43 protein-coding genes, 3 tRNA genes, 2 rRNA genes, 5 pseudogenes and 1 riboswitch (1 of these 54 only partly in view) are annotated in these 45,000 nt (G+C 45.9%); of the genes and pseudogenes, 25 read left to right on the top strand and 28 right to left on the bottom strand.

The genetic code is table 11. The features are described from left to right. The first annotated feature begins 779 nt into the window (after positions 1-779). The gene (locus ACGCCZ_RS01730; RefSeq protein ID WP_082402240.1) at positions 780-1,727 is read left to right on the top strand and encodes a GNAT family N-acetyltransferase; all 948 of its coding nucleotides are present in this window, start codon (positions 780-782) and stop codon (positions 1,725-1,727) included. A 204-nt stretch (positions 1,728-1,931) separates the two neighbouring features. Next, a complete protein-coding gene (gene rlmD / locus ACGCCZ_RS01735) occupies positions 1,932-3,155 on the top strand; it encodes a 23S rRNA (uracil(1939)-C(5))-methyltransferase RlmD (RefSeq protein WP_411655146.1) in 1,224 nt (407 codons plus the stop codon). Between the two features lie 303 nt (positions 3,156-3,458). Here rlmD and ACGCCZ_RS01740 read toward each other — a convergent pair whose 3' ends face one another. Beyond that, complete coding sequence (locus ACGCCZ_RS01740) at positions 3,459-4,352, bottom strand: LysR family transcriptional regulator (protein ID WP_411655147.1); 894 nt, start codon at positions 4,350-4,352, stop codon at positions 3,459-3,461. 500 nt (positions 4,353-4,852) lie between these two features. On the opposite strand from ACGCCZ_RS01740, the pseudogene ACGCCZ_RS01745 reads away from it, so the two are divergent. From ACGCCZ_RS01745 to ACGCCZ_RS01780, 8 genes and pseudogenes are all read left to right on the top strand, one after another. Then, positions 4,853-5,083: pseudogene (locus tag ACGCCZ_RS01745) on the top strand (cyclophilin-like fold protein); the annotation flags it as partial. A gap of 145 nt (positions 5,084-5,228) precedes the next feature. Then, the gene (locus ACGCCZ_RS01750; protein ID WP_411655251.1) at positions 5,229-5,351 is read left to right on the top strand and encodes an aldo/keto reductase; all 123 of its coding nucleotides are present in this window, start codon (positions 5,229-5,231) and stop codon (positions 5,349-5,351) included. A gap of 43 nt (positions 5,352-5,394) precedes the next feature. Then, positions 5,395-5,964: an aldo/keto reductase gene (locus ACGCCZ_RS01755; RefSeq protein ID WP_411655148.1), complete on the top strand. Its 570-nt coding sequence runs from the start codon at positions 5,395-5,397 to the stop codon at positions 5,962-5,964. Positions 5,965-6,151: 187 nt separating this feature from the next. After that, positions 6,152-7,012, top strand: a complete 861-nt coding sequence (locus ACGCCZ_RS01760) for a DUF3737 family protein (protein WP_411655149.1) — start codon at positions 6,152-6,154, stop codon at positions 7,010-7,012. A 23-nt stretch (positions 7,013-7,035) separates the two neighbouring features. Continuing rightward, positions 7,036-7,998, top strand: coding sequence for an alpha/beta hydrolase (locus tag ACGCCZ_RS01765; RefSeq protein ID WP_411655150.1), 963 nt, complete (start codon positions 7,036-7,038; stop codon positions 7,996-7,998). Next, the gene (locus tag ACGCCZ_RS01770) at positions 7,991-8,530 is read left to right on the top strand and encodes a flavodoxin family protein (protein WP_085533754.1); all 540 of its coding nucleotides are present in this window, start codon (positions 7,991-7,993) and stop codon (positions 8,528-8,530) included. Before ACGCCZ_RS01765 ends, ACGCCZ_RS01770 begins: the two co-directional genes overlap by 8 nt. A 19-nt stretch (positions 8,531-8,549) precedes the next feature. Then, positions 8,550-8,777, top strand: coding sequence for a hypothetical protein (locus tag ACGCCZ_RS01775; RefSeq protein WP_411655151.1), 228 nt, complete (start codon positions 8,550-8,552; stop codon positions 8,775-8,777). Between the two features lie 6 nt (positions 8,778-8,783). Further along, positions 8,784-9,467 carry a flavodoxin gene (locus ACGCCZ_RS01780; RefSeq protein ID WP_242967307.1) on the top strand — a complete coding sequence of 228 codons (684 nt, stop codon included), beginning with the start codon at positions 8,784-8,786 and terminating at the stop codon, positions 9,465-9,467. On the opposite strand, the gene ACGCCZ_RS01785 is transcribed toward ACGCCZ_RS01780, so the two are convergent. The 3 genes from ACGCCZ_RS01785 to ACGCCZ_RS01795 are packed head-to-tail and all read right to left on the bottom strand — an operon-like array spanning position 9,423 to position 10,211. Then, positions 9,423-9,767, bottom strand: coding sequence for an MGH1-like glycoside hydrolase domain-containing protein (locus ACGCCZ_RS01785; protein WP_411655252.1), 345 nt, complete (start codon positions 9,765-9,767; stop codon positions 9,423-9,425). The genes ACGCCZ_RS01780 and ACGCCZ_RS01785 overlap by 45 nt on opposite strands. Then, positions 9,664-10,014, bottom strand: a complete 351-nt coding sequence (locus ACGCCZ_RS01790; protein WP_411655152.1) for a discoidin domain-containing protein — start codon at positions 10,012-10,014, stop codon at positions 9,664-9,666. The genes ACGCCZ_RS01785 and ACGCCZ_RS01790 overlap by 104 nt, the downstream gene beginning before the upstream one ends. Then, entirely contained in the window at positions 9,990-10,211 is a 222-nt protein-coding gene (locus ACGCCZ_RS01795; RefSeq protein WP_411655153.1) for a hypothetical protein, read from the bottom strand. Before ACGCCZ_RS01795 ends, ACGCCZ_RS01790 begins: the two co-directional genes overlap by 25 nt. Before the next feature lie 531 nt (positions 10,212-10,742). Here ACGCCZ_RS01795 and ACGCCZ_RS01800 point away from each other — a divergent pair. The 10 genes and pseudogenes from ACGCCZ_RS01800 to ACGCCZ_RS01845 all read left to right on the top strand — a co-directional run bounded on the left by ACGCCZ_RS01800 (position 10,743) and on the right by ACGCCZ_RS01845 (position 19,811). Further along, positions 10,743-11,243 carry a pyridoxamine 5'-phosphate oxidase family protein gene (locus ACGCCZ_RS01800; RefSeq protein WP_085533760.1) on the top strand — a complete coding sequence of 167 codons (501 nt, stop codon included), beginning with the start codon at positions 10,743-10,745 and terminating at the stop codon, positions 11,241-11,243. A 101-nt stretch (positions 11,244-11,344) separates the two neighbouring features. Continuing rightward, entirely contained in the window at positions 11,345-12,295 is a 951-nt protein-coding gene (locus ACGCCZ_RS01805; RefSeq protein ID WP_054324438.1) for a DUF1848 domain-containing protein, read from the top strand. A gap of 367 nt (positions 12,296-12,662) precedes the next feature. Further along, positions 12,663-13,750 (top strand): annotated as a pseudogene (gene fucO / locus ACGCCZ_RS01810) (lactaldehyde reductase). A gap of 177 nt (positions 13,751-13,927) precedes the next feature. Next, positions 13,928-14,031, top strand: a riboswitch (TPP riboswitch). Positions 14,032-14,224: 193 nt separating this feature from the next. Then, positions 14,225-14,422 carry a sulfur carrier protein ThiS gene (thiS, locus tag ACGCCZ_RS01815; RefSeq protein ID WP_085534633.1) on the top strand — a complete coding sequence of 66 codons (198 nt, stop codon included), beginning with the start codon at positions 14,225-14,227 and terminating at the stop codon, positions 14,420-14,422. A 102-nt stretch (positions 14,423-14,524) separates the two neighbouring features. Beyond that, positions 14,525-15,073, top strand: coding sequence for a sulfur carrier protein ThiS adenylyltransferase ThiF (thiF, locus tag ACGCCZ_RS01820; protein ID WP_411655253.1), 549 nt, complete (start codon positions 14,525-14,527; stop codon positions 15,071-15,073). Between the two features lie 11 nt (positions 15,074-15,084). After that, entirely contained in the window at positions 15,085-15,855 is a 771-nt protein-coding gene (locus tag ACGCCZ_RS01825; RefSeq protein ID WP_411655254.1) for a thiazole synthase, read from the top strand. Positions 15,856-15,951: 96 nt separating this feature from the next. Continuing rightward, on the top strand, positions 15,952-17,088 hold the full coding sequence (gene thiH / locus ACGCCZ_RS01830) for a 2-iminoacetate synthase ThiH (protein WP_411655255.1): 1,137 nt from the start codon (positions 15,952-15,954) through the stop codon (positions 17,086-17,088). Continuing rightward, positions 17,081-17,670, top strand: a pseudogene (locus tag ACGCCZ_RS01835) (thiamine phosphate synthase). Before thiH ends, ACGCCZ_RS01835 begins: the two are co-directional and overlap by 8 nt. 300 nt (positions 17,671-17,970) lie before the next feature. Further along, positions 17,971-19,143 (top strand): NAD(P)-dependent malic enzyme, encoded by a 1,173-nt coding sequence (locus ACGCCZ_RS01840; protein ID WP_054324443.1) that lies wholly within the window; start codon positions 17,971-17,973, stop codon positions 19,141-19,143. Beyond that, the gene (locus ACGCCZ_RS01845; RefSeq protein ID WP_054324444.1) at positions 19,143-19,811 is read left to right on the top strand and encodes an HAD family hydrolase; all 669 of its coding nucleotides are present in this window, start codon (positions 19,143-19,145) and stop codon (positions 19,809-19,811) included. Before ACGCCZ_RS01840 ends, ACGCCZ_RS01845 begins: the two co-directional genes overlap by 1 nt. A gap of 143 nt (positions 19,812-19,954) precedes the next feature. On the opposite strand, the gene ACGCCZ_RS01850 is transcribed toward ACGCCZ_RS01845, so the two are convergent. The 10 genes and pseudogenes from ACGCCZ_RS01850 to ACGCCZ_RS01895 all read right to left on the bottom strand — a co-directional run bounded on the left by ACGCCZ_RS01850 (position 19,955) and on the right by ACGCCZ_RS01895 (position 28,927). After that, positions 19,955-20,659, bottom strand: a complete 705-nt coding sequence (locus ACGCCZ_RS01850; RefSeq protein WP_054324445.1) for a hypothetical protein — start codon at positions 20,657-20,659, stop codon at positions 19,955-19,957. A gap of 948 nt (positions 20,660-21,607) precedes the next feature. Further along, positions 21,608-22,372: an amino acid ABC transporter ATP-binding protein gene (locus ACGCCZ_RS01855; RefSeq protein WP_054324446.1), complete on the bottom strand. Its 765-nt coding sequence runs from the start codon at positions 22,370-22,372 to the stop codon at positions 21,608-21,610. 12 nt (positions 22,373-22,384) lie between these two features. Beyond that, the gene (locus ACGCCZ_RS01860) at positions 22,385-23,026 is read right to left on the bottom strand and encodes an amino acid ABC transporter permease (protein WP_054324447.1); all 642 of its coding nucleotides are present in this window, start codon (positions 23,024-23,026) and stop codon (positions 22,385-22,387) included. A 40-nt stretch (positions 23,027-23,066) separates the two neighbouring features. After that, positions 23,067-23,975, bottom strand: coding sequence for an amino acid ABC transporter substrate-binding protein (locus ACGCCZ_RS01865; protein WP_054324448.1), 909 nt, complete (start codon positions 23,973-23,975; stop codon positions 23,067-23,069). Between the two features lie 172 nt (positions 23,976-24,147). Next, on the bottom strand, positions 24,148-24,885 hold the full coding sequence (locus ACGCCZ_RS01870; protein ID WP_054324449.1) for an ABC transporter ATP-binding protein: 738 nt from the start codon (positions 24,883-24,885) through the stop codon (positions 24,148-24,150). 12 nt (positions 24,886-24,897) lie between these two features. Then, complete coding sequence (locus ACGCCZ_RS01875; RefSeq protein WP_411655154.1) at positions 24,898-25,182, bottom strand: hypothetical protein; 285 nt, start codon at positions 25,180-25,182, stop codon at positions 24,898-24,900. Further along, positions 25,172-25,666 (bottom strand): ABC transporter permease, encoded by a 495-nt coding sequence (locus ACGCCZ_RS01880; protein ID WP_411655155.1) that lies wholly within the window; start codon positions 25,664-25,666, stop codon positions 25,172-25,174. Before ACGCCZ_RS01880 ends, ACGCCZ_RS01875 begins: the two co-directional genes overlap by 11 nt. An 18-nt stretch (positions 25,667-25,684) precedes the next feature. Continuing rightward, positions 25,685-26,845 carry a glycosyltransferase family 8 protein gene (locus tag ACGCCZ_RS01885; protein WP_411655256.1) on the bottom strand — a complete coding sequence of 387 codons (1,161 nt, stop codon included), beginning with the start codon at positions 26,843-26,845 and terminating at the stop codon, positions 25,685-25,687. A 27-nt stretch (positions 26,846-26,872) separates the two neighbouring features. Further along, positions 26,873-27,643: pseudogene (locus ACGCCZ_RS01890) on the bottom strand (glycosyltransferase family 8 protein); the annotation flags it as partial. 21 nt (positions 27,644-27,664) lie between these two features. Then, the gene (locus ACGCCZ_RS01895; protein WP_411655156.1) at positions 27,665-28,927 is read right to left on the bottom strand and encodes a glycosyltransferase; all 1,263 of its coding nucleotides are present in this window, start codon (positions 28,925-28,927) and stop codon (positions 27,665-27,667) included. Between the two features lie 381 nt (positions 28,928-29,308). On the opposite strand from ACGCCZ_RS01895, the gene spoIIID reads away from it, so the two are divergent. Then, on the top strand, positions 29,309-29,587 hold the full coding sequence (gene spoIIID / locus ACGCCZ_RS01900; protein WP_085533790.1) for a sporulation transcriptional regulator SpoIIID: 279 nt from the start codon (positions 29,309-29,311) through the stop codon (positions 29,585-29,587). A 142-nt stretch (positions 29,588-29,729) separates the two neighbouring features. Beyond that, positions 29,730-30,527, top strand: coding sequence for a ZIP family metal transporter (locus ACGCCZ_RS01905; protein ID WP_085533791.1), 798 nt, complete (start codon positions 29,730-29,732; stop codon positions 30,525-30,527). A gap of 52 nt (positions 30,528-30,579) precedes the next feature. On the opposite strand, the gene ACGCCZ_RS01910 is transcribed toward ACGCCZ_RS01905, so the two are convergent. From ACGCCZ_RS01910 to ACGCCZ_RS01935, 6 genes are all read right to left on the bottom strand, one after another. After that, positions 30,580-31,785 (bottom strand): EpsG family protein, encoded by a 1,206-nt coding sequence (locus ACGCCZ_RS01910; protein ID WP_411655157.1) that lies wholly within the window; start codon positions 31,783-31,785, stop codon positions 30,580-30,582. A gap of 62 nt (positions 31,786-31,847) precedes the next feature. Continuing rightward, a complete protein-coding gene (locus ACGCCZ_RS01915) occupies positions 31,848-33,026 on the bottom strand; it encodes an EpsG family protein (protein ID WP_411655158.1) in 1,179 nt (392 codons plus the stop codon). A gap of 128 nt (positions 33,027-33,154) precedes the next feature. Then, complete coding sequence (locus ACGCCZ_RS01920; protein WP_411655159.1) at positions 33,155-33,619, bottom strand: sugar transferase; 465 nt, start codon at positions 33,617-33,619, stop codon at positions 33,155-33,157. Then, positions 33,616-34,548 carry a hypothetical protein gene (locus ACGCCZ_RS01925; protein ID WP_411655160.1) on the bottom strand — a complete coding sequence of 311 codons (933 nt, stop codon included), beginning with the start codon at positions 34,546-34,548 and terminating at the stop codon, positions 33,616-33,618. The genes ACGCCZ_RS01920 and ACGCCZ_RS01925 overlap by 4 nt, the downstream gene beginning before the upstream one ends. Positions 34,549-34,730: 182 nt before the next feature. After that, positions 34,731-35,168, bottom strand: a complete 438-nt coding sequence (locus ACGCCZ_RS01930; RefSeq protein ID WP_054324458.1) for a hypothetical protein — start codon at positions 35,166-35,168, stop codon at positions 34,731-34,733. 403 nt (positions 35,169-35,571) lie between these two features. Continuing rightward, positions 35,572-36,309, bottom strand: a complete 738-nt coding sequence (locus ACGCCZ_RS01935) for a peptidoglycan DD-metalloendopeptidase family protein (protein WP_054324459.1) — start codon at positions 36,307-36,309, stop codon at positions 35,572-35,574. Between the two features lie 532 nt (positions 36,310-36,841). Here ACGCCZ_RS01935 and lexA point away from each other — a divergent pair. Continuing rightward, a complete protein-coding gene (gene lexA / locus ACGCCZ_RS01940; protein WP_411655161.1) occupies positions 36,842-37,468 on the top strand; it encodes a transcriptional repressor LexA in 627 nt (208 codons plus the stop codon). Between the two features lie 87 nt (positions 37,469-37,555). Here the strand turns inward: lexA and ACGCCZ_RS01945 are convergent, their stop codons facing one another. After that, positions 37,556-38,140, bottom strand: a complete 585-nt coding sequence (locus tag ACGCCZ_RS01945; RefSeq protein WP_054324460.1) for a cyclase family protein — start codon at positions 38,138-38,140, stop codon at positions 37,556-37,558. Positions 38,141-38,241: 101 nt separating this feature from the next. After that, on the bottom strand, positions 38,242-38,946 hold the full coding sequence (locus ACGCCZ_RS01950) for a 5'-methylthioadenosine/adenosylhomocysteine nucleosidase (protein ID WP_054324461.1): 705 nt from the start codon (positions 38,944-38,946) through the stop codon (positions 38,242-38,244). A 237-nt stretch (positions 38,947-39,183) separates the two neighbouring features. Between ACGCCZ_RS01950 and ACGCCZ_RS01955 the strand changes: the two genes are divergently transcribed. After that, the gene (locus tag ACGCCZ_RS01955; protein WP_054324462.1) at positions 39,184-40,230 is read left to right on the top strand and encodes an N-acetylmuramoyl-L-alanine amidase; all 1,047 of its coding nucleotides are present in this window, start codon (positions 39,184-39,186) and stop codon (positions 40,228-40,230) included. 486 nt (positions 40,231-40,716) lie between these two features. On the opposite strand, the pseudogene ACGCCZ_RS01960 reads toward ACGCCZ_RS01955, so the two are convergent. Beyond that, positions 40,717-40,952: pseudogene (locus ACGCCZ_RS01960) on the bottom strand (helix-turn-helix domain-containing protein). A 309-nt stretch (positions 40,953-41,261) separates the two neighbouring features. On the opposite strand from ACGCCZ_RS01960, the gene ACGCCZ_RS01965 reads away from it, so the two are divergent. Then, positions 41,262-41,477, top strand: coding sequence for a hypothetical protein (locus ACGCCZ_RS01965; RefSeq protein ID WP_411655162.1), 216 nt, complete (start codon positions 41,262-41,264; stop codon positions 41,475-41,477). 371 nt (positions 41,478-41,848) lie between these two features. Here the strand turns inward: ACGCCZ_RS01965 and ACGCCZ_RS01970 are convergent. The 5 genes from ACGCCZ_RS01970 to ACGCCZ_RS01990 form a co-directional block, all read right to left on the bottom strand. Next, positions 41,849-41,923, bottom strand: a tRNA-Asn gene (locus ACGCCZ_RS01970). Positions 41,924-41,930: 7 nt separating this feature from the next. Continuing rightward, a 5S ribosomal RNA gene (gene rrf / locus ACGCCZ_RS01975) occupies positions 41,931-42,047 on the bottom strand. Positions 42,048-42,105: 58 nt separating this feature from the next. After that, positions 42,106-42,180 (bottom strand) — tRNA-Glu (locus tag ACGCCZ_RS01980). Between the two features lie 63 nt (positions 42,181-42,243). After that, a tRNA-Lys gene (locus tag ACGCCZ_RS01985) sits at positions 42,244-42,319 on the bottom strand. A gap of 122 nt (positions 42,320-42,441) precedes the next feature. After that, positions 42,442-45,000: ribosomal RNA gene (locus ACGCCZ_RS01990) — 23S ribosomal RNA — on the bottom strand (it continues 273 nt past the right edge of the window).

Below are 45,000 nucleotides of genomic sequence, written 5' to 3' on the forward strand. Positions count from 1 at the left end.
ATGTTTTGTAGCCTACTGGTTGGTTGTAGCCATGCCGCCGATATTAACGAAACGACTTCCATACTCGTGTGAGTTTTCGCATTTATCGTGAAACGCTTTCGCGTTTTTCGTGCGCCGCTTCAACGAATGTGTTGAAATGCTATGAGAAAAATGTTACAGAAATTGTCAGGGATTTCGCCCCCAAAGGATTTTTGAAAGAACCACTGAAAAACGTTATAAGAGTTTTATTTGCCAACGGCTCGTCCTACCTTTGTTTTCAGATAAGGTGGAGAATCCGATACAGGAGAATGAGATGGAGTTCGTACACATGAAAAAAATCCAAAAAGATGGAGTTTCACTCAGCAGGAGATACATAACCTGGGTAGGAACAGATTGTAGAGATGGATATAGCCCCCTTGTGTGAACGCTCTCAAAACGGAAACGTTGTTATAACATACCGGCCGGTTCTCGTCCGAGACTTGCCTGTAGGTGGAAAGAGCTACCCGCACATTTTAAATTGAGAATCATATAGCGTGATATGGATGAGTAATAGCCGCCCAGCCTTTTCTGTTGCAGTTTTGAGATGCTCATAAGGGATCGCTGCGAATATTTGAATAAATATTTTTAATAGGGACAGCCTCCGCAAAAAGCAGGATACCCCTATCGCTATTAAACGAACGGATATTGTGAGTAGGGAAACGGCGATAAAACGGCAGCCGCAAAATGACGGGCTATCTCTATCGCTAATCTAGAACAGGAAATTGTATAGCAAATTGAGAATCAGGAAGAAGGAATACAGTATGATTTTTGAGACGGAACGGCTCTACCTGCGCAGATTGACACAGGATGATTTTGGCAACCTGTGTACAATTTTACAGGATGAAATTGCAATGTATGCTTATGAGCATGCATTTAGCGACACAGAAGTACAGGAATGGTTGGATAGACAGATTGTACGTTATCAGATGGACGGTTTTGGACTTTGGGCAGTGTTATTAAAAGGAACAAACACCTTTGTAGGACAAGCAGGGCTTACAATGCAGGAAATTGGAGATGGCCGGCGCGTTGTGGAGATCGGTTATCTGTTTCGGCAGGATTATTGGCATAATGGATATGCAACAGAGGCTGCACAGGGTTGTAAACAATATGCCTTTGAAATACTCGGTATTCCAGAGGTGTATTCGATCATCCGCGACAATAATTTTGCATCCCAACGTGTGGCAAAGCGCAATGGCATGCAGGCAGTGGGTATGATGGTCAAGCACTACCAGGGAATCGACATGCCACATATCCTTTTCTGTGTCAAAAAAGACCGCATAGAACGGATGAAGCCATGTCAATTGGACACCTGTATGGCGCTTTGGCAGCATGGAAATCAGCAGGCGCACGCATTTATCTCAGAGGCGTATTGGAAAGAAGCCGCTGCTTCTGTTCGAGAACAGCTCCTAGAATCAGAGATTTGGGTCGCTTTGGAAGGAGAAACCGTCCGCGGCTTTGTGGGTTTACAGAGGGACTACATCGCTGGGATTTTTGTAGATTCATCGCATCAGGGCAAAGGCGTTGGAAGCAGACTTCTTACATTTTGTCAGAACCATCATCATACCCTATCGCTTGAAGTCTATGAAAAGAACGAGCGCGCAATTCGGTTTTATCGAAGGCATGGCTTCCAAATCGCTGAACGGCATATAGATGATGCAACAGGCCAACCTGCCTATCGCATGACTTGGGCAGAAAATATGCAGGCATAAGCAGGAATGTCCGCCTTATTGAAAGCTTGCTGTATGGTGAACAGCGAGGCCGGTCTAGTTATGTACATCGAGTGCAGGCAGCGCCATGTGCTATAGAAAAACAGGAAAGATTTTGAATGAAAAATTGCTATTGGATTAGACCGGACCTTCGGCTGATGAGAGAACGGCAAAGAGTTCATACATTATGGATTGGAGAGAAACGTAATGGAAGAGTTAGAAAAGAGAAAACGGCAGCCCTTAGAACGAAATCCAAATCCTTGCCCTCTGTATCGGAAATGTGGAGGGTGTCAGCTGCAAAATATGTCCTATCCGCGCCAGTTGCATTGGAAACAGGAATTGGTGGAGCGGTTACTGGGCCGCTTCCACAAGGTGAATCCCATCGTAGGTATGAAATATCCTTACCACTATCGCAATAAGGTGCAAGCTGCATTTGCTCTCAATAAAAAGAAGCAGATTATCTCTGGCGTATATCAGGCGAGCACCCATCGCGTTGTCCCAGTGGAAAGTTGTATGATTGAAGATGAAACAGCGGACCAAATTGTAGGGACGATTCGAAAGCTCATGAAAGATTTTCGGATGGAGCCCTATAATGAAGACACTGGCCGGGGGCTTGTCCGGCATGTGTTAGTAAAGCGTGGCTTTGTCAGTGGACAAGTCATGGTTGTCATGGTAACCTCTTCTCCAATTCTTCCATCAAAGAACAATTTTGTAAAGGCGCTGCGAAAGGCGCATCCAGAAATTACGACGATTCTCCAAAATGTCAACAACCGTCCAACCAGTATGGTGTTGGGGGACTTTGAGAAGGTTCTCTATGGTCCAGGTTATATTGAGGAAGCCTTATGTGGTTGTGTGTTTCGCATTTCTGCCAAATCCTTTTATCAGATCAACCCCGTACAAACGGAAGTGTTGTATGATAAAGCGATCGCGCTTGCTGGGCTTACTGGAAAGGAAACGGTTTTGGACGCCTATTGCGGCACAGGAACCATCGGGTTGATTGCAGCAAAACGTGGCGCGGGCCATGTAATCGGCGTGGAATTAAACCGAGATGCAGTCCGCGATGCGATTTCCAATGCAAAGCGTAATGGAATTAAAAATGTCTACTTTTACAATGCAGATGCAGGAGATTTCCTTTCCGCGATGGCAGATGAAGGGGAATCGGTCAATGTGGTATTGATGGACCCACCGCGTGCGGGCAGTGATGAACGTTTTCTCACTTCCCTTGTTGCTTTATCGCCAAACAAAATTGTATATATCTCTTGTAACCCGGAGACGCTTCAACGTGACCTGCATTTTTTGGTACGAGCAGGTTACAAAGTGAAGGAAATCCAGCCGGTGGATATGTTTCCCCATACAAATCATGTGGAGACGGTATGTTTATTATCCAAGCGGAGCACAGATGAACCTATCGGTAATTTCCCGTTTCATTGACCGATGGCTCTTTCTATCTCAGAACAGATGAGTTTTTGTATAAATGATTCTGTTCACCAGCATCCTTGAAAATACCATTCCAACGAACTTAAGTATTCCAATATTTCTTACGTAATAGAAAAGGTCTTTTTCTTTTTAATTGACACGATCTTTGCCGGCAAGTCCTTTAAAAGCGATTGTTGGCTTTTGCCAATAAGAAAACCATTCATGATCACATATAGAATCCTTCGAATACACCGGAAAATAAACAACATTTTTATGAGACAAAAACACCGCACCAGGAAAATCTCTGGTGCGGTGTTTTCAATTTTGTCGGTCCGTTGTACGTATCGTTTGTTGTAAACTATCTAGAAACAACTCTGCTGCTTTAGTAAATACTTGATATTTTTTCCAAACCACACACAACCCTGCCTGAAGAGTTGGCGCTAGAGGCCTAAAACAAAGATTGCTTCCATTGGTATTGATAATTCGATCCAGAGTAATGGCATAACCGATTCCCTCATCTACCAAAATGGAGCCATTATATAGCAAACTATATGTTGCTACGATATGAAGATCTGCTTCACTGCGATTCAGCCACATAAGCAAAGCACTCCCTTCACGATGCTGGCGAGATAGAATCAAGGGTTTATCCCATAAGTCCTCCGGACGGATACATGCTTTCTGTGCCAAAGCGGCATCTCGTCGCATCAATACACCCCAAGTATCCTTTTCTGGGATCTTTAAATAATTATATTTTGATAAATCCTGAGGGTCAAACAGAATGCCAAAATCAATTAACCCTTTATCCAACTTTTCAACTACATCCGCAGCATCGCCGCTGGCAATATGAAGGCGAACTTCAGGATATTTTCTTTGGAGTTGTTGAGCTGCTTTTGCGATCACCCGAATGGCATCGGTTTCACCAGCACCAATATAAATGTCCCCTGCCACGGTATCATCGCTTAAAGCGATCTCCTGCTCAGTTTTTTTGACCAATTCCAGGATTTCCCCTGCTCTCTTCCGTAACAGGACCCCCTCCTCAGTCAATGTGATTTTTCGGTTACCACGGATAAAAAGCTGTTTTCCCAGTTCTTCCTCCAAGTCTTTCAACTGACGGGACAGGGTTGGCTGTGAAAGATGTAAGAATTCCGCCGCCCCAGAGATACTCTGTTCTCTTGCTACGGCTAGAAAGTATTGTAATACACGTAATTCCATAGAACCGCCTCCACAAAGTAATATATCACACTTATCTATAGTTGCAAAGCATAGTTGCGTATTTGATATAAGTATTTGCTATCATTCATTTTGAATCGTATACTAAAATCACAAAGGTACATTCCACGAGATGAATGAAATGGAAAAATATTTGTCTTTTTATGGATAATCCTTGAGGTGGCTTGGCTCTCTGGATGCAACAGGACTCATCGGACAGTGCCACCTGAAATCTCCTCCGGAATAAATCGAGAAGACCTTGCTGATAGGCAAGAAGAAATGGAAAAATCAAATGAATCTTCCTGCGTGACAACTACACAGAACGATTTAACCTCGTCAACCCCAGCTATGTTCTCAGAGAGCGAAACCAATTCAAAGGAGGTATCACAGATGAGAATTCAAGTGCAGAATAGTGAGACGATCCTTGTATACGAATTAAATGACAGTGTTGCTGCAAAGGAACTGTACGAACACCCCCATTAACATGAGAAGTCAGCGACTTTAATACCAATGAAAAAGTCTTCTGCCCTCCAGAGGCGCTGGATGTCTGCGATGCGCCCTTAGCAAATGCGGATACTGGTAGTTTGTACTATTACGCGCCTTGGAAGGACGTTGTCATGTTTTATGATTATTTTGGTGAGGGCAACCAATTGTACGAACTGGGCCAAGCAATTCCTGGAAAAGACAGCATCGAAAAATTAGCGGGAGTCATTACAGTCACCGCAGCAGAATGATCGAATAGGAGGTCCTTATGAAACAGCAGAAACGGAATAATGGTGTAAGAATATGCCCATAGAGGGCTTCGGCGTCTTTCAGATAACGGATTTCAACGTATGTGAAAAAGCAGTATTGGCCGCAATTTAAGCTGGTCATCGCCTTATCGATACGGCAAGCTCCTATCAAAACGAAGAAGCAGTCGGCAGAGCTATCCAAAAATCCGGAGTTCCCCGTGAAGAACTGTTTGTCACGACAAAGGCTTATATCCACCAGATAGGGGGATGAAAAAACGAAAGTTGCCTTTGACGAATCTTTAAGCCGTCTAGGTTTGGACTATCTGGATTTGTACCTGATTCATATGCCCTTTGGTGATTACTATGGAAGTTGGAGAGCTATGGAGGGACTCTATAAAGAGGGCCGTATTCGTGCCATTGGCGTGAGCAACTTCGGTTCTGACCGCATCATCGATTTCTGTAATAATGCCGATGTGATTCCTGCAGTCAACCAAATGGAACTCCACCCCTTCTATCAAAGGGATGACGAACTTCTTAAAGAATATGGGATTGCTCCCCAAGCTTGGGCAACGTTTGCAGAGGGATTGAACGGCATGTTTTCCAACCCCATATTGCGTGAAATTGCAAAAGCTCACAACCGAACCATCGCTCAGGTCATTCTCCGCTGGAATATGCAGCGTGGTGTCTCGATCGTCCCTAAATCTGTCCACAAAGACCGTATGAAAGAAAACTTTACCATTTGGGTCTTTACATTGACTACACAAGAAATGCAACAGATCGCTACCCTCGACTTAGGCCGTCCACAGATGCTGGACCCTCTCAAACCAAGTGAGGTCCGACGTGTCTATAATTATCTTAAGAATCCAGTACGAACGAGCCTATAAGATGAGAGGTTATAGAGAAAGGTTTTTATAGAGATCAAAAATCTACACCAAAACGCCCTTCAACACAGACAACCTCAGTCTTTTCTTCTGCTGTCCATGAAGAATTCACGGCGGAAATGAAGCATTAATAAAAATGTCCGTGATGCATGTAGATTCAAACAACTACAAATGAGCTTGGAGGCCCTATATGAGACTCATTGAACACCACACCTTCGATATGGAACGTGCGCTCTATGGCGAAGAACAACTCTATCTGAAAAACTGTACATTCGATGGACCTATGGATGGAGAAAGTGCGCTAAAGGAATGCCATGATGTTAAAATTCAAAGTTGCTTTTTCAACCTTCGATATCCATTTTGGCATAATCATAACCTTAAAATCCGAGATACCGAGTTGACCTCCTTCTGTCGGGCTGCCCTTTGGTATTCTGACCACATGGAGATTGTAGGATGCAAGTTGCACGGAATCAAGGCTCTGCGGGAATGCCACGATGTTGTTCTGGCTAACTGCGATATCCTCTCTGCCGAATTTGGATGGTCCGTACAAAATCTTGAAATGCACCATTGTACCGTTGCAAGCGAATATTTTATGTTGCGGGCGGAGTCATTGCACTTTTCCGAGGTACAGCTGAAAGGAAAATATGCCTTTCAATACACGCAAAATGTAATCATCGAAAACAGTATATTGGACACCAAAGACGCCTTCTGGCACTCACAAAATGTAACGATAAAGAACAGCGTGTTAAAAGGTGAATATCTGGCATGGTATTCCGAAGGTCTTACACTCATCAACTGTAAGATAATAGGTACCCAGCCTTTCTGCTATTGTAAAAAACTGACTCTGGATCATTGTGAGATGTACCATACCGATCTATGTTTTGAAAAATCCGAAGTAAATGCGACTATTATAACACCAGTTGTCAGCATAAAAAATCCATTATCCGGTACAATTTATGTCCCATCTATCGGCGAGGTAATCCTAAACGACACATATGCAAAGGGAAATATCGTAGTTTCCTGCGGACAAAACGCCGAAATAAGCGCTTGAAAAAATAGAAAAGGAGCATCCGTATGAGCGATTACATCTGTGCACTAAATGAAACGATTAAAAGGGTACATGTCCGTTACCCCAACCGTTATGGATTGATGATTGCGGGTGATTTATATTCAGCAAAGTCTCTCGACCAGTCTCACGTGCACCCTGCAGTCATTGTGGGCGCCCCCTATGGCGGTGTGAAGGAACAGGGACCCTGTGTCTACGCCAATGAGCTTGCACAACGCGGATACATAGTCCTGACCTTTGATCCCTGCTATATGGGAGAAAGTGAAGGGGAACCACGTCATATTTCCTCACCAGAACTGTTTACAGAGAATTTTAGCGCCGGTGTGGACTATCTTGGATTGCAACCGTTTGTCGACCGGAAACGCATCGCCGTCCTCGGAATCTGTGGTAGCGGCGGTTTCGCGTTATCCGCCGCGCAAGTGGATACGCGTATCAAGGCGGTTATCACCGCAAGTCTGTATGATATGAGTGCTGTAGCCAGACTGGGACAATCACCTGAACAAATATTAGAGATCAAAAACACACTTGCTGCACAACGGTGGAAGGATGCTGAGAATGGATATACGCCCGAGTATATTCCTACATTCCCGGAAAGGCCGCTTGACACCGTTCCCGCCGATTTGGATGTGCAAAACGCCGAGTGGTTCCGTTTTTATGCGGTGAAGCGTGGGCATCACGAGCGAGCAAGAGGCGGTTTCACCACAACCAGCAACATTCCCTTCCTGAATTATAACTTGCTTTCCCATCTTGACGAGATTTCCCCCCGTCCCATACTCTTCCTCGTCGGAGATCGAGCTCATTCCAAATCATTCAGCGAAACGGTCTATGCCCAGGCGAAAGATCCAAAAGAATTATATGTCGTGAGGGACGCCGAACATATCGATCTATACGACCGTATGGATCGCATCCCTTTTGATAAAATTGATACATTTTTGAAAATGGCCTATCAAAAGGAGGGGCTTTATGAATAAAAACGTGTTAGTAGTGTCGTCGAGTCTTCGAAGCCATAGCAATTCCGAGCGCTTAGCGGACGAATTCGTCCGTGGTGTACAGGAAAGTGGAAACTATGCTGAACACATTTCTCTCCGTGATAAAACCATTCATTTTTGTAAAGGATGTCTCACCTGCCAGGAATCGCAAAGATGTGTTATCCATGATGATGCAGATATGATTGTGCAAAAAATGCGTACCGCTGATGTTATTGTGTTTGCTACCCCTATCTATTACTACGAAATGTCTGGTCAGATGAAAACCCTATTGGACCGCGCCAATCCCCTCTTTTTCTCCAACTACTCCTTCCGGGATATTTACTTGCTGGCCGCTGCAGCGGAGGAAGACATACATGCTATAGATGGCGCTATTGCTGGGTTACGCGGTTGGATCTCCTGCTTTCCCAAAGCACATTTGGCTGGAACTATTTTGGGCAATGGAGTCGATGCAGCAGGGACTATTGAAGGTCACTCCGCTCTACAAAAGGCTTATGAAATGGGGAAAGCGATATAATTGGGGCAGGAGGCAATATATGGCAGAAGCATCCGATACATGGGGAATTTTCTACCAAAATTTAATAGACGCTGGGTGCGATCAAGAGATGGTCAGGCAGTGCGTAATTTTGGCAAAGGCAGCAGAAAAAACCGATCTTCTCCGGCTCCTCTCCAAACATCGCTCTATTCTATTACGGGCTGTACACGAAAACCAAAAGCGGATCGACCACCTGGACTTTTTAATTTATCAAATGAGCAAGAGGTGAATTCTATTGAGATCTATCAAATTTGTCTTCAGTATTGTCTGTAGTCTAGGTCTGATTTTCATATGTACTGCTTGTGGAATTCATTTAAAGAGCCAAGAACAGGGTGTTGTCACAGGGGTATCCCAAGGAACCTCATCCCATTCACTTTCAGAAAAAGGACCGGACTCTCCACGAACAGAAACAGATCATGCCATTCCCTCTGATAGAAAAAACAAAGCTCTGGTTGCTTATTTCTCCTGTACAGGCCATACCGAGATTTTTGCGAAATATATAGCAGAACTCTTCCCTGCAGATCTATATGAGATTGTTCCCGCAACTCCCTATACAGAGATTGATCTAGATTATAGTAATCAAGATAGCCGCACCAGTATAGAGCAAAATGACCCTGCCTCTCGTCCTGAAATTGCAGGAACTGTAGACCAAATGGGTGAATATGACATCATTTTTCTTGGTTATCCCATCTGGTGGGGGCAAGCCCCTAAAATTATCTATACCTTTTTGGAGAGTTATTCTTTTTCTGGAAAGACCATTGTACCATTTTGTACCTCTGGAAGCAGCGAAATTGGCTCTAGCGTTGAAAATCTTCACGATCTGGTCTCAGAAGATGTTACATGGTTCTCCGGAACAAGGTTAGACAGCACGATGTCAAAAGAAGCATTGGCCGAGTGGGTGGACACCCTCGACTGGTGAAGAAAAAAAGCATTGGCAATCCCTCTTATAAAATGCAGCCGACGACCATCCAAAATTCGTGGCGTTGAGCCGGTCTCCCGTTTTCGGATTGTAGTTTTCGTTAATCGGCTCACCTCCCAGCAGCCCTTTTGCATGGTCAAACAGACGGTAAGCGGATGCAACCGCTTCTTCATCTCTGCCGTAATTGTGCATTGCTTCAACGGCAAACATCGCCTGATCCATCCAGACCGGACTTCTCCAATAACTGGCTGGGCTGTACTTTGGATGATCCCTGTCCGCACACCTGGAAGGACTCCGGATCTCTTACGCCGTTCTCTGGAATGGGGTCATACCGCCCATTGTTGTTGCGGCATATCGTTTTAAAATGCTCATTATCATCCGATACCTGAATTTCGTATTTTTTAGCCCAAGCGCCCGTACGGCTGAATTCCGATTGTCCTTCCCACAAGATCTTAATTTTGCTCAAGTCATACACTGCCCCCAGGTCAACGGTCAGCCATGCGTGGTTCATCTGCTCAGAAGTCATTCCTCGCCATTCGTTGCCCACCTGGTCTCTTCATCCCCGTCGATTGCATAGGTAGCAACACGATGAACTCCATTATCATCCTGTTCACTACTTGCAAAGGCGTTGATTGATTGGATTTGTTTTGGTTCGTTATCTGCGACACCGTATGCCTGAATGGATGGAACATACGATGCCATCATTGCAATTGCGGGTAATGTAGATACTTCTTTCCCTTTCATCTTGAACAACCTCCTCCACTTTCTCAAAAATTTATTTGCGACCTTTAATAAAACCTCCTCCCTCTTGCGTTGAATTTTCGTTGGTTACCGCAGAACAAGCATATTACATAATTTTTATCATCATTAAATTAATATATGGATTCGCTTTATATCACCATTGCAAAATAGTGATATTTCCTATGAATCATGTCGACGTTATTCTATATTAAGCCAAAGAAAAGTCCATCGAAGAATAACCAAATAAGACATGCAAAATTTCTGGGTGGGTGATACAAATCATTGTGTCTGTCCCGCCTCCATCGTGCTCTAGATTGTGTGATCTCTTCTCAAAGCAAAAACGGAACTTGATGATTGCCACCATTGGATGTATGATAAAAAGGCAAAAGGGCGTCTTGTCTGGAACGTAGCCAACGTTATCAGGCTCGTCTATTTCTGAAAAGGCGCTGGAATAGCGTGAAGAAAATATCAATAGAAATATTCTGGTGGGCGGGAATATCTGCCCCTTTCATTTTAGAAAAGAGGGATTTCACGATGAATTACAAAGAAGCCGCCACTTATTGGGAACAAAAGGATGCACAGGCCATCCAGATGGAACGGTCATCCCTTCTGAAAAAGATGGAGGCTTTTATTTTAGCACATAATACCTGTGCTTTGGCCTGTGGGAACGGCGATTTTGTCCGCTGTACGCCAATTGAGTATACCTATAAAGATCATACATTTTGGATGCTCTCTGAAGGCGGCTTAAAATTTCAGGCTTTAGAGGGCAATTCCAATGTTTGTCTTGCGATCTATGACGCCTATGAAGGCTTTGGAAAGCTTGGTGGTATGCAGGTCACGGGGAAAGCAGAACTTATTGAACCGTGGTCGGCTGAATACCTAGAGTTGCTTGCATTCAAAAAAATCAAAGCAGAAAACTTGAAAAAAATGCCCCATGTCCTGTACCTCATCAAAATCATTCCTTCCCGCATCGATTTTTTGTGGTCAGGGTTTAAAAAAGAGGGATACGACTCCAGACAACACCTCATCTTTTAACAGATAACCACAGCTTTAACAATCGTTATATGTTGCCCATCATCTCTATTTAATTTGATAAAGTTGTCGTTTTGCCATCCCATGGAAAGAAGGTCCCAAACATGATCCTCAGTGCCAGCCGTCGAACCGATCTTCCAAACTACTATGTAAATTGGTTGATTCACCGGCTCCAAGAGGGCTTTGTCCTCGTTCGAAACCCGATGAATCCCCACCAAATCAGCCGGATTCCTCTATCCCCATCGGTGGTGGATTGCATTGTGTTTTGGACCAAAAATCCGGAAAATATGTTGTCCCGTCTGGGAGATCTTTCTGCATACCCCTACTATTTCCAGTTTACACTGACCAGCTATGGCCGGGATATCGAACCATACCTACCCAACAAAAAAGATTGTTTGATTCCTGTCTTTCAATCGCTCGCTGCTCGCATTGGGAAGGACCGAATGGTTTGGCGGTACGATCCCATTCTTTTAAATATGCGGTATACAGTCTCTTATCACCTGGACGCTTTTGCACAGATTGCAGAGCGTCTGCGCGGATGTACCGAAAAAGTTGTTATCAGCTTTGTTGACTTGTATAGCAAAACACAACGCAATACAAGAGGGCTCTCTATAACGCCTCCACAGGGGAAAGTCCTACTCAACATGGTTCAGCATCTGGTACGAATTGCAGCAAACAACGGTATGGTTGTGGAAACCTGTTCAGAAACAATCGACCTCCAAGATTTGGGCGTACAACATGGACACTGCATTGATGCGCGGCAAATCGAACGCATCATTGGAGTTCCTCTCCGTGGAAAAAAGGACCGAAACCAACGCGTCACTTGCGGTTGTATGGAAAGCATCGATATTGGCGCATATCACACCTGTGGGAATGGCTGTAAATACTGCTATGCCAATTTCAGCCCACAGAAAGTGGCGGAAACAGTCCGCTTGTATAAAGAAACCTCCCCTCTGCTTTGTGGACAGATCGGCCCAAAGGACCACATTATTGAGCGGAATGTCCAATCGTTCCGTGAAGAACAGTTGCGGTTTGACAGAGAGATGGATGGGTAAAAGGTTTTTCTATTCAACAGATGTATAGGAAAAAACATTTTTCTTTATTTTTCTACTTCTTAGGGCTTTTGCCCGATTTTGATAGGAAATTTTTTACAGGCCCTCTTTCCACTTTGTGAGATTTATAACTTTACATTTCAAAAAGCACCCGATCCAATAAGATCAAATAAAAATTTACTCCCATGCTTTTAGAAGGCTTTGATGTTTCGAACACATCTCATAGAGCGTATTTGAGCTAAGAAAGCCATCACGCACATGTTCTGAAAAATCTCGCTGCAAAGCGGGGATAAAGAAAAGGAGAAACGATATGGCAAACCGTATTATGTTGAATCAAACCTCTTACCATGGAGCGGGGGCCATCCAGTAGATCATCAACGAAGCCAAGGCCCATGGCTTTCAGAAGGCATTTGTCTACACCGATCCAGACCTGCTTCAGTTTCAAGTCACTACCAAAGTGACCAGCCTTTTGGACGAAGCCGACCTATCCTATGAGATTTATGCAGACATCAAGGCAAATCCGGCTAGTAAAAATGTTCAACACGGCGTGGAGGCCTTTAAAAAAGCCGGGGCAGACTACATCGACCGCAATTGGTGGCGGCTCCTCCATGGGATACATCGAAGGCCGTTGGCATCATTATCGCCAATCCTGAATGCGAAGACGTCCGCAGCTTGGAGGGAACCGCATCTACCAAAAAGCCCTGTGTTCCGATTGTTGCGGTTCCCACCACTGCTGGTACTGCCGCAGAAGTTACAATCAACTATGTTATCACGGACGTCGAACGTAAGCGCAGGTTTGTCTGTGTAGATCCACACGATATACCGGTCATCGCAGTGGTCGATCCGGAGATGATAACCAGCATGCCCAAGGGACTGACTGCTTCCACAGGTATGGACGCCCACACACACGTCATCGAAGGCTACACCACCAAAGCTGCTTGGGAAATGACAGATATGTTCCACCTTGAAGCGATTGAGATCATCTCCCGTTCGCTGTGTGGCGTGGTGGAGAATACGAAAGAAGGACGCAAAGGTATGGCGTTGGGACAGTATATCGCAGGCATGGGTTTCTCGAATGTTGGGCTAGGGATTGCCCCTTCCATGGCGCATACTTTGGGCGCAGTCTACGATACCCCGCACGGTGTCGCCTGCGCTATGATGCTTCCGATTGTAATGGAGTATAACGCTGCATGTACGGGTGAAAAATATCGTGAGATCGCCCGGGCGATGGGAGTTGCCAATGTGGATGCCATAAGCCAGGAGGAATACCGCCAGGCTGCTGTGGAGGCGGTCCGAAAGCTCTCAGCGGATGTGGGAATTCCGTCCAAGCCTCCTGTACTGAAGGAAGAGGATCTTCCGTTTCTGGCTGAATCGGCCTATGCAGATGCTTGCCGGCCAGGACATCCAAAGGACACCAATGTGGAAGAACTGAAAGGCTTATTCCGTAAGTTGATGTAAAATACCTTGCAGGTTGCATGTGCTTTGTTTCTTCCCTGCTATCGCGAGGATTTTATCTTTCCAACATTTTATATTTTCTAAAAAAGAGAGCCATGCACAGACGTGGTTCTCTTTTTGTAAACAAGCCATGCGCGTAGAACTTGACAAATTTCGTCTGGGCGTGTTATAGTAAATGAGTAAATGAATAGGGGAGCTTATGAATAGGCTGAGAGGAAGTTTTTAACTTCGACCCATAACCTGATTTGGATAATGCCAACGTAGGGATATATCAGAATCCTACGGGGAATGCGATGGCATTTCCCGTTTTTCTGTGCATTCCAATCACGTGTGATTTACAAGCCCTCAGTGGCGAACAAATGAATCGAAACAGTTGAGAGTGAACGAGAGTTCATGAAGGGGTACACCACCGCGGGTGTATTTTTTCGTGAACTCTTTTTTTATTGTTCACAGCTGGTTTTCAGAAAGGAGTTATGTATGATTCGAATCAACGGAACGCCGGTGGAGCTTACAGAAGGAATGACGCTCCAAACTTATCTGGACCAAAACCAATACCAGTCGTCCCGTGTAGCCGTCGAACGAAATGGGACCATTGTCCCCCGGGCACAATACGGGTCGATTCAGCTACAAGAGGATGATGAATTGGAAATTGTCCATTTTGTGGGAGGTGGCTGAGGTGAAACCAAAAGCCGTGATACAACAAGCACAAATCGATGCTGCCCTGCGTGAACGGCATTCCCCGGCAGTCCAAAAAAGCTGGATACCGCCCGGGTAGCTATTGCGGGGCTTGGCGGGCTTGGTTCCCATGTTGCCTTCGCTTTAGCACGCATTGGCGTCGGGCATTTGCATCTCATTGATTTTGACCGCGTAGACATCGCCAATTTGAACCGGCAGCAGTACCTTTTGCATCATGTGGGGATGTTTAAAACCGACGCATTAAAAGAAGAGTTGCTGGACATTAATCCATACCTGGACATTCATACCGACTGTATCCGTGTGACGGAAGAAAACCTTCTGGAACTCTTTGCGCAGGAGGACATCGTCTGCGAGGCCTTTGATACCCCAGAGGCCAAGGCCATGCTAGCGAATGGAATTCTGGAATCTTTTCCGAATACTTTTCTGGTGGCAGCTTCCGGTATGGCTGGATATGGAGACAGCAACCGTATCCAGACGCGCAGAATTACCGACCACTTTTATCTCTGCGGAGACGGGAGCGCGGAACCAGGACCGGGATACGGCTTGATGGCTCCCCGCGTGATGCTCTGCGCAGCACACCAAGCCAATCTCATTGTGCAATATATCTGTAAAGCCCAAAAAGGAGAATGATGATGAACATGCTGCAAGACGATCGTTTGACCATCGGAGGACATTCCTTTACCTCCCGTTTTATTCTGGGGTCCGGCAAATATTCGCTGGAGCTCATCCAGGCTGCCATCGAGAAGGCTGGGGCACAAATGGTAACCCTGGCGCTCCGCCGTGCAAATGAGGGTGGACTCGCCAATATCCTGGATTATATCCCCAAGTCCGTCACGTTGCTTCCCAATACCTCCGGCGCACGCAATGCAGACGAAGCCATTCGAATTGCCCGGCTGGCCCGCGAGCTGGGTTGCGGGGATTTTATCAAGATCGAGGTCATTCATGACTCAAAATACCTTTTGCCGGACAACTACGAAACCATCAAGGCAACCGAGGTGCTGGCAAAAGAGGGATTTGTAGTCATGCCGTATATGTACCCCGATCTGAATGCTGCTAGGGATTTCGTCCAAGCAGGGGCGGCCTGTATCATGCCGCTCGGCGCGCCGATCGGTACCAACAAAGGACTTTGTACCAAGGATTTTATCCAAATTCTAATCGATGAAATCGATCTACCAATCATTGTGGATGCAGGGATCGGGCGCCCCTCCCAGGCATGCGAAGCCATGGAAATGGGCGCCGCCGCAGTAATGGCCAACACGGCAATCGCCACCGCCGGGGATATTCCCACTATGGCGGCGGCCTTCCGTCAAGCGATCGAGGCGGGACGCAAGGCGTATCTTTCTGGGCTTGGGCGCACGTTGGAGAAGGGTGCAAGCGCTTCTTCTCCCTTGACCGGCTTTCTAAGAGAATGAGGGAGGAATACAGCCATGCAACAGAATGAACCGATCAATGAGAGTATTTTAAGCGATGCTGTAAGACAGGATCTGAAAAAGGAGCGCATCGATCACATGACCTACCTGCCGGGGATGGAAGTCTTAGATTCGGACATCGGCCAGCAAGTGCTCACGCGCACCAGCTCCTACAACTACCATTGTTATACAGAAGCGGATGTACGCCGCGCCTTGTCCCATGAAAATCGCACATTGGACGATTTTGGCGCGCTGCTCTCCCCCGCTGCTCTTCCGCTTTTGGAGGAAATTGCACAGGCGGCTCAGCGGGAAACTCGAAAGCACTTTGGTAACTCGGTCTGTATGTTTACCCCCTTGTACATTGCCAATTACTGTGAAAACTATTGCATTTACTGTGGATTCAATTGTCACAACAAGATTCATCGCGCACAACTCAACGCCGAACAGATTGAGAAAGAAATGGAGGCGATTGCCTCCACAGGTTTACAGGAAATTCTGATTCTGACCGGTGAAAGCCGCTCCAAATCCACCGTCGCATACATCGGAGAGGCTTGTAAAATTGCCCGCAAATATTTCAAAGTGATTGGCTTGGAAGTCTATCCGATGAATTCCAATGAGTATGCCTATCTTCATGAATGCGGCGCAGACTATGTGACCGTTTTCCAGGAAACCTATAACAGCCACAAATATGAGACACTCCATCTTCAAGGGCATAAGCGCATTTTTCCCTATCGCTTGAATGCACAGGAACGTGCACTCAAAGGAGGTATGCGCGGGGTGGGATTTGGCGCATTACTGGGGTTGGACGACTTCCGGAAGGATGCCTTTGCCACAGGCTGCCATGCCTGGCTGCTACAACGTAAATATCCGCATGCAGAGATCGCTTTCTCCTGTCCGAGACTCCGCCCCATTATCAACAACGACAAGATCAACCCCATGGATGTGCATGAGCCGCAACTTTTACAAGTCGTCATGGCCTATCGTCTGTTGATGCCATTCGCCAGTATCACGGTTTCCACACGGGAGTGCGCCCGGGTCCGGGATAATCTTGTCTCCATCGCTGCGACAAAAATATCTGCAGGGGTCAGCACGGGCATCGGCGGTCATTCCGATGAGATTTCCGAAAAAGGCGACGATCAGTTTGAGATTTCCGATGAACGCAGCGTCGGGCAGGTCTTTCATGACCTACAGGCGCATGGACTCCAGCCGGTGATGAATGATTATGTGTATGTGTGACCCTTCTATTCATCGTTCCATCGTGGCGGTAACCAATCGAAGGCTTTGCGCGCGGCCTTTTCTGGAACAGGTGGAACGGATCTGCATATTTCGTCCCGCCTCGCTGGTTTTGCGTGAAAAAGATCTGGATGAAAACGCCTATGCGTCACTTGCAGCCGAAGTCCTGGCTATCTGTAACTCTTATCAAATACCGTGTATCCTACACAGCTTTCCGGATGTTGCAAAGGCGCTGGGGGTGAAACAGATTCATCTCCCTTTATGGAGATTAGAAGATATGGCGGCAAGCCGTCCTCAGTCATTGGCATTCTTTTCTGCCATCGGCGCGTCGGTCCATTCCGTCGATGAAGCGCAGCGGGCACAGGCGCTTCGGGCTACTTACCTCACCGCAGGACATATCTTTACGACCGATTGTAAAAAAGGTCTCCTCCAAGGGGGTTGCAGTTTCTTCAAGAGGTATGCCAATCCGTATCCATTCCGGTCTATGCGATTGGCGGGATCACACTTGATCCACAGAAGATCGAAACCGTCCTTTCCTGTGGTGCAAGCCGGGTTTGTATTATGTCTGGAATGATGCAGTTGTAATACAAACAAAAGGACCTTGTTCCAAGTATTGTATCAAAGGCACAGGCCACTGTCCCATTCCAGCAGCCATCGATTCACACACATTTTTGCCGGTTATAACGGCTGCCTCAAACAGAAGCCTGCCCCCGACTTTCGAACAGGGGGCTCTGACAAAACCGGTCTTTTCTAATAGCTGTTCTCCCATACAGAGATTGTACGTTCCAGATTGGTTGCGGATTTCTGCCCGGGTTGGTATAATAAAAAAGGAATAACGCCGCCCGTCCGGCGCGGATGAAAAACAATAAAGGAGTTTTCAAGCATATGGATTACGCACAGGAAGCCTTAAAACGCCATCTGGAATGGCATGGAAAAATGGAAGTGGTCCCCACCTGCCCTCTGGAAAACAAGGACGATCTCTCTACCGCCTATACCCCCGGCGTTGCAGAACCTTGTAAAGAGATCCACCAGGATGTTTCAAAAGTCTACGATTATTGCCGCAAGGGAAACTTGGTCGCTGTTGTGACCGATGGCACCGCTGTTCTGGGATTGGGAGACATCGGCCCAGAGGCGGGGATGCCTGTCATGGAAGGGAAAGCCGTTTTGTTCAAGGCGTTTGGCAATGTCGATGCCTTCCCCATCTGTTTGGCCTCTAAGGATGTGGAGGAAATTGTGCAAGCAGTCAAGATGATTGCCCCCGGATTTGGAGGCATCAATCTGGAGGACATCTCTGCACCGCGTTGCTTTGCGATTGAGAAGCGTCTGAAAGAAGAGTTGGACATTCCAGTCTTTCACGATGACCAGCACGGCACAGCAGTGGTTACCATGGCGGCGATGCTGAACGCCCTAAAACTGGTTGGCAAGGAGCTTTCCCAGATCTCTGTGGTGGTCAATGGCGCAGGTGCTGCCGGTATCGCCTGCACCAAACTTTTGATGTCGATGGGGCTGAAAGACGTTGTCCTTTGCGACCGGCAAGGCGCCATCTATCAGGGCCGCGAAGGATTGAATTCCGTCAAAGCCGAGATGGCAGCCATCACCAATCCCTCCTGTAAAAAAGGCAGCTTGGCGGATATGATGAAAGGAGCGGACGTTTTCATGGGGGTCTCCGCCCCAAATGTGGTCACCAAAGAGATGGTCCGCAGTATGAACCGCGATGCGATTGTCTTTGCCATGGCCAACCCCACTCCGGAAATCTTCCCACAAGATGCACTGGAAGCAGGCGCAAAGGTGGTTGGAACGGGGCGTTCGGATTTCCCGAATCAAATCAACAACGTCTTGGCATTCCCGGGAATCTTCCGCGGTGCGCTTGACGCGCGTGCGAGTGAAATCAACGACGAAATGAAAATCGCGGCTGCTCAAGCGATTGCCAGCCTTATCAAACCGGAGGAGCTTTCACCCGAATTTATCATCCCTAATCCATTCAATAAAGAGGTCGCTCCCGCTGTTGCGAAAGCGGTTATGGAGGCCGCGCACCGCACCGGTGTCGCGCGGGTGTGATGATGGAGCGTATTACAGCAGTCATCTTCGACATGGATGGCCTGATGTTCGACACGGAACAGCTCTATGAACGCACATGGGGACAAGCGGTCGCTGAACAGGGAAAGGTCTTTACCCGTGAGATTCACAGCCAGATTATGGGACGCAGTAAGGCCGATTCTGCCCAAGTGCTCTTGAAGGTCTACGGACCGGATTTTCCGATCCAAAAGGTGATTGACCGCCAGACGCCGCTCTTTTTTGAAGCGCTCGAAACGGAAACCATTCCTGCGAAAAAGGGGTTATTTTCCTTGTTGGATGCGCTGGAGTTACGTGGTCTCAAAAAGGCGGTTGCCTCCTCGTCTCAGCCCAAAAAGATTGATTTCCTGTTAAAACAACACGGATTGGAACATCGGTTTGACTGTGTGGTGAGTGGACACCAGGTACATGCTAGCAAACCAAATCCGGAAATTTTTTTGCTTGCCGCAAGCCAGCTCGGAGAATCGCCTAAGAATATTCTGGTATTGGAGGATTCCAACGCTGGAATCCGTGCAGCGCACAATGGCGGATTCCGGTCCATCCTGATTCCCGATCTCTGCACATTGGAACCAGATGTTTTGCAGCTCTGCCTGCGCAAGGTGGACAGCTTGGACGATGTCATTTCGATCATTGATGCGATCAACGACCATTGATGAACAGAGCGCTCTATAGAAGCGGAAAGCCGTGGCGTCTAAAGCGATAAAACGCTTTAGACGCCACGGCTTTTGTGTTTGATGTCCGCAGTATCCAGTGAAAAATTGTCAGAAGGATCATAAAAACATTGCCGGGCAAACGATCAAGTCATAGCCGGTTCCGATGCGGTGCCCACCTGTATCCAATTCGGAAGGTATTGTTCAAACGCATCATAGACTTCGAATGTCCATTGGTAATCGTAGTCTCCTGGATTTTCCTGCCCCCATTTCTCCATCGAAGCTGGAAACCCTTCCGGCAGTACATAGCTGGTCAGGTCACACACCACCCATTCCTCGATTTCGCAGACCTCTTTTTCGCGAAGTTTCTCCATGGGAACCTGCTTTCCCTGAATCTTTATGGCGCTTCCGGCCGTCAAGTCTTCACGGCGGTAGCATTGTAACAGGAACATCACATGGGAGGTATAATCGATTCCGCTTTCTGTAGTTTCAACCGTTACAAAGGTGAGATTTCCTCCATAATCCGCGCGTTTCACAGAAAACCATTCCTGTGTTGCGTCCTCCATGTGCCATGCGTCCCATATGATGCGCTTTTGATCCGTATTGGGGTCGGAAAAAGTTTGATCCGCTGCGATGGTCAACCCGGCGTCTTCCAGGGAGTACCCTTGGATTTCCTGAATCACATCCTCTTCTGCCGGCGTTGAGATTTCCTCAGGGGTTTCCGATGGTCCCACAGAAGAAAGAAGATTTCCCTTATCCGGACGATCGTCCGAGGGGTCTGGCGTCGCAGTACAAGCAAGCAACGCAAAGCATAAGAGAACCGCCGCTCCAAAGAATAAAATCCGCTTCATAGCAAGCTCCTTTTTACACGATTAATAGCTATATTTTAAAATTCGATTCACCCAATATCCATTATTCGTATAGTTCTGTAAAATCGCCTTATGATCAGATGCTGGATCTTTCATATAAACCAACTCGCCGCTATACGCATATGCAACTACAAAGTGCGTTATATCGCTGTTTTTCATCCCAATCATCACCGGTAAGCCTTGACGGATTCGATCCGCGACATAAGCCGCTGTATCGGCTACAGATACGTTTTTAAATTCATACCCATTTACTGATAAGCTGTAACACTGACCTGCGACGACAGATGGAAAAGGGCAAGCAGCCGTTGTAATAATCTGATTGACCCGTCCAGGATCATAATCTAAATTTTTCAGATAATTGCAGCCATTGTAAAACTTGTCAACATACCACCATATGTTCCTATATCAACATTTTGTTCCTGCATTAAGGCATTGCTGTAAGATTGTCCTCTTTGCTGCCAACGTTTTATGGATATTTCCCCTCTGCCCTTTGAGCGAAGCAACATCTTCCCCTTTGCAAGTGGTGCGGCATTCGCATCAGCATATTCCCTTAGACGGATTCCCTGAAACGACTCTATAGAGAATTTTCCAATAAAAAGTTATGAAATTGCAAATACCGTCTGCGTATTGATTACAAAATAAAACTGTAAAACGATCGTTAATAAAACAATTATACTCTTTTGCATATATTGCCCTTGTATTGTTTACGCATAATTTATAGACCCATTTTTCTCATTGGAATTACCCTTTGTGATATAATTTTACTATATTTTTTATTATTAGTAAATATTTATTAAAAATATTTACCAATAATAAAAACACCAAAAAAATGGCATCTAAAGAAGCCATCGCTTCCTTAGATGCCATATCTGTATACGCGAAAAATAACCCTCTACAATCGCTATTCTACCGATTAGAATATTTGTACTTTTATATATCGTGATACCGCGCCAAAAACGCGCGGGTACGTTCATTGGTCGTGCTGTCAAAGAGCTGTTCCGGTTTTCCCTGTTCGACAATTGCACCGTCGTCCATAAACACAACATAATCCGCCACATCATGAGCAAACTTCATCTCATGGGTGACGACTACCATCGTCATATGTTCTGCCGCAAGCTCTCGGATGACCTTGAGAATTTCTCCGGTCAGTTCCGGGTCCAATGCCGAAGTCGGCTCGTCAAAGAAGAGAATCTCTGGCTCCATCGCCAAGGCACGGGCAATGGAAACACGCTGCTGCTGTCCTCCGGACAACTGATAGGGATAAGCATCCGCCTTGTCCGCCAGGTTCATCTTTTTTAAAAGCTTCCGAGCGGTTGCCTCCGCTTCTTCACGCTTTTTTCCAAGCACGCGCACAGGCGCCTCTGTGATATTGCGCATCACAGAAAAATGGGGAAAAAGATTAAAATTCTGGAACACAAGTCCGATGCGCAGTCCTATACGGCTACACGTCGTTTTATCTGCATAAACAGCTTTTCCACCCGGTCCATTCTTCACCAATGTATCACCGCATAGCAAGATCGTCCCAGAATCCACGGTTTCCAACTGGGTGACACAACGCAAAAAGGTACTCTTTCCCGAACCAGAAGGTCCGATAATTGCCAGAACCTCGCCTTCGTTGACCGAAATCGAAATTCCCTTTAAAACTTCGTTCCCATCGAAGCTCTTTCGAATCTGCTCTGCCTTCAAGATCTCCACGGCGTTTCCCTCCTAACGATAATAGCTGAGACGCTTTTCTGCTACAGTGAAGCAACGCGTCACAATGCCGTTCATCACCAGATAGAAAATACCTGCGATCAAGAACGGGGTCATGTCGACCGCCGAAGATACCCATTTGGAAGTAATATGCAACAATTCGACCACACCAATCACTTGGGCCAAGGATGTGTCCTTAACCAATGTGATAAATTCATTCCCCATAGGCGGTATGATTCGTTTGACCACCTGAGGCAAAACGATACGGAAGAATGTCTGTCGCTTTGTGAATCCAAGGACCTTAGCCGCCTCATGCTGCCCCTGTGGGATTCCCTCGATTCCTCCGCGAAAGATCTCTGCAAAATAGGCCGCATAGTTTAGCGCAAAAGCCACCTGAGCCGAGATCACACGGTCAAGCTGGATGCCGAAAATCGGCTTCATTCCATAGAAAATAAACAACAATTGCAACATTAACGGCGTGCCGCGCATAATCAGTATGTAAAAACGCACCGGTAGGTTGATGATCGGATTTTTGGACATCCTTCCGACCGCCACCAAAAGCCCCAATGGCAATGAAAAAAGCAGCGTGGAAAAAAAGATGCGCAGCGACATCAATGTCCCTTCCAACATTTGGGACAACAACACCTGGTAATTCACGCTGCAACCACCTCCTTTTCAGCCCTTTTCTGGATACTTATTATTCTGCTGGAATGGTCGTGACATCTTCTCCGAACCATTTTTCCGAAATTTCTGTCATCGTTCCATCTGCGGACATTTCCTTCATTGCATCCTCAACTTTTTCTTTCAATGCATCGTCGCCCTTGCGGAATCCAATGACATAATCTTCCTGCGCTAAAGAAGCGTCCTCCCCATTTTCATCCTGAAGAATGGTATATGCCCCTGGGTTGTTCTGCAAATAGTAGCGCGCAACCACTTCATCGATGGCAATTGCATCAATGGTCCCGTTCTGAATTTCCAAAACAGCCTTGGAATAGTCATCAATCTGAATTACTTCCTTCAGCGTATCTTTGAAGTCCGGATTCTCATTTAAGGCAACTTCTGCCGAAGAATCTGCCTGTACGCCGACAATTTTTCCAGCCAAATCATTCAAGCCCTTATAGGTTGAATCGGATTTTACCAAGATAATTTGGTCGTTCTTCATGTAGGGAATGCTCAAATTAAACTCAGCGGCGCGCTCCGGCGTCTCGCTAAAGCCGTTCCAGAGGCAATCCACATTTCCGTTGCTCAGCTCTGCGGACTTGTTGTCCCAATCGATCGGCTGTGTGATGAGCTCAATTCCCAAACGGCTGCACACTTCGCTAGCCACATCGATATCAAATCCAGTCAATTCTCCTGTCTGTGTATCAACAAACCCCATCGGAGGAAACGCATCATCCAAACCGAGTACCAGTTTGCCGGCGCTCTCTACTTTTGCCCAAGACTCATCCGTTGTCTGCCCCTCTCCCATCTCCGCGGCGGATGCAGTCGATGTTCCATCGTCCGTGCCCGTCAATCCAGCAGCGTCGTCGCCTCCACCGTTATTCCCACATCCAGCACAACCGATCACCATAAGCGCCGCCAACATAATTGCCCATATCTTTTTCATCGTACTCTCTCCTTCTTAAAACACTCAAAAGTCATATAAATCCCCTCCGCTGCCGCGCCGGAAAACACCGGGTGTGTGGAGGGGTGATACAATAATATTATAATACTAGATTAGCGAGATAAAGTAAAGAGGTAAAATCCTCTCTTGCGCCTTCTTTCTCCAAATTTTGTGTTTATCTTTTCTTTTTCAGAAACTCCTCATAACGATCACAGAGTTCCTGCGTCTCGCCAAATGCGATCTGTTTGCCATGGTCAAGCCAAAGAACTTTATTACACATGGAACGCACTTGTTCCAATAGATGAGAAACCAAAATGGTGGTCGCTCCTCCATGGATAATTTCCATCATTTTTTCTTCGCTTTTTTTGCGAAATGCACCGTCGCCCACAGAAAGGACTTCATCCAAAATTAAGATGTCCGGTTTTACAAGACAGGCGATGGAAAAAGCCAAACGGGACTTCATACCGGACGAAAGCTGTTTAAAGGGACGATCCTGGAATTCCTGTAGGCCAGAAAAATCAATAATTTCTTCATACTTTTCATTCATAAATTTGCGAGTATATCCCAACAAGGCTCCTCGTAAATACGTATTCTCACGGACGGTCAAGTCTCCGTCAAAGCCGCTTGCCAACTCCAGCAGCGCGGCAATGGTGCCGTTGACCTTGACCCATCCTTTGGTCGGAACCATAATCCCTGTGACCGCCTTGAGCAAGGTCGATTTTCCCGCTCCATTGCTCCCAATAATCCCCAGCATATCGCCGCGTTCCAAAGAAAATGATACTCCATCCACCGCCCAAAATTCCCGTACCTGATAGTTTCTTTTGATTCGTCGGAGTACATATTCCTTGACCCCAATATCCTTAAAGTCCCCTAAGATGTATCGGATGGAGACATCATGTGCTTCAATTATCATTGCGATGCCACCTCATACATAATACAAAAATTTGTAATTGTATTTTTTATAAATGAATCCGCCGATCAGCAATACTGCTAAGGCATAAAACGCACATAGCAAATGAAAGCTTGGCTCCGGAATGTCGTTATCAATCACAATCTTTCGGAAGTAACGGATGTATACGAAAATAGGATTCAAATAGAATAAATACCGAATGTGTAAAGCAAACGCCTCAATATTATAAAAAATCGCGGAAAAATACATGATGACCTGTGTGACCACCGTATAAAGATATTGAATGTCTTTAAAAATCATAAACAGGGCCGACAAGAATAAGCCCCATTCCGATATTGAACACCACTAGGCAACCGATCGGATAGAGCAACAATAAAAAGGTCCAGCGAAATGGAATCCCATCAATTGCAACAAAGACAAAAAACACCACTAGTGTTAAACAGAAATTAATGAAAGAAGATACATTTTTCGACAACAAAAACATGTACTTTGGAACATTGATTTTTGAAAACACAGCGGAATTATCCATCAATGAGGACATCCCGCTGTTTGTTGCATCGGTAAAATAAGAGAACACCAACTGCCCGCAAAACAGGTAAATCGTATAGTGGGGCGTAGACCGCCCAAAGAACTGTGTAAAAACCAAGCTCATGACTAACAACATCAGCAGCGGGGATAGCACACTCCAAAACATCCCCAATACGGTGCGTTTGTATTTTTTCTTAAAGTCTCTTTTTACCAGCTCCTCAAAGAGAAACTGATATTTCCGCATTTTTTGTAACATGTTCTTTCACCTTATAGATTATGAAATATGCAAATGCTCTTTTAAACGCCGCCAAGTATAACGCATCCCGTGTTCTTTATAGCAGCGAATTCCTCCACGAATTTTTCTGGGAATGAACGTAATAAAACGGCCGATTTTATAAGAAACGGACGCATGAATATTTCGAATTTCTTGATCTGCGCTAGACCTTAAAGTCACCTCCCCTCCTTTCATGAGACTTAGTAATAATTGCTCATAGAATGGAGTATTCCTAGCATATTTCCAAAAATAGTGAGCCATTTCTCTATCTATGTTTTTCCATGGTTTGATACCTGCCGTAAAGTGTATAATATTAGGGCACTCTTTAATTCTATCATATCGCTCTTGAAAATGATCCAGTAGGCCATATCCTTCACCATTCCATTGATGATGCCATTGAAAGTTCCACGCATCGTCAATATAACAAATATTATTTCTGCAAACTATATTGATAATATCTTGGTCAGGACAAATTAATTCGTTTTTCATATCTACAAGTTTAAAGCATTTTTCTTTTATGTTATCTTTTATAAATCGATTTACATTAATTAGTAAGACCCCTGAATTGATATATTGATCTATTGGGACTTTTAAATCTCTTTCCACACGATCTCTAGTGCGAAAATTACTAAAATTATTTATTCCGCCAATTATTTTATTTCCTATATCATATTTATATAGCTCAGCAATGTCTTTTTGTACAACTAAATCACAATCAAGATAAAGCACTTTATCATACTGAGAAAAAATTTCAGGAATAAGCCATCTGTAGTACATTTCCTCACTATAATGTGCTCTTGAATATAAATCAGATTTTAAAACCATATTACTTACATTCACTAACTCAATATGAATGTTTTTACAAGTCATTGAGCAAAGACGTTCATGAAAATCGCAAGATATATTATCATGAAGTACATAAATAAAATATAAAAAACGATTAGATGCATGTTCCTTAATGGAACTGATTGCTGTAGCTAAATAAGGTGCATAACTTTCATTACAAGCAAAAACTATTGGAATAATATGGCTATCGGTTTCATTCAAAATAATTTTCTTATTAAACCGTTCATCTTTTGATTTGTTCTTGATAGATTCTCTTACAATTTTATTTCTCCCCAAAGGTGACATTTCAAAATACCGGATCCAATAATCCGCCATTGGTATGTCAAAAAACTTCCATGGTTTATCTTCTGAAGAAAAATGAATAATTTGAGCATCTTTTCTTATATCATCTAAACTGGTATAACTTGTATTGAAAGTTTTATTTAAACGTTCTAGAGTGTAATGATTTTGACTTCTAGTTAAATTAATATATAAAACATTGTACTTTAATGGCAATTGTTTAACATGCCCGCGAAATACATCGTTAAATACATTTTGATCCATCAGACTCGTATCTGTAGATTCTCTCTTTGTCTGAATCAATAACTCAGTTATGTTATCCTCGCGTATCTTTGCCAAATTTAATAACATAACTCCAGAATTAAAATAGTCTCTCCCTGATGCCGTTTCTATTAATGGTTTGTCAAAGAGAACCTGTGGGACATCTCGGACAACCCCTGCGTATACTTTGGAAACATCTTGTTCGAACAACTCCTCAAGATCAGATAAAACAATGATATCTCCATCTAAATAGATTACTTTATCGTAATTTCTGACGATTTGTGGAATATCAAACTTAAGTAGTGCAGCATTACTTGCGACTAAATAAATACTATTGGAGTCCTTGTGCAAAGAATCATATTTCCTCGCAGAAGCCAAAATAACTGTAACCTTTACTCAATCCCCATTAAAACGATCAAAAAGTTGAATATGCTCTTCCGTTAATTCTGAGGCTATAATAAAAATATCATAATATGTTACTTTCTGCTTGTTTTCTATAAGAGAAGTAATTGCAACTACTGTAGGCACCACATAGTTATCATCACAAATAAAGGCAATCGCAACTTTGTTCATAAAGTTAACCTCCAATAATAATCATCGAATTAATGCAAGATAAATTTGCTCATAAGCATTCGTTTCCGTTATAACGGTTGGATTATTAATTGAACAAACAACCCTATTCATACTGACTGCTTTTTGCAAGGCCAAAAATAAATTTTTTTCTCCGAGGTCAAACAGTATCCCGTTCTTCCCCTCCCGTACCGCTTCCGGCATTGCGCCCATTCGGGAAGCCACCACAAGACATCCCGCAGAGATTGCCTCACGGACCACAAAATTATACGTCTCATACCACAGGGAGGGTACAACAATACAATCGTGTGTTCGATAAACCTCCGGCATACGCTCGAACGAAACCGAACCGCAAAAATGAATCCTTTGATCGTTTCCGGCTAGCCGCTTTAATCGCCGTTCATAGAAAGCCGTACCTGTTCCATACAGATCCAATGTATAATCCCCGGTGAGACGTCGGAAAGCAGCAATAAGCACGTGAATCCCTTTTAATTCCGAAAAGGTGCCTACATACGCAAATGTTTTGACCTGATTGATCGGCCCACGGGAAAAAGAAAATTCAGGTGCAATCCCATGCGGAATGACGTATGGCACAATCTCGGGAAATTCCTGATGAACCACAGACGCCACAAATTCAGAGGGTACGGCAACAGCAGCAGCCTTTTGCAAAAGTTCATCTGCATATTTATAACGTTGAGAAAAATTTGGAATCGTGTTCGTTTTGCATGCAGCAGCACATCGCTGTCCCTGTTTACAGCCAGGGCAAAAATGTCCCTGCCGGTCTACCATTGTAGCATAGTGGCAAAGAATATTAAAGTCCGTCAACGTTACAATATAGGGAATACGGATCTCCATACACACCCGTAAAAACGCCGCCATCGGTTGCGGATAAGCGCAATGCACGATGTCCGGACAATCCTGCTTCAGAAAATGTGTGGCAAAAAGCCGCATAGATCGATCGTTTGGATCAATGCGTTTATAAAACAGCCCGTAGGGAGTCTTACGATAGCGAAACTCTACCACTTGAATTCCTTCAAAAAGGTAGGTTCGATATAAGATATCTCCTACTGAAGATGGGTACACTTTACAATCCTCCGTACCCAGAGTAAAAACCTTTACCCGATGCCCTTTTTCCTGCTGGGTCCGTGCCATATTGAATACAAAGCGTTCCGTTCCCCCTTGGCGAGATGGATAAAAATAATGGACCAAGTAATAAATAAAAAGGGGTTCGCCCTCTCGATTAGAAGCCGGCAATTCTTTATTTGGACAAGACGGGAAATACGGCACTTCCGTCTTTCCTTCCGCCGGAACCGCTTTCGATCTATTACATATTTTTCCCAGATTTTTGCGGCCATCCCTCGGATGCCATAGTAATCAAACAAAGACTTTGCTTTTTTCAGCATCCTTCGGCCACTTCCTTTCTCGATATGGACAAATCCTAATTCATTCGAATCCTTCTAAAAGCAAAAAATCATTGAGATCTTTTCACTCTTCAAAATTATAACAGAGTTCAAGTCCCTGAACAATCGCCCGAGGACGTCCCCTCATATTCTCAAAGTTCTCCACATATATTTGGTAGCATAGGGCGGTTCAAGCGGAAAAACGGATCCTTTCCCAATCTTGAGCTTACAGTCTGAACATGCCCTAACTAAAACAGGGGGGCGTACCATGAAAGGCATCGTTGAAGAGCGCGCTGTAGAGCTCGGAGAATATATCTTAGAGAATAAAGCTACGGTTCGCAAAGCTGCCAAAAAATTTGGCGTCAGTAAAAGCACCGTACATAAAGATGTCGCGCAGCGTTTAAAATATGTCGATCCACAACTTTACCGAGAAGTGAAAAACGTGCTCGAGGTGAACAAAGCCCAACGGCATATCCGCGGCGGCATGGCAACTCGAATGAAATACAAAAAAAGCCCAACACCAACCCTGGCCAATCCAAATCGATAAGATCTCCAGTCTCTTCCCACGGTAAAAGCCGGAAATCGTTGCGAAAAATTCCATTGCATTTCCTTCTGTCCTCCTCTATAATGATAATAATTATTTTTATAATTTCGTTTCACAATGCTGAAACATAAAAAGGAGGACTTCAATGGTAGGAATGCACCCCGCATGGCTGGCCCTGACCGGTACAGGATTTACTTTTCTCTGTACGGCAGTCGGCGCAGCTATGGTTTTTTTGTTTCGCGGAGGCGTTAAAGCAAATCTTCAACGCATCTTTTTGGGATTTGCCGCTGGCGTCATGATTGCAGCCTCTGTATGGTCTCTCTTGATACCATCGATTGAAATGGCAGAAGAGCAAGGGACCATCGGATGGATTCCTGCGGCCGGCGGTTTTGTTTTAGGCGGCCTGTTTTTAATGGTTTTGGACCGAATTCTGCCACACTTACATCCTGGCAGCGACCAACCGGAGGGAATCTCCTCGTCACTGAAACGCACAACCATGTTGGTCTTTGCTGTAACCTTGCACAACATCCCGGAAGGGATGGCAGTTGGCCTTTCCTTTGCGCTTGTAGCGCAGGAGGGAACCCCGGTGACACTCGCCGGCGCTATGGCACTGGCCATTGGAATGGGCCTTCAGAACTTTCCGGAAGGCGCCGCAATCTCGCTGCCTTTGAAACAGGAAGGACTTTCCACCACCCGGTCATTTATATATGGCGCACTCTCCGGCATTGTTGAACCCATCGGCGGCCTTTTGGCTGTTTTGATTGCCGGTTCTGTTACTCCACTGATGCCGTGGTTTCTTTCTTTTGCCGCAGGCGCTATGATTTACGTTGTGGTCGAAGAGCTGATCCCTGAGGCACATTTGGGCGAACACTCTCACACGGGGACTATGGGCGTCATGTTGGGATTCTTGGTTATGATGATTTTAGACGTGGCGCTTGGATAACATAAAACAATCAGGAATGGGAGACGTTCTGTAAAAGAACGTCTCCTTTTTATTATCCAAATGTTTGCACCAAAGTATTCAGGAACGTCGTTGTAGTTGCTTGCACACGAAGAGCACTCACCTGGATTTCATCAAATACTGTATAAAACGGCAGCAGATTAATGCGGTTTTGCTGGATAAACCAGAAATAATAGATGAGCCCCAGTATAATCATGGCGATTATTCCATAAACATACCCGTAATTTCTCCAGCTTCCCTTTCCCGCCAAAAAACGCCGTTGCTTTTCTTCCTCTGTTCCAGTCGCCTGGAGAGCCGTCAACAGTTCCGGGACATATAAGATCGCTGCCGTAAAAAAGATATTTCCAATACGCTGAAACAAGAAGTGTTTCCATGTGAAGATAAAGAAGATTCCCGCATACATCGCTATGTTCACCAAAACCACATTGCGGGGATTTTTCTTGAGCAGAAGCTTTTGGAAAGCAATCATTAGAACCATGGCTAAAACCGGAATAAAACCGGTCATAAAGTCGCGCCCCTGCATAAAATAAAGATTCTGATCGGTCGCATAATACTGATAGACAAACTGCGTGACCAAATTAAAAATTTGCCAGGAAAAGACAAGCACCAATATAGTCATTCCACCATAGACTCCCAACGATATTCGGTTGATTGCAATCTGTGCCAAAAAATATACAGGGAGCATCAATAACAATGAATTGTGGAAGGTTGCTGCCAACAACACAAGCAACATATAGGGAACGATTCGCTTTTCTTTGATATAGTGAATAGCGAATAGAAAAATGGCGATTCCCAAGGACTGACGAATGTAGCTTAACGTGTTTCCAAAGAAATTGAACGCCACAAAGATAAACATGCCAATCCATGGCTTTGAACAATCCCGGTAAAGGACCCATGCCGTCAATCCAATCATGATGGTGGCAATCACTGCCATGTACACAAATACATTCCCGGTTACAAGGGAAATCAGAAAAGTTAACAGGCTGAATCCAAATTCTGTGAGATATGGATTGGCATCACTGACCAAAAAACTCCAACCGCCGCTTCGGACATTTTCAAAAAATGGGACATAGAACTGATAATAATCAATACCGACATTTGTAGCACGCAAAGCTGAAAAAACAATCAAAACGACCGAAGAAAGACATAGGAATAGGATTTCCTTTTTGCGGCTCGGTCTCCATTCCCCAAGAATAATCCTAGGAGCAAAACAACAAAGACAACTATGGCATATGCCCACATATGAATCGCCCTCTTTCTCAATACTTTCGATGTTTGTTATCCTTGGCCCGACGACATATGTCAAAAAAAGGTGACATATGGAATCAAGTTGATACGGTTTTGCAAAAGGAACCAGACATAATACAATATTCCAAAGAAGATCGTTACCCCTACGCCATAGAAATAGTACTGCTTGTGCCAATTGGCGCGGCTCTGCATTCTACGGCGCTCCTTCAAACGCCGTTTTCGTTCTGCCTCGCTTTGGTGCCTTTTCGATTCCTCCTCTTTCCATACATCCGTCTCGACACATATGCTCTTCAAGATCTCTGGAATGAGAAAGACTGCACTGGCAAAAAAAATGTTTCCGATACGTTGAAAAATGTAGTGTTGACAGGTCAGTACAAACAATGCCCCTGTACATAAGGCTAAATGAATGAGCACTTTATTTTGTGAATTCCTCTGTAATAGAAGCTTCTTTGTCAGCAGCGCGGTAATCGTCATCAAAACGGGAATCAGCGCCGTCTGCCAACTGCGCCCCCGTAGAAAATACAGGCCCTCTTCCGTAGCATAAAACTGGTAAACAAATCGGGTGACAACCTGAAAGATTGGCCAAAATAGCAGCGACACCAGTAAAGTACCACCGGCATACAGGGTGATCGTCTTCCAATGAATGGGAAGTTGCGCCAAAAAGTAGAAGGGTAGCAATATTAGAATCGACTTGTGAAAAGTCGCCGCCAACAATACGATTCCCAGGTAGGGGAGCCACCGCTTCTCCTTCAGATATCGAATCGCAAACAGAAAAATAGCAATCGCAAACGACTGCCGGATAAAACTCATGGAATTGCCAAAAAAGTTGAAACTGACGAAGAGGAACATGCCCAGCCATGGGATTGCACAATCCCGATAAAGGACGATTGCCTCCAAGCCCACCAGGATGGCGGCTGCAACAGCCATAAACACATGTACATCCCCGGTAAACCGCGAAACCACATAGTTCAACAGGCTAAAACCAAACTCAATCCGATATTCATTCTCCGGCCCTGTCAGGAACTGCCAACCTCCCCGATGCATTTGCTCAAAATACGCCTGATACATCGGATAGTCGATCCCCACCGTTTCCCCACGCAGGGCTGCAAACAGGATCAACAGTATGGAGGCTCCTCCTAGAAAAAGGGCATCCTTTCGCCTGCTGGGTTTCCGCTCACAAAATAAAAGACCAGACGCGACAAGCGCCAGCAACAATCCATAATAGGGCTGCACGGGCAATCCCCCTCAAAAGTAGTGTTCTCTCCACAAGCGCTCCATGCATGGGAAGGGGCTATCGCGGGCACTCCCCGCTGTATCTGTGAAAATGGTTCTTCTTATTATAACACAGCAGCAAACATTTTTCAGAGATCTTCGCTTTTGTTCACAATTCCTTTAAATATGGTCAAAAACAGAATCTTGATGTCAAATAGAAAGGTCCAGTTCTCGATATAATAGATGTCACACTTGATTCGCTCTTCGATGGAGGTATCTCCTCTCCAGCCATTTACCTGTGCCCAGCCGGTAATTCCCGGCCGGACCAAGTGTTTCATCATATAGAGCGGGATCTCTTCGCGAAATTTTTCTACAAAGAAGGGACGCTCGGGTCGCGGTCCAACTAGGCTCATATCCCCTTTAAGGACATTCCAGAGCTGAGGCAACTCATCAATGCTATACTTACGCAGGAATGCGCCAAAGCCAGTGCGCCGGTTGTCCTTTCGTGTTCCCCAAGTCGTCATATCCGCATTGTTTTCCAGGCTCATCGAACGAAATTTATACATCGTGAATTCCTTTTTCCTCCGTCCGATGCGCGTCTGCTGATAGATCACGGGGCCGGGGAAGAACATTTCACCCCAATCGCTACTACCAACAGAACAGGGGACAACAATACCAGCCCCACAAAGGATACCAAAATATCAAAGCTTCTCTTCAAAAATCCATTTACCAAATTATCGAGCGGTACACGGCGCAGATTGATTAATGGCAAACCCTCTACAACATCGATGTAAGGTCTGGTAGGCAGATACTTCGTATAAAATGGGAGTAAGCTCGACTTGACCCCCTCTTTTTCGCAGGTATCAATGATCTCCTCCAATGCAGGGAATTCATCGTAATCGAGGGAAATGACGACCTCATCAATCTCTTTTTCTTCCAACAAACTCGCTAAATCCTGAAAAGTTCCACGATAGGGAAGCGTTCGTCTGCCGGTGCTCTCTGGCTGGTTGCTCAAATAGCCGCAGACGTCATAACCCAAACTGCGGTTCAAAAGTATTTTATCGTAGAATTCACCCGAGGCCTCATTCCACCCCACAATCAATAACCGCTTGAGGTTATACCCCTTCTCGCGTAAACGCCGGAGAATCTTCCGAATCGCAAAGCGCTCCACAGAGCTGAAAAGGGTGTTAAAGGCCGCAAACAGGGCGATCACCATACGGGAAATATTCACTTCTTTCAAAAAAAAGACCAACACAAAAATGAATACGGTTCCCAGAACATTGGCCTGTACAATCTTCCCCACTTCGGATACCAAGCCCTTGCTGCGAAACGAATCGTGCAGACCGAAATATTGATAAATTAAAAAGTAAAAAGGGATTACCAGGACCATCAGGCGCAAATAGTAGAGGATTCCAATCCGGTCATGTCCCCCATCGAGTACATTGAAGCGGAATAGGAACGCCAGCACCATGGAAACCAAACAGATGCACACATCCAGAACGACCATGGTTATATTAAAAATTCGTTGGTTTTCCTTTAACATTTGCTTGTCCCTCTCCTTTCTGCGGGAAATCCCATGGGGTTGTGTTTATTGTACGGCATTGCGGACAAAATGGCAAGTTTCCCAAAGGAAATTCTGATTTGCCAATTTCCGTCACAGGCCATTCAAAAGTCATCAAAAAAGGCCCGGCGTTTAGCCGGGCCTCTCAGCCTTGTCAATGGCAATTATGCGTGTGCTGCTCTGGCAGAAACTGCCTTTCTGTTTGCTGGGCAGATATTATATATGATTCCGTCTTTTGCCACCATCGAAATCGGAATTCTGGGCAAAAGCTTATGAAGAACTTCCACAAATCCGTTGACAGGGGCCTCCGCCATCCCTGTCACAATATGAGTCGCTCCTATTTGTTTTACAAACCCAACCGCCAATAATGCGGCATCATCGTGGAAATATACGGACATCTCTGCCTGTACATCGCGCGATGTCTGTCTCAGATACTCCAACTCCTCACAATCGGCATCAAATCCCGCCGAAGTCGGCTGTACACATAGCACATGCAAAGGAATCGACCGTTCTTCTGCGATTCGCTTTCCTGCTTTAATCAATCTGTCACAATCGCGCTGGCCTGTAACACAAACCAGAACCGCTCCTCTGTCGCTCACCATTTTACCTCCTTTCCGTCAATCTCATTGTGTACCTACCGGGGAAACCTGCCACTTACACGGGCTGTAAATCCCCGCCTATTTAAGTATAGTAAAAAATCCGCCAGTTATGGTAACGTTCAGTGTCCATTTCATGAATAAACTGTAAAGGATTCACCAAACAGCCGAATTCCCATCCAACTTGATCGCCACCCCATCCATCAACAGGATTCCAGACCTATTTTGGAATCAGTACTTTTCTTTCTATGTTTAGTGTATCACAATTTCTATAATAACTCCAGAAACATTCTTGTAATTTTTATGAATTTATTCTAATTTTCATTTATGATAAACACAAAAAAGCAGAGTTCCGGGGAAAATCCCTTTCGCTCTGCTTTTTGTGCCCCTAAGCGCTGACGGGGGCGCCTTATTCAAAAATAGTCAATGGATCAATCCATTTTCCCGACTTCTTGACTGCAAAATGCAGATGTGGATCGTCCGCACTCTCGCATGGAGTGGTACCAACTGTACCAATTTTCTGGCCTGCTTTTACCGTGTCCCCTGCCTTAACATCCATGGTTTCCAATCCGCAATAACAGCCGCCGATCTCACCATGCTCAATATATACCACATTGCCAAATAGATCGTCATGATATGCATTTTTAACGGTTCCATCCGCGATCGCCGTTACTTCGTCTCCCAGTTCTGCGGCAAAATCTACACCTGCATGTGCGCGCCAATCCTTCATCGTTTTGGAATAGATAAGATCTTCGATACTAAATTTTTGTACCACAGTATCTCCGACTGGATAGGAAAATGTCTCCGGGACCGTTGTCGTCTTGACAACCGGTTCCTCTGAGGAAACAGGCGCCTTCGAAGCTGGCGCTTGGCTACTTGGAGCGGCACTCGACGGCGTTGATGAGGACACCGCTGAACGACTGCTCTGTGGTACTTCTAGCACCCCGCTTACCGCCTCATTAGCCGGAAAGGCGGTTGTCTGGCTGCTGGATGGGACGTCCTCCTCCGGTGTTGCATAGTTAATGACGCTATCGTACGTCGTCCAGGCGGCCACACCGATGGCAATTAAACAGACGCCCAGAGCAATGTAAAAGCCTTTGGAAGACCCGCCGGATGAATGGTTCTTCTGATAATGGTTATTAGTCATTCGTTGCACCTCCGAGTCTATTTTTGCCACCTATTCCGGGGAATATGCGGTAAATGTAAAAATAGACGTTCCATCCCCATTCCAGAAAACACGAAAAAAGACCGAACCCTTTCGGATTCGGTCTTTCTTCTTAGCTTGAGGGGTATATTGAGGAGGGTAGAACATGTATCAAGTTCTGGTGCGGCTCCATTGCTTGATTACGAGTTTTATTATACTCACTTTACCTCTTTCAGTTGTTACGATGCTATGAATATTCTTTAAACTATTTCAGTAGATTTTTTGAACGATTTTCCGTGTGTTTTGCCAAAAATTGCTGGTTTCAAAAGAAATCTTCGGAAACTTTTGCAAACAAACGTTTACATTTTTCAATTGGTTGTGTTATAATATAGGAGATGAATCGATGGGTGAAATGAGGTTCATAAGAATCCGTTTCCACCTACTTTTATTTGAAATACTGTGCAGAGGATGGATTCTTTAATCCCTTCCCAGTGGATTGTCTATTTTTCCAAATCCTCTATAAAATCTTCTGCAAATGATTATAAGGAAGCTGCACCAGGAAAGTGAGGATGCAAACATGTTGACAGAAAGCCAAAAAAAAGTATACGATTACTTAAAGAGCCGTGCACAGGGGGGCCTTCCACCGACGGTACGGGAAATCTGCAAGGCAACTGGATTGAAGTCTACTTCCAGTGTTCATGCACATCTGAAAACATTGGAACGAGAAGGCTATATCAGCCGAGACGCCGGGCTTAACCGCGCCATTCACCTCGCGGGAGAACAACCCACCATGCAAGTTCCTGTAGTCGGCCGTGTGGCGGCTGGACAGCCGATTTTAGCTGTAGAGGAAGTGGAGGGGTACGTCCCCTTCTGCCCTCCCAACCAGAATGCCGATGAGTATTTTGCCTTGCGCGTCCGCGGGGAAAGTATGAAGTGTGCTGGAATTTTGGACGGGGATCTCGTAGTTGCGCGCAAAGTTTCTACTGCCGAAGACGGCGAGATGATTGTAGCGCTGATTGAAGATGAAGCTACCGTTAAGTATCTGTACCGGGAAGCAGACCGTATTCGCTTACAACCCGATAACCCCGACTATGAGCCCATTTATGCAACCGATGTGGCAGTAATCGGAAAAGTCGCCGCGGTCATTCGTTATTATAAATGAAGCGTACTTCCATTTTCATAAAGGAATCGAGAAAAGGCGCAGTTCCTGTGTGATAGAGGGGAACTGCGCCTTGTTTCATTTTTTAGGTCAATCCAGTTCATCCAATAAAACAGCCCGAACCGGAGAAGCTTCGGCCCCTTTTAGAAAAAGAGGGAATGCAAGCAATGTATAAGTTCCTTCTTCGACCTGTGATAAATCTAATCCCTCTAGAATGGGTATTTCTGCACTGAGTAATTCCACATGCGGCCCCTCTTCTGCATGAGGCGCGCCGATGCTCCATGCATCTGTTCCCACCAGTGTGACACCCGCGGATGCCAGTGCAAATGCAGCGCTGGTGGATAAAAAGGCCTCTCCCTCGCCTTTAAACAGCAGCATCTTCTCACAATAGGGCATGATGCGGTCAATGTCCGCGCCAGTGACAATTCCTTGTGCGGCTACTACCGTACAACGCCCCACAAAACGGGAGAGTTCCATCTCATCCACGGTTTTTCCGTCGTCGATAAAGTGACGTGGCGCGTCCACATGAGTAGCTGAGTGGCAACCTGTATAGAAGCCGGAGAGATTGTAGGAGTCCCCCAGCTCCATCCGGCGCACCAACTCCCGGCGTGGCACGGGATCTCCTGGATAAACCGGTGTAGAAAATAGCTCCCGCGAAATGTCAATGACCTTCATCCTTCTCCGCCTCCTTCCTTTTCTTGTAATATTTTTGTAATATTTTGAAAGAAATAGACCATCTAGTTTGTCTTATCAATAGGGAATTCTTGCTTGCCGCTTTATTTGGCCTTTTCCAGCATTGGAAGCGCTGTACAAAGCAGCTCTGTGGTCTGATGTGCAGCAAAGGTTGAAAATTGTTCGTAGTCAACTCCGGCATTGCTGTCAGCATTATCCGAGATACAACGAACCGCTGTATATTCGGTTCCGTTGATATAGCATACTTGGGCAATGCTCCCGCTTTCCATTTCGCAGGCGATTGCGCCAAACGTGGAGGCTATCCAATGTAGCTTTTCCGCGCTGCTGATAAATTGATCGCCGGAAGCAATCCGCCCGACATGAACATCCCCTTGATATGCACAGCATTTAGCCGCTTCGGCAAGTACCCGATTCATATTTGAGGAGGTGGGGATTACAACCAGGTTAATACCGGATACCATGCCAATCTTGTCGCCGATCTGCGTCGTATCCACATCGTGTTGAATGGCTCCGTCTGCCAGGACGAGGTCCCCGATCTTGACATCCGCGCCGATTCCCCCTGCAACGCCGCTATTGATGATTCGATCCGGTGCATAATGTAAGATCATCGTTTGGGCGCAGATTGCCGCATTGACTTTACCGACATTACAACGCGCGACCACACAATCCACTCCTCGGATTGTGCCGCGTACAAAATCCATTCCACTGATGGTTTCCGTCTGTGGATGTTCCAGTTTCGCAAGAATTTCTTCCACTTCAATTGCCATCGCGCCAATGATTCCGATCATAATTGCATCCCGCCATTTCTAATAAGATTACAGTTTTTGACGTTGTCCAAATTAAAATAGGATACCGCTCTGTATCATCCCAAAATACTGCCTATTTTTTACAGTATACCTGATTGGAAATGGAATTGCAATTACTTTACATAATCACAAAATTTCTGTTGTATTCGGCTAATTTTTGTAATATAATTGGAACTGTTCAACAACCTATGAGAAAAGAGAGGATGGAGAGAAAAAAAGATGAATCGTACATTGAAAAGGTTTTTTTCCGCCGTTGCCTTGGGCTTGACCCTTTGCCTGTTTTCGGCGTCGTTTTGTAGTGCGGCGGCCGCCTCTACATCGGAGGCAGTACAAGAACATACCCTTTCTAATGCGCAATATGACGGTCCGAATGGGCGCTTTAAAGTTTATCTGAGTCCATCTGCACAGCCGTGGAATCCTTATTGTGATGGAAGCGGCAGTGAGGAATATTACATGCGCCAAGTTGCAACAGCGATGATTCCTTATTTACAAAGTTATGGAATTGACTATGTATTGCCAGGCGCACAAACAGGCTCCTCTGCCAACCAGAAGTCCTTTTTGACCAATCGCGCGAATGAAGCTAAAAATACGGGCTGTGACCTCTATTTAGCGATCCATTCCAACGCAGCCACGGGAAAAACCCGCGGTACTCGTATCTATTACTACACAAAGAGTGCCGAAAGCTTGCGCTTTGCAAAAGTTTTACAATCAACCTTCAACTATCCAGATAAATCTAATATCAAGCTCGCCTATAACGACGCTTTGATGGAGATGTACCTGCCAACCATGCCCCATGCATTGATTGAGACAGCTTTCCATGACAATCCACAGGACGTCGCCTGGATTAAGAGTAACATCAATACGATGGCCAAGAGCCTTGCGGATGCTGTCAATGAGTTTGCCAAAGGCAGTACTGGAACAGCGGTGGCATCCGGCCTCTCGATGGATCGTATCTTTGCGAACCTTTCCACTGGAACCGCAATCATCCTGAATGTTTCCTCCACCACTGGTCAAACGGTGCCCAGTCTGGTGTGGAGTTCCAGCAATCCGGCAGTCGCTTCTGTTGACCAGGGTGGTTTCGTGCTGGGGATGAGCGCAGGCGAAACCGTGATCTCTGCCACCACGCCAACCGGAACTTCTGTGCGCTGTACGGTGACTGTGACCGGGCCTACCATGCAAATTGGCGGCGGTCCTGTCGCTTCCGCCGAAGGAGAGTATGTCGCCAATCCAACAGAGGAAACAGGAGCAATTACTCCAACTGCTTAAGAGAATCTATGAGGCCATGAGGGTGTCCTAAAAGTCATGAAATGACGGAAGGATACCCTCTTTTTTTAGAAATTCAGATATTTTTGCAGACAGAAAGAGGATGCCCCTTTCCTATGAATCCATCGATTCGTAGTTTGGGGAACGCCAATAAGGAAGTAAGAGAAACTTATTAACTTAACGGCTGACAAACGAGGTTGCTAAAGGAACCGGCGTGCTATTTCACAATGAAATGCCACGCCGGTTTTCTACGTATTTCAAACTATGTTTACAGAGGCAAGAATGGTTTGACATTTCCAACAGTCCAATCATGCCGGATAGGCCCAATGGCATCGGGCTTTTTCACCCTCTAAATGCGTAGACACGAATACCATGATATCAGCGAGTGCAAGCGGATTTCTGCTTGCGCCCGCTTGGTTACAAAGACGGAGAAAGCCGTCAAGGGCGCGGAGCGTTCATCTTAACCCTTGGCGGCTTCCTTTGTCTTTGCTATTTCTTGTTTACGATGGCCTGCACCAGTTTTGCCTGCAAGCGGTGTTTCATGTATTCGTCCACCCGCACATGAGGCGTACCGTCCAGATCGTAGAGTGTCCGGGTACACAGCTTATTCATGTAGCCGTCATAGTACCGCAAGAGGCGTTCCACTGCCTGCGGATCACCAGCGCGGGCCTCTGCAAAAACTAACAGGGCAGAAGCGCCCTGCCGTGGAATGTGGGCTGCTTCATTGGGGACACCCTCTTTATTTTTATGCAAGTGAATTTTAAGAGAATCATTTCCTTGATAGCAGATACTTGCGTTCTACTTTTCACCACGGTAAACAAAATTAGTAAACTATTGAAAATATGTTATATTCTAATCAGTAATAGTTAACTTATTGCATGTATAATAAATCCGCGTGCAGTTTTATTTATGTCTATTGATTAGCATGTGCTAATCGCCTCCGTCCACCGTCCTAAACGACCTTTAAAGAAAGGCGAGCTTCTCTGAGACAATACCCTCTCCTACACATCCTGTCGCTACGCTCTTGTGACCAGGTGCGTCACTGCATTCACGCAGAGAATTCTGCTCCTACGGTATTCTGCACCGAAGGACAGCTAATCCATGCTGTTTCGAACAACGAATCAGTCCGCTTGGCCGACGGCATCAAACTTAACAAGCTCTTCGAAATTCAAATCGGCTCCCTTAAAATTGACTTTAATGGTTATGCTTTGAAAACTGCCGGTGTCTCCCCGGAAGCCCATCCTTGGTGAAATCAGTCAACGTCTTCGGCGTAAAAGGGATGCAGAGATTGTGATCTCTCGTCCACGGCTCAATTCGGGGATACCATCCGTTCTCAAAACACCAGCTTTGCAACTACAAAAGAAATTTTTCGTGAAGAATCCATTCGCCCATTTTCTTCACAAATCAGAACAATCTATCTCTTAATACGAACGCATCCCACTCCCTTTAATATCCGTTTTCATTCTACAATCCAGTTAATACGTATATATTTTGATCTTTAATAAGATCCATCCATCGCTAAAAAACAAACAACTGCCCTACAAATCCAACGTTCTGAGGACTACAAAAAATTTGTATACAACGAAAAAGGAACTACAAAAGATGTAGTTCCTTCAAAAAGTGGCTCCCCTGTTGGACTCGAACCAACGACCCTGCGGTTAACAGCCGCATGCTCTACCGGCTGAGCTAAGGAGGAATGTTTATGTTGGCATCTTCCTATTGTCCCAGGCCGTTGCCAGCCAAGTATCGTCGGCACTAATGAGCTTAACTTCCGTGTTCGGGATGGGAACGGGTGGACCCTCATCGTCATCGACACCAACTCTATTTAGTACATTCCTGTCTAAATAGCTCTCTATATTCACTTTCCTTGTTTGCTTTTGGTGACCCGTGCGGGAATCGAACCCACGTTAACGGCGTGAGAGGCCGCTGTCTTAACCGCTTGACCAACGGGCCACATCTTTCAGTCTTACGCAGAGGCCAGAGATCTCTCCGACCTCCGTCGTCCGACTTCTTTCATGGTGCACCATCAGGGACTCGAACCCGGGACACCCTGATTAAGAGTCAGGTGCTCTACCAACTGAGCTAATGGTGCAGACCTGTGGTCTCGCCGCCTCCGCGACTTACCATTCGCCAGCATACTTTTTGCCAGTACACTGAAAACTGAATAAAGATTTAAGATAGAAGCTAACTGAAAAAGCTTTGAACCAAGGAACTATGGTCAAGCCCTCGGCCTATTAGTACTGCCAAGCTGAACATGTTACCATGCTTACACACGCAGCCTATCAACCTTGTAGTCTTCAAGGGGCCTTACTAGCTTACGCTATGGGATATCTTATCTTGGAGTCGGCTTCACGCTTAGATGCTTTCAGCGTTTATCCGATCCGCACATAGTTGCCCAGCTGTGCTCCTGGCGGAACAACTGGTGCGCCAGAGGTGCGTCCATCCCGGTCCTCTCGTACTAAGGACAGCTCTCCTCAAATATCCTACGCCCACGACAGATAGGGACCGAACTGTCTCACGACGTTCTGAACCCAGCTCGCGTACCACTTTAATCGGCGAACAGCCGAACCCTTGGGACCGAATACAGCCCCAGGATGTGATGAGCCGACATCGAGGTGCCAAACCTCCCCGTCGATGTGGACTCTTGGGGGAGATCAGCCTGTTATCCCCAGGGTAGCTTTTATCCGTTGAGCGACGGCAATTCCACTCTCATACCGCCGGATCACTAACTCCAACTTTCGTTACTGCTCGGGCCGTCACCCTCGCAGTTAGGCTGGCTTACGCGTTTACACTCTAAAGCACGGTTTCCGTCCGTGCTGAGCCAACCTTTGAGCGCCTCCGTTACCTTTTTGGAGGCGACCGCCCCAGTCAAACTGCCCGTCTAACAATGTCCCCCGGCCGGATTCACGGCCGCAGGTTAGAATTCCAGCAACTTAAGGGTGGTATCCCAAGGGTGACTCCACCAACACTGGCGTGCTGGCTTCCCAGTCTCCCACCTATCCTGTACATAAATTACCGAAACCCAATATTAAACTGCAGTAAAGCTCCATGGGGTCTTTCCGTCTTGTCGCGGGTAACCGGCATCTTCACCGGTACTACAATTTCGCCGGGCGGGTAATTGAGACAGTGCCCAGATCGTTACACCATTCGTGCGGGTCGGAACTTACCCGACAAGGAATTTCGCTACCTTAGGACCGTTATAGTTACGGCCGCCGTTTACTGGGGCTTCAATTCAATGCTTGCACATCTCCTCTTAACCTTCCAGCACCGGGCAGGTGTCAGCCCCTATACTTCATCTTTCGATTTAGCAGAGACCTGTGTTTTTGCTAAACAGTCGCCTGGGCCTATTCACTGCGGCCACGTCTCCGTGGCGTCCCTTTTCCCTAAGTTACGGGACCAATTTGCCGAGTTCCTTAACTACCCTTCTCCCGTTGGCCTTAGAATTCTCTTCCCATCTACCTGTGTCGGTTTGCGGTACGGGCGCCTCAGATATACAATAAGCTTTTCTCGCCCCCGTCCAGCATGCTTCCCTACTCTAATTTCGGTCCCTTACGCCCGGGGCGACCATCGCCCGGGTCATGCCTTTCTAGGGTGTCCCTTATCTTAAATCTTTTGGCGGCTACGGAATTTCCACCGTATGTGCATCGACTACGCCTTTCGGCCTCGCCTTAGCTCCCGGCTTACTTGGAGCGGACGAACCTTCCTCCAAAAACCTTAGACTTTCGGCCAATATGATTCTCACACATTTCGCGCTACTCATTCCGGCATTCTCACTCGAATGAAGTCCACCACCGCTTCCGCTATGACTTCACCCCTCATTCGACGCTCTCCTACCATTCCTCACGGAATCCCAAGCTTCGGTATACTGTTTAGCCCCGTTAAATTTTCGGCGCAGGGTCACTCGACCAGTGAGCTATTACGCACTCTTTTAATGAGTGGCTGCTTCTAAGCCAACATCCTGGTTGTCTGTGCAACCCCACATCCTTTTCCACTTAACAATATTTTGGGACCTTAGCTGTGGGTCTGGGCTGTTTCCCTTTTGACAATGAAACTTATCTCACACTGTCTGACTCCCGTACATCAATTATCCGGCATTCTGAGTTTGATAGGTTTCGGTAGCCTCTCGGCCCCTAGACCATTCAGTGCTTTACCTCCGGTAATCTAATACGAGGCTAGCCCTAAAGCTATTTCGGAGAGAACCAGCTATCTCCGGGTTCGATTGGAATTTCTCCGCTACCCACACCTCATCCGCTACCATTTCAACGGGAGTCGGTTCGGTCCTCCATGGAGTTTTACCTCCACTTCAACCTGGACATGGGTAGGTCACCCGGTTTCGGGTCGTGTACAACTGACTTCATACGCCCTCTTCAGACTTGCTCTCGCTGCGGCTCCAGACCTGAAGTCCTTAACCTTGCCAGTTACACACACTCGCCGGACCATTCTACAAAAGGTACCCGATCACTCTTTGATGAGCTCTCGGTGCTTGTAAGCACAAGGTTTCAGGTTCTATTTCACTCCCCTTCCGGGGTCCTTTTCACCTTTCCTTCACAGTACTCTACACTATCGGTCACTGAGTAGTATTTAGGCTTGGAGGGTGGTCCCCCCGTCTTCCCACCGGGTTTCACGTGTCCGGCGGTACTCTGGATACAGCTAGTCGCTTTGACCTTTCGCATACGTGACTCTCACACTGTTTCGTTGGCTTTCCCAAACCATTCTGCTAGATCGCTGCATACATATTGCTGTCCGAACCCCAAAGGTATTGCTACCTCTGGT

This window comes from Anaeromassilibacillus sp. SJQ-1 (assembly GCF_046693725.1).
In the GTDB taxonomy this organism is placed as follows: domain Bacteria; phylum Bacillota; class Clostridia; order Oscillospirales; family Acutalibacteraceae; genus Anaeromassilibacillus.

Excerpts from the sequence above, each read along its gene's own strand:
- ACGCCZ_RS01935 (WP_054324459.1), bottom strand. The coding sequence starts at position 36,309 with ATGACTAATAACCATTATCAGAAGAACCATTCATCCGGCGGGTCTTCC.
- ACGCCZ_RS01770 (WP_085533754.1), top strand. The coding sequence starts at position 7,991 with ATGAATAAAAACGTGTTAGTAGTGTCGTCGAGTCTTCGAAGCCATAGC.
- spoIIID (WP_085533790.1), top strand. The coding sequence starts at position 29,309 with ATGAAAGGCATCGTTGAAGAGCGCGCTGTAGAGCTCGGAGAATATATC.
- ACGCCZ_RS01760 (WP_411655149.1), top strand. The coding sequence starts at position 6,152 with ATGAGACTCATTGAACACCACACCTTCGATATGGAACGTGCGCTCTAT.
- ACGCCZ_RS01800 (WP_085533760.1), top strand. The coding sequence starts at position 10,743 with ATGAATTACAAAGAAGCCGCCACTTATTGGGAACAAAAGGATGCACAG.
- ACGCCZ_RS01840 (WP_054324443.1), top strand. The coding sequence starts at position 17,971 with ATGGATTACGCACAGGAAGCCTTAAAACGCCATCTGGAATGGCATGGA.
- ACGCCZ_RS01950 (WP_054324461.1), bottom strand. The coding sequence starts at position 38,946 with ATGATCGGAATCATTGGCGCGATGGCAATTGAAGTGGAAGAAATTCTT.
- ACGCCZ_RS01740 (WP_411655147.1), bottom strand. The coding sequence starts at position 4,352 with ATGGAATTACGTGTATTACAATACTTTCTAGCCGTAGCAAGAGAACAG.
- ACGCCZ_RS01945 (WP_054324460.1), bottom strand. The coding sequence starts at position 38,140 with ATGAAGGTCATTGACATTTCGCGGGAGCTATTTTCTACACCGGTTTAT.
- ACGCCZ_RS01845 (WP_054324444.1), top strand. The coding sequence starts at position 19,143 with ATGATGGAGCGTATTACAGCAGTCATCTTCGACATGGATGGCCTGATG.
- ACGCCZ_RS01775 (WP_411655151.1), top strand. The coding sequence starts at position 8,550 with ATGGCAGAAGCATCCGATACATGGGGAATTTTCTACCAAAATTTAATA.
- ACGCCZ_RS01850 (WP_054324445.1), bottom strand. The coding sequence starts at position 20,659 with ATGAAGCGGATTTTATTCTTTGGAGCGGCGGTTCTCTTATGCTTTGCG.
- ACGCCZ_RS01865 (WP_054324448.1), bottom strand. The coding sequence starts at position 23,975 with ATGAAAAAGATATGGGCAATTATGTTGGCGGCGCTTATGGTGATCGGT.
- ACGCCZ_RS01875 (WP_411655154.1), bottom strand. The coding sequence starts at position 25,182 with ATGATTTTTAAAGACATTCAATATCTTTATACGGTGGTCACACAGGTC.
- lexA (WP_411655161.1), top strand. The coding sequence starts at position 36,842 with ATGATTATAAGGAAGCTGCACCAGGAAAGTGAGGATGCAAACATGTTG.
- ACGCCZ_RS01930 (WP_054324458.1), bottom strand. The coding sequence starts at position 35,168 with ATGGTGAGCGACAGAGGAGCGGTTCTGGTTTGTGTTACAGGCCAGCGC.
- ACGCCZ_RS01885 (WP_411655256.1), bottom strand. The coding sequence starts at position 26,845 with ATGGCGGATTATTGGATCCGGTATTTTGAAATGTCACCTTTGGGGAGA.
- ACGCCZ_RS01955 (WP_054324462.1), top strand. The coding sequence starts at position 39,184 with ATGAATCGTACATTGAAAAGGTTTTTTTCCGCCGTTGCCTTGGGCTTG.
- ACGCCZ_RS01805 (WP_054324438.1), top strand. The coding sequence starts at position 11,345 with ATGATCCTCAGTGCCAGCCGTCGAACCGATCTTCCAAACTACTATGTA.
- ACGCCZ_RS01905 (WP_085533791.1), top strand. The coding sequence starts at position 29,730 with ATGGTAGGAATGCACCCCGCATGGCTGGCCCTGACCGGTACAGGATTT.
- thiS (WP_085534633.1), top strand. The coding sequence starts at position 14,225 with ATGATTCGAATCAACGGAACGCCGGTGGAGCTTACAGAAGGAATGACG.
- ACGCCZ_RS01730 (WP_082402240.1), top strand. The coding sequence starts at position 780 with ATGATTTTTGAGACGGAACGGCTCTACCTGCGCAGATTGACACAGGAT.
- ACGCCZ_RS01795 (WP_411655153.1), bottom strand. The coding sequence starts at position 10,211 with ATGAAAGGGAAAGAAGTATCTACATTACCCGCAATTGCAATGATGGCA.
- ACGCCZ_RS01925 (WP_411655160.1), bottom strand. The coding sequence starts at position 34,548 with ATGTTAAAGGAAAACCAACGAATTTTTAATATAACCATGGTCGTTCTG.
- ACGCCZ_RS01870 (WP_054324449.1), bottom strand. The coding sequence starts at position 24,885 with ATGATAATTGAAGCACATGATGTCTCCATCCGATACATCTTAGGGGAC.
- thiH (WP_411655255.1), top strand. The coding sequence starts at position 15,952 with ATGACCTACCTGCCGGGGATGGAAGTCTTAGATTCGGACATCGGCCAG.
- ACGCCZ_RS01765 (WP_411655150.1), top strand. The coding sequence starts at position 7,036 with ATGAGCGATTACATCTGTGCACTAAATGAAACGATTAAAAGGGTACAT.
- ACGCCZ_RS01880 (WP_411655155.1), bottom strand. The coding sequence starts at position 25,666 with ATGTTACAAAAAATGCGGAAATATCAGTTTCTCTTTGAGGAGCTGGTA.
- rlmD (WP_411655146.1), top strand. The coding sequence starts at position 1,932 with ATGGAAGAGTTAGAAAAGAGAAAACGGCAGCCCTTAGAACGAAATCCA.